Annotated in this window: 47 protein-coding genes and 1 pseudogene (1 of these 48 running past the window's edge); 15 read left to right on the top strand and 33 right to left on the bottom strand. The window is 71.4% G+C overall.

From position 1 onward, the window contains the following. The 14 genes from D8M39_RS04510 to dacB form a co-directional block, all read right to left on the bottom strand. The coding region (locus D8M39_RS04510) for a Rossmann-like and DUF2520 domain-containing protein (protein WP_126874514.1) at nucleotides 1-616 on the bottom strand (616 nt) is incomplete at its 3' end. A 69-nt stretch (nucleotides 617-685) separates the two neighbouring features. Next, complete coding sequence (locus tag D8M39_RS04515) at nucleotides 686-2,599, bottom strand: PH domain-containing protein (protein ID WP_238693956.1); 1,914 nt, start codon at nucleotides 2,597-2,599, stop codon at nucleotides 686-688. A gap of 77 nt (nucleotides 2,600-2,676) precedes the next feature. Then, on the bottom strand, nucleotides 2,677-3,201 hold the full coding sequence (locus D8M39_RS04520; RefSeq protein ID WP_055082537.1) for a PH domain-containing protein: 525 nt from the start codon (nucleotides 3,199-3,201) through the stop codon (nucleotides 2,677-2,679). Then, a complete protein-coding gene (locus tag D8M39_RS04525) occupies nucleotides 3,185-3,739 on the bottom strand; it encodes a DUF3180 domain-containing protein (protein ID WP_126874515.1) in 555 nt (184 codons plus the stop codon). The genes D8M39_RS04520 and D8M39_RS04525 overlap by 17 nt, the downstream gene beginning before the upstream one ends. Beyond that, nucleotides 3,727-4,260 (bottom strand): 2-amino-4-hydroxy-6-hydroxymethyldihydropteridine diphosphokinase, encoded by a 534-nt coding sequence (gene folK / locus D8M39_RS04530; RefSeq protein WP_055082541.1) that lies wholly within the window; start codon nucleotides 4,258-4,260, stop codon nucleotides 3,727-3,729. The genes D8M39_RS04525 and folK overlap by 13 nt, the downstream gene beginning before the upstream one ends. Continuing rightward, the gene (gene folB / locus D8M39_RS04535; RefSeq protein WP_055082543.1) at nucleotides 4,260-4,688 is read right to left on the bottom strand and encodes a dihydroneopterin aldolase; all 429 of its coding nucleotides are present in this window, start codon (nucleotides 4,686-4,688) and stop codon (nucleotides 4,260-4,262) included. Before folB ends, folK begins: the two co-directional genes overlap by 1 nt. A gap of 7 nt (nucleotides 4,689-4,695) precedes the next feature. Continuing rightward, nucleotides 4,696-5,652 carry a dihydropteroate synthase gene (gene folP / locus D8M39_RS04540; RefSeq protein ID WP_371413759.1) on the bottom strand — a complete coding sequence of 319 codons (957 nt, stop codon included), beginning with the start codon at nucleotides 5,650-5,652 and terminating at the stop codon, nucleotides 4,696-4,698. Then, nucleotides 5,649-6,305, bottom strand: a complete 657-nt coding sequence (folE, locus tag D8M39_RS04545) for a GTP cyclohydrolase I FolE (protein WP_094393498.1) — start codon at nucleotides 6,303-6,305, stop codon at nucleotides 5,649-5,651. The genes folP and folE overlap by 4 nt, the downstream gene beginning before the upstream one ends. Next, the gene (ftsH, locus tag D8M39_RS04550) at nucleotides 6,306-8,450 is read right to left on the bottom strand and encodes an ATP-dependent zinc metalloprotease FtsH (protein ID WP_126874516.1); all 2,145 of its coding nucleotides are present in this window, start codon (nucleotides 8,448-8,450) and stop codon (nucleotides 6,306-6,308) included. Between the two features lie 360 nt (nucleotides 8,451-8,810). Next, a complete protein-coding gene (gene hpt, locus D8M39_RS04555; RefSeq protein WP_055082547.1) occupies nucleotides 8,811-9,362 on the bottom strand; it encodes a hypoxanthine phosphoribosyltransferase in 552 nt (183 codons plus the stop codon). Beyond that, nucleotides 9,359-10,570 carry a tRNA lysidine(34) synthetase TilS gene (tilS, locus tag D8M39_RS04560; protein ID WP_055082549.1) on the bottom strand — a complete coding sequence of 404 codons (1,212 nt, stop codon included), beginning with the start codon at nucleotides 10,568-10,570 and terminating at the stop codon, nucleotides 9,359-9,361. The genes hpt and tilS overlap by 4 nt, the downstream gene beginning before the upstream one ends. 3 nt (nucleotides 10,571-10,573) lie before the next feature. Beyond that, nucleotides 10,574-11,035, bottom strand: coding sequence for a DNA-binding protein (locus D8M39_RS04565; protein ID WP_055082551.1), 462 nt, complete (start codon nucleotides 11,033-11,035; stop codon nucleotides 10,574-10,576). A 49-nt stretch (nucleotides 11,036-11,084) separates the two neighbouring features. Then, complete coding sequence (locus tag D8M39_RS04570; RefSeq protein ID WP_055082553.1) at nucleotides 11,085-12,182, bottom strand: zinc-dependent metalloprotease; 1,098 nt, start codon at nucleotides 12,180-12,182, stop codon at nucleotides 11,085-11,087. A 273-nt stretch (nucleotides 12,183-12,455) separates the two neighbouring features. Further along, nucleotides 12,456-13,910, bottom strand: coding sequence for a D-alanyl-D-alanine carboxypeptidase/D-alanyl-D-alanine-endopeptidase (gene dacB, locus D8M39_RS04575; protein ID WP_055082555.1), 1,455 nt, complete (start codon nucleotides 13,908-13,910; stop codon nucleotides 12,456-12,458). A gap of 269 nt (nucleotides 13,911-14,179) precedes the next feature. Between dacB and D8M39_RS04580 the strand changes: the two genes are divergently transcribed. Beyond that, a complete protein-coding gene (locus tag D8M39_RS04580) occupies nucleotides 14,180-14,695 on the top strand; it encodes an inorganic diphosphatase (RefSeq protein ID WP_055082557.1) in 516 nt (171 codons plus the stop codon). 178 nt (nucleotides 14,696-14,873) lie between these two features. Next, entirely contained in the window at nucleotides 14,874-15,650 is a 777-nt protein-coding gene (locus tag D8M39_RS04585; RefSeq protein WP_232300190.1) for a hypothetical protein, read from the top strand. Nucleotides 15,651-15,656: 6 nt separating this feature from the next. Here the strand turns inward: D8M39_RS04585 and D8M39_RS04590 are convergent, their stop codons facing one another. From D8M39_RS04590 to serS, 3 genes are all read right to left on the bottom strand, one after another. Further along, the gene (locus D8M39_RS04590; protein WP_055082561.1) at nucleotides 15,657-16,286 is read right to left on the bottom strand and encodes a hypothetical protein; all 630 of its coding nucleotides are present in this window, start codon (nucleotides 16,284-16,286) and stop codon (nucleotides 15,657-15,659) included. A 216-nt stretch (nucleotides 16,287-16,502) separates the two neighbouring features. After that, a complete protein-coding gene (locus D8M39_RS04595; protein ID WP_174233428.1) occupies nucleotides 16,503-17,417 on the bottom strand; it encodes an HAD family hydrolase in 915 nt (304 codons plus the stop codon). A gap of 176 nt (nucleotides 17,418-17,593) precedes the next feature. Further along, nucleotides 17,594-18,898, bottom strand: a complete 1,305-nt coding sequence (serS, locus tag D8M39_RS04600) for a serine--tRNA ligase (protein WP_055082565.1) — start codon at nucleotides 18,896-18,898, stop codon at nucleotides 17,594-17,596. Nucleotides 18,899-19,005: 107 nt separating this feature from the next. On the opposite strand from serS, the gene D8M39_RS04605 reads away from it, so the two are divergent. Continuing rightward, the gene (locus tag D8M39_RS04605; protein ID WP_232300191.1) at nucleotides 19,006-19,947 is read left to right on the top strand and encodes a diacylglycerol kinase family protein; all 942 of its coding nucleotides are present in this window, start codon (nucleotides 19,006-19,008) and stop codon (nucleotides 19,945-19,947) included. A 196-nt stretch (nucleotides 19,948-20,143) separates the two neighbouring features. On the opposite strand, the gene D8M39_RS04610 is transcribed toward D8M39_RS04605, so the two are convergent. From D8M39_RS04610 to D8M39_RS04625, 4 genes are all read right to left on the bottom strand, one after another. Next, nucleotides 20,144-21,538 carry a GntP family permease gene (locus tag D8M39_RS04610; protein WP_126874548.1) on the bottom strand — a complete coding sequence of 465 codons (1,395 nt, stop codon included), beginning with the start codon at nucleotides 21,536-21,538 and terminating at the stop codon, nucleotides 20,144-20,146. A 5-nt stretch (nucleotides 21,539-21,543) separates the two neighbouring features. Continuing rightward, complete coding sequence (gene pheA, locus D8M39_RS04615; RefSeq protein ID WP_126874517.1) at nucleotides 21,544-22,545, bottom strand: prephenate dehydratase; 1,002 nt, start codon at nucleotides 22,543-22,545, stop codon at nucleotides 21,544-21,546. Next, complete coding sequence (locus D8M39_RS04620) at nucleotides 22,542-22,877, bottom strand: rhodanese-like domain-containing protein (RefSeq protein WP_055085939.1); 336 nt, start codon at nucleotides 22,875-22,877, stop codon at nucleotides 22,542-22,544. Before D8M39_RS04620 ends, pheA begins: the two co-directional genes overlap by 4 nt. A 141-nt stretch (nucleotides 22,878-23,018) precedes the next feature. Continuing rightward, complete coding sequence (locus D8M39_RS04625) at nucleotides 23,019-24,605, bottom strand: amino acid permease (RefSeq protein ID WP_238693957.1); 1,587 nt, start codon at nucleotides 24,603-24,605, stop codon at nucleotides 23,019-23,021. A gap of 391 nt (nucleotides 24,606-24,996) precedes the next feature. On the opposite strand from D8M39_RS04625, the gene D8M39_RS04630 reads away from it, so the two are divergent. The 3 genes from D8M39_RS04630 to D8M39_RS04640 all read left to right on the top strand — a co-directional run bounded on the left by D8M39_RS04630 (nucleotide 24,997) and on the right by D8M39_RS04640 (nucleotide 30,350). Beyond that, nucleotides 24,997-26,718, top strand: a complete 1,722-nt coding sequence (locus D8M39_RS04630; protein ID WP_126874518.1) for an amidohydrolase — start codon at nucleotides 24,997-24,999, stop codon at nucleotides 26,716-26,718. A gap of 233 nt (nucleotides 26,719-26,951) precedes the next feature. Beyond that, complete coding sequence (locus D8M39_RS04635) at nucleotides 26,952-28,598, top strand: thiamine pyrophosphate-dependent enzyme (protein WP_055085935.1); 1,647 nt, start codon at nucleotides 26,952-26,954, stop codon at nucleotides 28,596-28,598. Nucleotides 28,599-28,721: 123 nt separating this feature from the next. Further along, a complete protein-coding gene (locus D8M39_RS04640; protein WP_055085933.1) occupies nucleotides 28,722-30,350 on the top strand; it encodes an amidohydrolase in 1,629 nt (542 codons plus the stop codon). A gap of 162 nt (nucleotides 30,351-30,512) precedes the next feature. On the opposite strand, the gene D8M39_RS04645 is transcribed toward D8M39_RS04640, so the two are convergent. Both D8M39_RS04645 and D8M39_RS04650 read right to left on the bottom strand, forming a co-directional pair. Then, entirely contained in the window at nucleotides 30,513-30,749 is a 237-nt protein-coding gene (locus tag D8M39_RS04645) for a PLDc N-terminal domain-containing protein (RefSeq protein WP_055085932.1), read from the bottom strand. A gap of 123 nt (nucleotides 30,750-30,872) precedes the next feature. Beyond that, entirely contained in the window at nucleotides 30,873-32,252 is a 1,380-nt protein-coding gene (locus D8M39_RS04650; RefSeq protein ID WP_126874519.1) for an NAD-dependent succinate-semialdehyde dehydrogenase, read from the bottom strand. A gap of 150 nt (nucleotides 32,253-32,402) precedes the next feature. Between D8M39_RS04650 and D8M39_RS04655 the strand changes: the two genes are divergently transcribed. The 5 genes from D8M39_RS04655 (at nucleotide 32,403) to pgm (ending at nucleotide 40,197) form a co-directional block, all read left to right on the top strand. Then, entirely contained in the window at nucleotides 32,403-33,851 is a 1,449-nt protein-coding gene (locus D8M39_RS04655; RefSeq protein ID WP_126874520.1) for an APC family permease, read from the top strand. A 105-nt stretch (nucleotides 33,852-33,956) separates the two neighbouring features. Continuing rightward, nucleotides 33,957-35,432, top strand: a complete 1,476-nt coding sequence (locus tag D8M39_RS04660) for an NAD-dependent succinate-semialdehyde dehydrogenase (protein ID WP_126874521.1) — start codon at nucleotides 33,957-33,959, stop codon at nucleotides 35,430-35,432. An 86-nt stretch (nucleotides 35,433-35,518) separates the two neighbouring features. Then, entirely contained in the window at nucleotides 35,519-36,862 is a 1,344-nt protein-coding gene (gene gabT, locus D8M39_RS04665) for a 4-aminobutyrate--2-oxoglutarate transaminase (RefSeq protein WP_126874522.1), read from the top strand. 166 nt (nucleotides 36,863-37,028) lie between these two features. Next, complete coding sequence (locus D8M39_RS04670) at nucleotides 37,029-38,531, top strand: amidase (protein ID WP_055084808.1); 1,503 nt, start codon at nucleotides 37,029-37,031, stop codon at nucleotides 38,529-38,531. A gap of 31 nt (nucleotides 38,532-38,562) precedes the next feature. Next, nucleotides 38,563-40,197 (top strand): phosphoglucomutase (alpha-D-glucose-1,6-bisphosphate-dependent), encoded by a 1,635-nt coding sequence (gene pgm / locus D8M39_RS04675; RefSeq protein WP_094393487.1) that lies wholly within the window; start codon nucleotides 38,563-38,565, stop codon nucleotides 40,195-40,197. Between the two features lie 100 nt (nucleotides 40,198-40,297). Here the strand turns inward: pgm and D8M39_RS04680 are convergent, their stop codons facing one another. Beyond that, the gene (locus D8M39_RS04680; RefSeq protein ID WP_126874523.1) at nucleotides 40,298-41,836 is read right to left on the bottom strand and encodes an LTA synthase family protein; all 1,539 of its coding nucleotides are present in this window, start codon (nucleotides 41,834-41,836) and stop codon (nucleotides 40,298-40,300) included. A gap of 375 nt (nucleotides 41,837-42,211) precedes the next feature. Between D8M39_RS04680 and D8M39_RS04685 the strand changes: the two genes are divergently transcribed. Continuing rightward, nucleotides 42,212-42,550, top strand: a complete 339-nt coding sequence (locus D8M39_RS04685) for a YrhK family protein (RefSeq protein WP_309598354.1) — start codon at nucleotides 42,212-42,214, stop codon at nucleotides 42,548-42,550. 73 nt (nucleotides 42,551-42,623) lie between these two features. Here the strand turns inward: D8M39_RS04685 and D8M39_RS13140 are convergent, their stop codons facing one another. The 3 genes from D8M39_RS13140 to D8M39_RS04700 form a co-directional block, all read right to left on the bottom strand. Next, a complete protein-coding gene (locus tag D8M39_RS13140; RefSeq protein WP_126874524.1) occupies nucleotides 42,624-43,361 on the bottom strand; it encodes a metal-dependent transcriptional regulator in 738 nt (245 codons plus the stop codon). 242 nt (nucleotides 43,362-43,603) lie between these two features. Continuing rightward, nucleotides 43,604-44,764, bottom strand: coding sequence for a hypothetical protein (locus D8M39_RS04695; RefSeq protein WP_126874525.1), 1,161 nt, complete (start codon nucleotides 44,762-44,764; stop codon nucleotides 43,604-43,606). Nucleotides 44,765-45,103: 339 nt separating this feature from the next. Then, nucleotides 45,104-45,958: a 3-hydroxyacyl-CoA dehydrogenase gene (locus tag D8M39_RS04700; protein WP_126874526.1), complete on the bottom strand. Its 855-nt coding sequence runs from the start codon at nucleotides 45,956-45,958 to the stop codon at nucleotides 45,104-45,106. A 234-nt stretch (nucleotides 45,959-46,192) separates the two neighbouring features. Here D8M39_RS04700 and D8M39_RS04705 point away from each other — a divergent pair, with 234 nt between their 5' ends. Further along, on the top strand, nucleotides 46,193-47,650 hold the full coding sequence (locus D8M39_RS04705) for a uracil-xanthine permease family protein (RefSeq protein ID WP_238693958.1): 1,458 nt from the start codon (nucleotides 46,193-46,195) through the stop codon (nucleotides 47,648-47,650). Nucleotides 47,651-47,855: 205 nt separating this feature from the next. Here D8M39_RS04705 and D8M39_RS04710 read toward each other — a convergent pair whose 3' ends face one another. Beyond that, nucleotides 47,856-48,917 (bottom strand): enoyl-CoA hydratase/isomerase family protein, encoded by a 1,062-nt coding sequence (locus tag D8M39_RS04710; protein ID WP_238693959.1) that lies wholly within the window; start codon nucleotides 48,915-48,917, stop codon nucleotides 47,856-47,858. Between the two features lie 268 nt (nucleotides 48,918-49,185). Then, a complete protein-coding gene (locus D8M39_RS04715) occupies nucleotides 49,186-50,490 on the bottom strand; it encodes a TDT family transporter (RefSeq protein WP_232300306.1) in 1,305 nt (434 codons plus the stop codon). Nucleotides 50,491-50,562: 72 nt separating this feature from the next. On the opposite strand from D8M39_RS04715, the gene D8M39_RS04720 reads away from it, so the two are divergent. Together D8M39_RS04720 and D8M39_RS04725 are read left to right on the top strand one after the other, a co-directional pair. Continuing rightward, nucleotides 50,563-51,627, top strand: a complete 1,065-nt coding sequence (locus tag D8M39_RS04720) for a LysR substrate-binding domain-containing protein (protein WP_174233456.1) — start codon at nucleotides 50,563-50,565, stop codon at nucleotides 51,625-51,627. Beyond that, a complete protein-coding gene (locus D8M39_RS04725) occupies nucleotides 51,596-52,432 on the top strand; it encodes a hypothetical protein (RefSeq protein ID WP_126874528.1) in 837 nt (278 codons plus the stop codon). Before D8M39_RS04720 ends, D8M39_RS04725 begins: the two co-directional genes overlap by 32 nt. 125 nt (nucleotides 52,433-52,557) lie before the next feature. On the opposite strand, the gene D8M39_RS04730 is transcribed toward D8M39_RS04725, so the two are convergent. From D8M39_RS04730 to D8M39_RS04745, 4 genes and pseudogenes are all read right to left on the bottom strand, one after another. Then, nucleotides 52,558-54,555, bottom strand: a complete 1,998-nt coding sequence (locus tag D8M39_RS04730; protein ID WP_126874551.1) for an ABC transporter ATP-binding protein — start codon at nucleotides 54,553-54,555, stop codon at nucleotides 52,558-52,560. 217 nt (nucleotides 54,556-54,772) lie between these two features. After that, nucleotides 54,773-55,784, bottom strand: a pseudogene (locus D8M39_RS04735) (ABC transporter permease); the annotation flags it as partial. Further along, on the bottom strand, nucleotides 55,781-56,737 hold the full coding sequence (locus D8M39_RS04740; protein WP_055084794.1) for an ABC transporter permease: 957 nt from the start codon (nucleotides 56,735-56,737) through the stop codon (nucleotides 55,781-55,783). The pseudogene D8M39_RS04735 and the gene D8M39_RS04740, both read right to left, overlap by 4 nt. Before the next feature lie 4 nt (nucleotides 56,738-56,741). After that, nucleotides 56,742-57,671, bottom strand: partial view of an ABC transporter substrate-binding protein gene (locus D8M39_RS04745; RefSeq protein ID WP_238693960.1) — the 3' portion only. The gene runs 738 nt beyond the window's last position; only the last 930 of its 1,668 coding nucleotides appear in the window; its start codon lies beyond the right edge, outside the window — the gene reads right to left on this strand; the stop codon is at nucleotides 56,742-56,744.

A 57,671-nucleotide genomic window follows, 5' to 3' on the forward strand; every position in this document is an offset into this window, starting at 1 on the left:
TGATCTCCCCGAGCAGCTGCATGGACTCCCCGAGCAGCGTCATGACGTGGTTCGAGCCGTGGGCGAGGGCCGCGTGGTAGAGCGGGCGGTCCGCCTCGGCGACCACCACCGGCTCGGCCCCCATCTCCACCACGAGCGCCTGGGCGATGGGCAGCACGGGTGCCGCGGCGGTGACGCCGAAGCTGCAGTCCACGAGCCGCTGCAGGTCCAGGCTCAGCCCGGTGAAGGTCATCGCCGGATGGATGGCCAGGCCGATCCCGCCCGCGGCACGCACCGGTTCCAGCACGTCCGTGCCGTAGCGGCCGGCCGTGTGGACCACGAGCTGGCCGGGCTGCCACGCACCGGTCTGCGCGAGCCCGCTCACGAGCCCCGGCAGCTGGTCGTCCGGGACGGCGAGCAGCACGAGCTCGCTGCGCTCCACGATGGTGGGGACGTCCAGAACGGGCACGTCCGGCAGCAGGGCGGCGGCCCGCTCCCGGCTCTCGGGCGAGGACGCGTGGACGCCGACGACGGCGTGTCCCGCCGCGCGCAGGGCGGCACCGAGCACGGCACCCACCTTTCCCGCGCTGATGACACCCACGCCGAGACGGCCTGGGCGGTGACTGGGCTGGGACACGGAGAACTCCTCGGGAGGGACGACGGCACGCACAGGCTAGCGCACACCGGTGCGGGGACCGTGGGGCGGTCAGGGGCGGGGCGGGATCGGGCCGTCGGCACGCGGGATGTCAGCAGCGACGTCGCTGCCGCGGGCGTCCGAGGTGACGGCCCCGGCGTTCCCGCGGTGCCCGCCGACCCGTTCACGAGCGGCCCGCGCGAGCTCGCTCTGACGCCACTGCGCCTCGCGAGCGCGGTCCACGTCCAGGTGGTCCACGGATGTGGTCACGCTGCCGGCCGTCACGTGCACGGCAAAGCTCGTGAGCCGCAGGCGACGCTCCAGCGGCCCCTGGGAGAGCGCGGCGGACTGCGTCTTGTGGTGCGGGACCACGCTCGCGTGCCGGCTGAGCCGACCGCGGCGCAGCACCAGGGAGGAGTCGTCCATCGCGAAGCCGGTGCGCCGCCACGTGAGCGGGTCGAACCAGCGGGCGCGCCGGGGGCTCGTGGTGAACCGGCCGGTGTCCCCCACGCCGTCGAGGCCCTCGGTCACGAGGGGTTCCGGGTCGTCCGGCAGTGGCAGCAGCAGGGCCAGGATCTCGCGCACCTGCTCGGCCGTGCCCACGGGGAGCACGAGCGAGCCCAGCCCCTCGGCGGCCTCCACACCGCCCTTGCCCGCCGTGGTCACGACCACCCGGTGGCCGCCGAAGAACCGCCACAGGGCGGGCCGGGTCACCTCCAGTGCCTGCACCCGGCCGGTGGGGATGGTCGAGGAGCGCTCGTTGAACAGCCCCGCCCGGGACCGGACGCCGGTGGGGACCTCGCTGAGCGTGAACCCCCAGCTCTTCTCAAGCCGCCCGTAGAGCCCGGAGACCACGCCCAGCAGCATCGGGACGGCGGTGGGCACCAGCACGAGCAGGGCACCCGGGTAGACCACCCACGCCACGGCCGCGGCCACCAGCACCAGGCCCAGGAGCACCGCGGGCACCGAGCACACGAGGCTCAGCAGCACCCTGCCCGTGGGCACCGTGAAGACCTGCCGGAGCTCGTCCTGCTCCGTGAGCAGCCCGTACTTGCGGGCCACGCGCACGTCCACGCCGTCACGGGCACCCTTCGACGACGCCGCCGTCCCCGCTGCCTCCGCCGCGGCACCCTGCGGGATGGTCGCCTCGCCGCGGGCACCGCGCACGGCTCCCGTACCGCCCGCCGGTGCGGCGGCCGTGCCCGAACGGTCCCAGGGAGCCGGGTGCACGGGGGCACCGCCGGTCGAGAGAGCCCCGCCCTCGGATGCGCCCGCCGTCCCGGAGGTTCCGTCCGCCCGGCCGACGACATTGCCGTCCCCGGATGCGGCCGGATTCAGGGTGCCCGGCGCGAGGGCGGCCGAGTCAGCGGTGCCGGGCCCACGAGAGGCGGCGGGGGCGTCGTCGGCGGCCTCGTGGGCGGCCACGAGCAGCTGCTCCCGCAGCCGGCGAGCGTGGTCGCGGCCCAGGTAGGAGAGCTCGAGGACGCTGGACCCGCCGTCGGCCACGTCGAACTTCAGGGCGGCCAGACCCAGGATGCGAGGCAGGAACTTGCGCTCGATGTCGATGCCCTGGACGCGGTCCAGCCGCGCCTGGCGCTGGGTGCGGAAGAGCCACCCGGTGCGGAAGCGGACGTGCTCCCGCGTGATCTGGTAGCGCGTGAACCACCAGGAGAGCAGCCCCAGGCCGATCAGCAGGCCCAGCACACCGCACAGGAGGGCGATGAACAGGCCAGCTCCCACCACCTGGACCGCACCGCCCACGTCCACGCTGATGGGCTCGCCCTTGATCAGGGCGGAGACGATGTCCTCCACGAAGGTGTGGCCGATGCCCCAGACGAGCGCCACGAGCAGCAGCCAGCTGCGCACGAACGGTGTGAGGGGGTGCACGCGGTGCCAGACGTCCGGCGCGTCCGGCTGCAGGGGTTCCAGGCCCCCGCTCCGGCCGGGCGCCGTCGTGTCCGCGGTGCCGGTCCGCGGCTGGTCCACGACGGGCCGACCCCCTGCAAGGTGATCCCCGAAGGGCTGGCCCCCGACAGACCGGTCCCCGGGGGTTGCGCGCGCCATCACAGGCCCACCATGTGGGCTTCACCGCGCTCCGTGAGCTGCTCCCGCAGCCGGTCCGCCTCCTCGCGGGGCAGCCCGGGCAGCACGGCGTCGGTGCTCGCGGAGGCCGTGTGCAGCGTGAGCGAGGCCAGCCCGAAGGCGTTGAGCACCGGGCCCGTGCTGATCTCCACGTACTGCATGCGGCCGTACGGCACCACGGTCACGGTGCGGAAGAACAGGCCCTTGCGCAGCCACAGCTCGGTGGGTGCCTGCGCGTAGCCGATGGCGCGCACCCTGCGCGGGGTCAGGCACAGCTGCACCACGCCCCACACGAGCACGACCGCCGGGGGAAGCCACAGCCACCACTGCACCCCACCGTCCCAGACGCCCAGCAGCGCGAGGAGGACCGGGACCGAGGCGATCGCCGTCCAGATCACCGTGGCCACCACCCTGTTCAGCACCCGCACCGTGACATAGCGCGGGGACACGCGGTGCCACGTCAGCTCCGCCGGGGACAGCTCGTGGGGGTCATTCGTGGCGGGCATAGCCTCCCTCTCCTGTGGCGTACGGGTCTCGCCGTCCACCGTAGGGGGTTTCCTCCTCCGCGTCCGGGTCATCCGGTGGCAGGCGGCAGGATTTCTCCACGATCCACCCGAGCACCACGAGCAGCAGACCGGCCACCACCTGGGCCACGCACTGCCACAGCGGCTCCTGGGTGGAGCGCACCGCGAGCAGGCCCAGCTGGTCCACGCCGATCCCCGCGTGCCACCCCGCGCACAGCGCCCCGTAGTACGCGATCGCCTGCGCGGCAGCGGCGGTGCCGACGGCCCACACCGGGTCGTACGGCTTGCGCCGGGCCGGGTCCCTGCGTCGCGCGGCCCCCTTCCCCGGGTCCCGGTAGGCCCGCAGCCGCAGCCCGAGGTAGCCGACGACGATCCCCGCGCCCAGCTCCGCCACGAGGCTCACCCACGGCAGGATCAGCAGCGCCTGGTGGGCACCGCTGACCACGTGGTTGATGCTCCAGCCCACGGCGGCGGACACGGCCGCCACCACCACGAGGGTCCACGGGTTCAGGTAGCGCACGGAGTCTCTCCCTCCTGTCCCGGCGAGCACAGGACGACGTCGGTCACGGTCAGGTCCGCACGGTCCGGCGCCGCGTCCGCGAGCTCGCGCACGGAACGCCCCTCCAGCACCGCGTCGGGGTCCATGAGCGCCCAGGGCTCGAGCACGAACGCGCGCTCGGCGGCGCGCGGGTGCGGCAGGACCAGCCGCGGGTCCTCGCTGCGCACGCCCTCGAAGCACACGACGTCCAGGTCCAGGGTGCGCGGGCCCCAGCGCACCTCGCGGGTGCGCCCGTGCGCGTTCTCAATGCGCTGGCACGCGCTGAGCACCTCGTCCGGACCGAGCTGCGTGGCCAGCTCCACCACGGCGTTGAGGTAGTCCGGCGAGTTCGCGGGTCCGCCCACAGGGCGGGTCTCGACCACGGGCGAGCACGCCTGCACGCGCGTGCGGGGAACGGCGTCCAGGGCCGCCACTGCGTCGCGCAGCACGGCCGCTCGGTCGCCGAGGTTCGCCCCCAGGGCGACGACGCACCGGGACGCCATCAGCGACCGCCCTCCGGCGCCACGGGGGTGTCCTCCCCTGCGCGGGAGCGGAAGATGCTCACCGCCACGTCCGAGAAGGTGACGTCAATGGGCGCCTTGGGCTTGTGGACGGTCACGTCCAGGGCGCGCACGGCGGTGAAGCGCTGCAGCAGGCAGCGGGCGATCTCCTCCGCGAGCGCCTCGATGAGCTGGAAGCGCGTGCCGATGATGATCTCCCGCACCATCTCCGCGACCTCCCCGTAGTGCACGGTGAGCGTGAGCTCGTCCGTGGCACCGGACGGACGCAGGTCCACGTAGAGCACGAGGTCCACGAAGAAGGGCTGCCCGCTGCGGCGCTCCTTCTCGAAGACGCCGTGGTAGCCCACAGCCCCCAGGCCGGTGAGCGTGATGCGGTCGCAGTGGTTCGCGACGGGGACGATCTTGTTCATGACGGGTTCAGCTTCCAGGATCCCGGGGGTGCAGGGCGGGTGGTTCGACGCCCAGCCACGCGTGCGCGGTGGTGACCGCGTCCACGGTGGCCGCGACGTCGTGGACTCGCACTGCCCAGGCTCCCCCGAACGCGGCCAGTGCGCTGATGGCTGCCGTGGCGCCGTCGCGTCCCGTGGCCGGGCGGGGTTCCCCGCCCTCGGCCAGCAGGGCGCCCAGGAACCGCTTGCGCGACGCCGCCACGAGGACCTTGTGGCCCATCTCCCGCAGCCGCGGCAGGGCCCGGAGCAACTCCCAGTCCTGCCCGCCGGCCTTGGCGAATCCGAGCCCCGGGTCCACGATCAGCCGTTCGGGGTGCACGCCCGCGGCGAGCAGGCGGTCTCGGACCCCGGCGAGCTCGCGGAGCACGTCCGCAACGGTGTCGTCGTAGTGGGTCAGGGTGGTCATGGTCTCGGGCGTCCCGCGCGAGTGCATGAGAACGTAGGGTGCGCCGCTGCGACCGGCCAGCTCGACCATCTCGGGGCTGACGTTCGTCCCGGAGACGTCGTTGACCAAGTGGGCGCCGGCCGCCAGTGCAGCCTCGGCCGTCTCCGCGTTGAAGGTGTCCACGCTGACGACGACGCCACGGCGGCTTAGTTCGCGGATCACCGTGAGGATGCGGCGCTGCTCCTCCTGCGGTGCCACGCGCGTGCTGTGCGGGCGGGTGGACTCACCGCCCACGTCCACGATGTCCGCACCGGCCCGCGCGAGCCGCAGCCCGTGCTCTACCGCGGCGGACTCGGTGTCGTGGTGGCCGCCGTCGCTGAAGGAGTCCGGCGTGACGTTGAGGATACCCATGACCAGGGTCCGCCCGGTGGGCAGGGCCGCGAAGGAGCCCCAGCCGAGGGCATCCTGCGGTCCGGTGTCGCCGGAGACCGGCCGCGGGGCACCCGGGTGGAGCACAGCGGCGTCGTGCGCGCCGTTCACCGCCGGTGCTCCGCGGCGATCAGGTTCATGGCCTCCGCGCGGGTGGCGGGGTCGCGCAGCTGCCCGCGCACGGCCGAGGTCACGGTGCGGGCGCCCGGCTTGCGGACTCCGCGCATGGACATGCACAGGTGCTCGCACTCGACCACGACGATCGCGCCCGCCGGGTTCAGGTGCGTCACCAGCGCCTCGACCACCTGTGTGGTGAGCCGTTCCTGCACCTGGGGCCGCTTCGCAAAGAGGTCCACGAGCCGTGCGAGCTTGGACAGGCCGGTGACCTTGCCCTCCGGACCCGGGATGTAGCCCACGTGGGCCACGCCGTGGAACGGCACCAGGTGGTGCTCGCACGTGGAGTAGAACGGGATGTCCTTCACGAGCACCATCTCGGAGTGCCCGATGTCGAACGAGGTGGCGAGCAGCTTCGCCGGGTCCTCGTGCAGGCCCGCGAAGATCTCCGCGTAGGCCCGCGCCACCCGCTCAGGGGTTTCCTCCAGTCCGCTGCGGTCCGGGTCCTCCCCCACGGCCAGCAGGATCTCCCGGACCGCCGCCGCGATGCGGGGCTGGTCCACGGCGGGGGACGCCGACGCGACCGCGGCCAACTCCTCGTAGGATCCCGAGACCGGCTCGGGGACACCGTGCTGATCAGCGGACGTCATTCAGCGGCTCTCCCGCCGGACACCGCCCGGTTCCTGGCCGGGCTCGCCGGCCGTGGAGCCACCGGTCGCGGAACCGCCCGGGCCGGACTGGTCCTCGCCGCCCGGCCGGGGGTCCTGGTGCTCGGGCACCTCGAGGGGGTGCTCCGGCTTGGCGCCCACCGCCTGGTCCTGCGGGGCCATGGTGCTGGGGTCCTGAAGGTTCTTGCGACGGGCCTCCTCGCGCTCGGCCGCGGTGACGACCGGCGGGGTGTACGAGACCTCACGCTCCTCACCGGACTGCCACACCGGGCGCACGTCCCGCAGGGTGACGTCCCGGAAGATCTCGCGGATCTGGGCCTCGTTGAGGGTCTCCTTCTCCAGCAGCTCCAGCGCCAGGCGGTCCAGCACGGCCCGGTTCTGCAGCAGGATCTGGTGGGCCTCGTCGTGGGCCTGCTCGAGCAGCAGACGCACCTCGTCGTCCACCACGGCCAGCGTGCGGTCCGAGTATTCCTTGCCTCCGGAGCCCATTTCACGGCCCACGAACGGGTCCGAGTTGTCCCCGCCGATCTTCACGGAGCCGATCTTCGAGCTCATGCCGTACTGCGTGACCATCTTCCGGGCCGTGTCCGTGGCCTTCTGGATGTCGTTGGAGGCACCGGTGGAGGGGTCGTGGAAGACGATCTCCTCCGCGGCTCGCCCGCCCATGGCGTAGGCCATCTGGTCCAGCAGCTCGTTGCGGGTGGTCGAGTACTTGTCGTCCGTGGGCATCACCATGGTGTAGCCCAGGGCGCGGCCGCGCGGCAGGATCGTGATCTTGGTGACGGGGTCCGTGTTGCGCAGTGCAGCGGCGACGAGCGCGTGACCGCCCTCGTGGTACGCCGTGACCTTGCGCTCGAGCTCCTTCATGACGCGCGAACGCTTCTGCGGGCCGGCGATCACGCGGTCGATCGCCTCGTCCACCGCGCGGTCGTCGATCAGCTGGGCGTGGGAACGGGCGGTCAGCAGGGCCGCCTCGTTCATCACGTTGGCGAGCTCCGCGCCGGTGAAGCCCGGGGTCCGCTTGGCCACGGACGCGAGGTCCACGTTGTCCGCGAGCGGCTTGTTCTTCGAGTGCACGCGCAGGATCTGCTCGCGACCCTTCATGTCCGGGGCGTCCACGCCGATCTGACGGTCGAAGCGACCCGGGCGCAGCAGTGCGGGGTCCAGCACGTCCGGACGGTTGGTGGCCGCGATCAGGATCACGTTGGTGCTGGCGTCAAAGCCGTCCATCTCCACCAGGAGCTGGTTCAGGGTCTGCTCGCGCTCGTCGTTGCCGCCGCCCATGCCTGCGCCGCGCTGGCGGCCCACGGCGTCGATCTCGTCCACGAAGATGATGGCCGGGGAGTTCTCCTTGGCCTGCTGGAACAGGTCACGCACACGGGACGCGCCCACGCCCACGAACATCTCCACGAAGTCCGAGCCGGAGATCGAGTAGAACGGCACGCCCGCCTCGCCCGCCACGGCCTTGGCCAGCAGGGTCTTGCCGGTGCCCGGAGGGCCGTAGAGCAGCACGCCCTTGGGGACCTTGGCGCCCACGGCGGTGAAGCGGTCGTGCTCCACCAGGAACTGTTTGATCTCGTCGAGCTCCTGGACGGCCTCGTCCGCGCCCGCCACGTCCGCGAACGTGACCTCGGAGTTCTCCTTGTTGAACATCCTGGCCTTGGAGCGGCCGAATTTCATGGCCTGCCCGCCGGTCTGCATGCGGGAGAACACGAACCAGAAGATCCCCAGGATGATGAGGAACGGGAGCATGAAGCGCACCAGGGAGAGGAACCAGTTGTTCTCCACCGGCTGGTCCGTGAACCCGCTGAGGTGGGCGTCGTCCATGCTCTTGACGACCTCCTCCGCACGCGGCTGCACGTAGAAGAACTCGACGTCCTTGCCGAGGTTCTGGTCATTCTGGTTGAGGTCTTCCTTGAGGGAGAGCTCGACCTTCTGCTCACCGTCGTAGATCTTGGCCTCGTTGACCTTGCCGTCCTGCAGCAGCTCGAGGCCCACGTTGGTGTCCACGCGGGAGGATGTGGGGCTGAACATCATGGCGCCCACGGGCACCAGGACCACGATGGCGAGCAGGATCCAGAAGAGCGGTCCCTTGAAGAAACTTGTGGGTTTTTTTGCCGTGGCCAAGCCGTTGATCCTCCCGTGGACGTGACACGTTGCCGAGCGCGGCCCGTTCCCTGCGGGTGGCCCTCCGGGTGGAGTGCCAGGAATCCGATGGCCGTGACGCGTGTGCCACAATCTATCGTCTCGTGTGGCGCCAGTTCGTCTCGAGTGCGGTCCGTTCTTTCACAGCGCACACGATCGGCCCACGCTACCCCGCCCGTCCCGGCGTTGACTGGGAGCGGGCACGACGCCGCCGGGAGACGCGCGTGGCCCCGCAGCGCGGCGTCGTCGTCGGGGATGCCTGGTTCTCGGCGGTCGCGAGGTGCCGGCGCGGACCACGGTTCGGGGCACCACATTCTCCACCGCCGCTGCGCGCGGGCGGGCTCAGGAGTAGACGTGCGGCGCGAGCGTGGCGATGCAGTCCAGCGTGCGGTACTGCTCGGCGAAGTCCAGGCCGTAGCCCACCACGAACTCGTTGGGGATGTCCCAACCCACGTAGCGGACGTCGATGCTCGTCTTCATGGCCTCCGGCTTGCGCAGCAGCGTGCAGATCTCCACGGAGTTGGGCCCGCGGGACTCCAGGTTGGTGCGCAGCCACGAGAGTGTGAGGCCGGAGTCGATGATGTCCTCCACGATCAGCACGTCCTTGCCGTGCAGGTCCGTGTCGAGGTCCTTGAGGATGCGCACCACACCGGAGGACTTGGTGCCGGAACCGTACGAGGACACCGCCATCCAGTCCATGGGGTACTGGCCCTCGAGTTCGCGCATGAGGTCCGCCATGACCATCACCGCGCCCTTGAGCACACCCACGAGCAGCACCTGCCGGCCCTCGTAGTCACGGTCGATCTGCTGCGCGAGGTCGTGGACCTTCTCGGCGATCTGCTCCTTGGTGAACAGGATGCTGCTGAGGTCCTCGCTGACGTGTTCCGGCTTCACTGGGCACTCCCGGGGTTGTTCTGGGTGGGCGTCGTCTGCTGGGGCGTGCTCCCGGAACCGCCTCGCAGCTCCAGGCACCCCCGCGCGTGCTCGGCGTCCGCGCGGTGCCGCCACGCAGTCACCTTACCCGCCAGCTGGACGGGTCCAGCGGCGCCGTGGCCGAGCGCGAAGTCCTCGAGCGCGGCGAGCCGCTCGAACGTGGGCGTCTCCCCTCCGGCGAGCGCGCAGGCGCGCGCGAGCAGACGGCGTCGCAGCGCGGGTGGTGTCGCCTGCACCGTGGCGGCGTCCAGGACCACGGACGACGGCGCGGCGCCCCCCGGGCGCTCCGGTTCCCGCTGGGCGCGGGGCCCAGGAGACAGATGGGCCGGTCTGGGATCCTGTTCGGGAGCGGACTGCGGTGTGCGCTGCCGAGCCGTGCCGGGCTGAACCAGGGCGGCGGCGAGCGCGGCGAGAGCCTGCTCGTCCAAGTAGTCGGCGTCCGCGCCGAGCACCGAGGCGGTGCGGGCCAGCGCCTTGGCGACGCCTGGTCCGAGCTCGCGCTCGAGGTGCGGCAGGACGTCGTGGCGGATCCGCGAGCGGGTCAGCGTGGTGTCCCGGTTGGTGGGGTCGAGCCACGGGTCCAGGCCCTCCGCGGCGCAGACCGTCTCGGTCTCCGTGCGGGTGAGCCACAGGAACGGTCGCAGATACGTCACACCGTCCAGGACGTGGCGCTCGGACATTCCCGCCAGCGAGCGCGTGCCTGAGCCCCGCGTGAGGCCGAGCAGCACGGTCTCCGCCTGGTCGTCCCGCGTGTGGCCGAGCAGCACCGCCGCCGCTCCCGTGCGAGCCACAGCGCGCTGGAATGCGGCGTAGCGGGCGAGACGGGCGGCCATCTCCGGGCCGTGCCCGCGCTGCGAGACGGTGACCCGCTCCACGAGCACGGGATCCGCTCCCGCAACTCGCAGCACCTCAGCGGTGCGCCGCGCGACCGCCTGGGACCCGTCCTGGAGCTGGTGGTCGACCACGACGGCCCCCACCCGCAGGCCGCCGCGGCGCTGCAGGTGCAGTGCCGCGGCGGCCAGCGCGAGCGAGTCCGCGCCACCGCTGCACCCCACGAGCACGAGTGGTGGTGCAGATCCCGCGGTGTCCAGTCCGGACACACCGCGGGCAACAGCCCGCCGCGCCCGCGCGACCACGGGGTTCAGCCGCCCGAAGCGCCCCTGCTGCACCCCTCAGCCCCGTGCGTGCCCGGAGCGCTGCGCGGTCTCCTCCGCCATGGCCAGCACCTTGGACAGCACCGGCGTGCTCTCCCCGAGCATGACCAGCGCGCGTTCCAGTTCCCCCACCGGAACCACGGAGGCCAGCGCGCTCACGGCGTCCGTGTTCGTGGCGATCCCGGTGCGGATCTGGGACGTGGAGAGCACCGGCTGGGATGCCTCCACTCTGGTCAGAACGGCCTCCCGGTCCGAGGTGCTCACGCTGTCCTCGAGCATGACCAGGCGTTCGTAGACCGCCGGATTTCCGATTTTGATGCGTCTGCCGCTGATGAGTTGGGAGAGCATGGGCGCCGACAGACCCAGAACCTGGGCCAGCCGACGCTGCGTAATACCGTAGGCCCCCACCACGGCGCCAAAACGCTCTGACAACGGCTGTCCGTACAGCCGTACCTGTTGTTCAATGTTTTCAGAGCTCACGGGGTCATCTTGACATAACCGTCTGAACGATCACCTGGCAGGTGCGGACTCAGCGCAGGACCCGCTCCACCCACGCCCGGGGGTCGTGGATCTCCGCCTCGGTGGGCAGTGTCTGCGGGGAGCTCCACACGGTGTTGAAGCGGTCCATGCCCTCGCGCTCCACAATGTGCTCCACGAACTTCTGGCCGTTGCTGTACTGACGCATCTTGGCGTCCATGCCCAGCACCGAACGGATGAAGCGGTCCACCACACTGTGGTCCGCGGAACGGTTGTCGAAGCGCCGGCGAATGGTCTTCACGGTGGGCACGATCCTCGCGTCCACGGCGTCCATGACCGCGTTCGCATGACCTTCCAGCAAGGACATCACCGCGGTGACGTGGGAGACCGTGGCCCGCTCCTGCGCGGTGAGCAGGTGGGTCAGCGGGCCAAGACCCGCGTCCGGGCGCTCACCGCGCGAACGGCCCGTGACGGATGACGCCAGCGCACGCACCCGGTCCCACACGGAGGCGTCCAGGGAGCCGAGGCTCGTGATCTGCTCCAGCATGTGGTCCCGCAGCCACGGCGCGGCGGCAAACTGCACGCGGTGGGTCTGCTCGTGCAGGCACACCCACAGCCGGAAGTCCTCCGGTGCCACGTTGAGCTCCTTCTCCGTCCACAGCACGTTGGGCGCCACGAACATCAGGCGGCCACCGGGGTGGGAGCGGGCCGCGGTCTCGGAGACGAGCCCCGCGTAGGGGTCGTACTGGCCGAGCACCTTCGAGGACAGGAACCCCACGAACGCAGCCATCTCCGCGGCGGTGGCCGTGGGTGCCACACCGCGCCTGGCGGCGTCGAACTTCTGGGGGTCCTTGGCGCGCAGCCGGTCGAAGACGGGCTGCATCAGCACGGAGAACGTCTGGGTGTTCGCCTTCGCCCAGCCCGCGCGGTCCACCACCAGAACGGTGGAGTCCCGCAGGTTCTCGGCTGCGTCCAGGCGGGTGATCGTGTGCACGTGGTGCACAGACTCGTGCGCGAAGTAGCGCAGGGACTCCACGGCCTTGGACATCTCGCGCGGGGCCGGGGTGGGTCCCGGAGGAGTCATCTTGGCGGCTAGCTGCGCGGCTGCATCCCAGTCGACGAGCGAACGCTGCGTCAGTTCTTGGCTCATGCGCCCACTCAACCACACGGCCCCGACGCCGCCTTGGGGGTTTCCCGCCCCACCTCCTGGCAAGTCCCCGGCGGCTTCCTGCACGGCCGCAGTGCGGTGCGCGGGAGTCGGCCGTGCTGTGCTCGAGCCGTTGCCGTGGTGTCGGGCGGCCAGCCACCGGGCGGTCAGGTGACTGCGCTGTCCGGTGCTTGGCTGGTGGGGTGCCCGCCTGGGGCGGGGTGCGTGGCCGGGTGAGCGCGTGGGCTGCCAGGCGGGTGGGTGGTCGCCGTTGCGTCAGGCGGCACCAGTCAGGGCGGCCACGGCGGTGTCCACGGTGTTCCGGGCGCGGTCCGTCTTCCCCTTCACGCCGTTGAGCACCAGGGAGTAGACGAGCACGTTGCCGTCCTCGCACTGGACGTAGCCGGAGAGCGATGCCACGTCCAGCAGCGTGCCCGTCTTGGCGCGGGTGCGTCCTCGGGCGGCCGCTTCCGAGGAGTCGTCGAAGCGCTGGGCCAGTGTTCCCGCGCCGCCGCCCACGGGCAGTCCCCGCCCGTAGGGGGCGAAGCGCTGCTCCGTGACCAGCGCGCGGACGGTGCGCGCGAGGACCAGCGGCGTGAGCCGGTCTGCCGCGGCCATGCCGCTCGCGTCCTTGACCGCGAGGCCGTCGGTGGCAATGCCCTGCTCCTGCAGGGCCTCCGGCAGCATCTCCTGCACACCGGCCACGCTGCCCTCGCGCCCCGAGGCGACGGCAGCGACCCGGGCGAGGGTCTCCGCGAGGGAGTTGTCCGAGTGGGCGAGCATGTAGGCGCTCTGCTCGTGCACGGGTGCGGACTCCACGGCCGCGAGCTCCTCGGCGTCCTGCGGTGCCGCGGCGGTCCCCTTGACGGACACGCGGGCGCCTCGCAACTGCTCGGAGAGCCGGTCCGCGAACGCCTGCGCGGCGGCTGCCGCGGGGTCCGAGGGGCGGCTGCCCTGGGAACCGGGGTCCGCACCGTCCGCCGTGGGCACCCGGTGCGAGTACAGGGCGATGGGGGCCACCCGGGTGATCTCCCCGGACTCTATGTCCTCCGGGTCCCAGTCCGGGTTCAGGTCCGCCCCCGTGAACAGGCTCGTGTCCACGGCCACGGTCACACCGTTCGAAGCGGCTTCTGGAGCCCGCTCGCGCAGGGCGTCCGCGGTGCGCCGGGCGAGCGTCCCGAGACCGGCACGGCCGTTGACGGCCTCCGGGTCCCCGTCCCCGGGTGAGAGCAGCGTGTCCCCTCCCGCCACCAGGGTGAGCTTGCCAGGGTCCTCCCCCGTGACCACCGTGGTCCGCAGACGTTCGTGCGGGTCCAGGTGCTCAGCGAGGCTCAGCGCAGTCACCAGCTTCTGGTTCGAGGCGGGGACCACGGCCCGCTCCGGGGACTCCCCCGCCACGACATCGTCAGAGTCCACCGCGAGAACGGCGGCACCCGCCGTTCCCGGGGCACCGTCCAGCACCCCGTCCAGGGCGCGCTGCACGGCATCCGCGTCCACCGGGGGCGCCTCCTCCGAGTCCCCCGCCACCGACGGGTTCGCGGCCGCAGTGCCGCCCGAGCCGTCGACGGCGCCAGAACCGGTGCCGGTGCTCGCGCCGGAGCCGGGTGCGACCTCCGCCAGTGCCGCGGGCACCGCGACGACCGACGCAACCACCAGCGCGACGACGAGCAGCACGCACACGACGGGCCACACGAGGTGGCGCGCCGGGGTCTTGTGCGGGGTTGCGGGCATGAGCCGATTCTTCCGTGCCGCTCCGACGCGGACAACCTCACGACGCCGCGACACCACCACCCCGCAGAACCCACGTTGCCATGGCCCCTGACGCCGCCGTCCCCGTGCCGCGGCCCGCGCGGAGACCGCCACCGATGCGGGCCGGCCGCGGGGGAGGCCGGTATCGTGGGACGCATCAGCTCGGATGCACGCCGTCGGAGCGCCGCCGTGTGCGACGCCCCGGGGCACCCCACCGCGGGGCGCACCACTACGAACCAAGGAGTTTCACCATGGAGTTGGACGTCACCATCGAGATCCCGCGCGGCTCGCGCGTCAAGTACGAGATCGACCACGAGACCGGCCGGATCCGCCTGGACCGCGTGCTCTTCACCTCCATGCAGTACCCCACGCACTACGGCTACTTCGAGGACACCCTGGGCGAGGACGGCGACCCCTTGGACGCCATGGTCATCATGGACGTCGACATCATGCCCGGTGTGATCCTGGAGGCCCGCCCCATCGCCGTGTTCAACATGACCGATGAGGCCGGCGGAGACGCCAAGGTGCTGTGCGTGTCCACGGACAAGCGCTACGACGGGATCCAGGGCCTCGAGGACGTCAACGAGTTCCTGCAGAAGGAGATCCAGCACTTCTTCGAGCGCTACAAGGACCTCGAGCCCAACAAGTGGGTCAAGGGCGAGGGCTGGGAGGGCAAGGAGACCGCCGAGCGCCTGATCGTCGAGGCACAGGAGCGCTTCCAGCAGTCCCAGTACGACACCGCCGCGGAGGCGGAGCAGGACGACTGAGCTCCCGCACTCACCGCGTGATGCAGATCCCCGCCCTCGGAGCACCCCTCCGGAGGCGGGGATCGCCCGTTCAGAACCCGTCCCTTATGCCTGTCGCCGGGACGTGGTGGGATGATCGCAGCCCGTTGCGCGGGTGGTGAAACCGTCACCGCCCGCCGTATCCCCGGAGGTGGTGCCCGTGTTTGATGCGCAGTCGAGCGACGTGGAGCGCGTGTACGTCTTCCACGGCACGGACTCCACCCAGGTGCTGGGTCCCGAGCACCTCATGGGCCGGGTGCGAGGGCTGCTGACGGCCGCGGGGACGGCGGCTGCCCCGGAACCCCCGCTGCACCCGGACATCACCCTGCGCCCGTTCACCGCCGAGGCCGGTCAGGATCCCGGTGGGTCCGGCGGCAGCTGGGCACGCCAGCACAGCACGGTGTCGGACCTCTCCATGGAGATCGGTGCGCAGCGCTTCTGGGACCGCGTTGAGGCAGGCAGCTGGGCCACGTGGCGCGAGCAGTGGCCGGACTCGCCGGACGGAGCACTCTTCCCGCCCAGTCCACCGGACTGGCTGCTCCGCGCACCCCGCTGGGAGCTGGACCCGCTCGCTCCCGCGCTGGGACCGGCGGCCTCCGGGGGATGGGTCCGCAGCCCCGCGCAGGGCTGGGGAGATCCCGCCGCGGGTGCCGGAACCGGGACCGGAGGGCTTCCCGCTCCCCGGGGGCACCACGGGGTGGGTCTGTTCCAGCTGACGGACCTGGAGTCCTTCTGGGTCTTCTCACCGGAGGCCGAGACCAGGCGCATCGTCACCCGGTGCGAGTCCCTCGCCCGGGACCACCCGGCGTTCACGTGGCTCACGGGCTACTTCGACGCCCGGGACGTCGCGGGCTCCCTGCGTCTGCCCGCAGAGTGCCTGCCCGTGCTGGAGACGGATCTCGCAGCCGCCGGGTACACGGTGGACACCTGGTGGTGACGAGGCTCAGCCCTGCAGGCCGCCGGACTCGCACAACCGCAGCAGCGTGGCCGCCGCGGGGCGGGCCCGCCACTCCTCGTGCCACAGGGAGCGCACCACGGCCTTGGACACCGCCTGCGGGGTGATGCCCAGCTGCCGGGCCACGGTCTTCTGCTGGCCGCGGGCGCCGGGAACCAGGAGGTCCACCACACGCCACTCGGCGTCGCTGCGCACGCTCACAATGTGGCCCACGAGTCGCAGCACGGCCTCCGCCTGCTCTGCCGCCTCCGGGTCCGCCGCGCTGACCCGCACGGCCACGCGCTCCGTGCTGCGGGTGTGCTGGGCGGCGTCGTGCCCGAAACCCATGCCGGGACCTTCCGCCGTGACGGCCACCCGGCCGTCCTCCTGGTCGACGGGCGTGAGGAACACGTCCCCCACCCCGATCCCCACGGCGTAGGCGTCGTCGCGCAGGGCCACCATCGCGGCGGTCACTGCGACGTCTGCGTCCTCGGTGAGCCCGCGCACGACCCCCGCCGCCGACGGCTGGAAGGGTGCGCGCACGGACAGCCCGCTCAGCAGCCGGCACACCTCGCGGTCCGTGGCGGGATCAGGACGGGAGGCGTCCGCCACGCGCTGGGTCAGGGTCAGGACGAACACGGTCCCAGTATCGCAGTTCCATGTCATTTCACGGGCAGCACCGCCCGCGTGCCAGACGCGGCGCCCGGGCGCAGTGCCCGACCACGGTGCCTGACCTCGGAGCCCCGGGCCACGGCATTCCTGAGGACGGCGCCCTGGTCAACGGTGCTCCGGCCGCAGAGGTCCCCGGATACCAGGCCCGCGGAGCCCCCGGGGGATGCCGCAGAGCCGCGCGGCTCAGAGCAGCGAGCGCAGGACTGCCGCAGCGCCGTCGTCGTAGACGCTGTCCGTGACCTCGCGGCTCACGGCGGCGACCTCGTCCGGGGCCTGGCCCATGGCCACCCCGCGTGCGGCCCACTGCAGCATCTCGATGTCGTTGCGTCCGTCCCCCATGGCCACGGTGTGAGCGGGGTCCACGTCCAGGTGCTGGCGGATCTGCTCCAGCGCGCTCGCCTTGGACACGCCGTTCGCGGCCACGTCCAGCCACGAGGACCAGCCCACGGAGTAGGCCACGCCGTGCAGCCCGGCACGCTCGATGGCGTCCGCGAAGTCCCCGGGAGCGTCCGTGGCGCTGTAGACCACCAGGCGCACGGCGGGGATTTGGGCGAGTTCGTGCAGGTCCACGGGCACGGCCTCGATGCCGAAGGAGGCGTCCTGGAAGCGCTCCGTGGAGTAGAACTTCCCGTCCGCGCCCTCGAGCGCGAACTTGGCGGTGGGCAGCGTGCTCGCGAGCGCCTCCAGTGCGTGGGCGGGGTCGAAGCTCACGCGGTCGGTGACCTCGTAGTGCTCGGGCAGCTCGGGGTCCAGGCGCAGGGTCACGCCGCCGTTGGAGCACACGGCGAAGCCGGAGTCGATGTGCGCCTGGCGGATCACGGGCAGGGTGGCGCCCATGGAGCGGCCGGTGGAGATCACCACGTGGTGCCCGGCGGCCACCACGGCGCGCAGGGCGTCCTTCACGCCGCGGGACATCCGGCCGTCGTGGTCCACGAGGGTGCCGTCCACGTCCAGGGCCACGAGGTAGCGTGCGCCCTCCTCGCGGGTCCAGGAGCTGGTGCGAGGGGTCTGGACCTTCAGGGGCGCGAAGGCGTCGGCCGCGCTCTTCGCGCGCTCGTCGGTGTGCCGGTCGTCGATGCCGGTTCGGGTATCAGTCATGACAGTCATGGTGTCACATCACCATGGCGGCACGTCCTGCGGTGGACGCCCCGGTGACCTGCGGGTGACGTCCGGGCCACGGGGCGGCAAACGACGACGCCCGCGCACCGTGCGCGGGCACGGCGGGCGGGCGACATCGTCGGAGAGCAGCGTCGTCGGGCGGGGGGCGCGGCTGCTCACGCGACGGGGCGCATGACCTCCTGGCCGCGCATGTACGGGCGCAGGATCTGCGGGATCGTCACGGAGCCGTCCGTCTGCTGGTGGGTCTCGAGCAGCGCCACGAGCCAGCGGGTGGTGGCGAGCGTACCGTTGAGGGTGGCGACGGCGCGCGTGCCGCCCTTCTTGACCTTGCCGTTAGCGTCCGTGGTCTCGGGCAGCCGCTCGCGGATGTTGAGCCGGCGCGCCTGGTAGGTGGTGCAGTTGGAGGTGGAGGTCAGCTCGCGGTACTTGCCCTGCGTGGGGATCCAGGCCTCGCAGTCGAACTTGCGGGCGGCGGAGGTGCCGAGGTCCCCCGCGGCGGTGTCAATCACACGGTAGGCGAGCCCGCACGCCTGCAGCATCTGCTCCTCCCACGCGAGCAGCTTCTCGTGCTCGGCGGCGGCGTCCTCCGGACGGCAGTAGACGAACATCTCCAGTTTGTTGAACTGGTGCACGCGGATGATGCCGCGGGTGTCCTTGCCCGCGGAACCGGCCTCGCGGCGGTAGCACGAGGACCACCCGGCGTAGCGCAGCGGGCCGTCGGCCAGGTCCAGGATCTCGTCCTGGTGGTACCCGGCCAGCGCCACCTCGGAGGTGCCCACCAGGTAGAGGTCGTCCTTGCCCACGCGGTAGATCTCGTCGTCGTGCTCCACGTCGAATCCCGTGCCGTTCATGATGGCCGGGCGCACCAGGTTGGGCGTGGTCATGGGGACGAACCCGTTGTCCAGGGCGAGGTCCTGCGCGGCCATCAGCAGCGCGGTCTCGAGCCGGGCGACGTCCCGCTTGAGGAAGTAGAACCGGGAGCCGGAGACCTTGGCGCCGCGCTCCATGTCGATGCCGTCCAGCAGCTCCCCGAGCGCCAGGTGGTCGAGGGGCTCGAAGCCCTCGGCCGCGAAGTCCCGGGGGGTGCCCTCGGTGCGCAGCAGCACGAAGTCGTCCTCGCCGCCGGAGGGGATGCCCTCCACGATGACGTTGGGGAACTGTGCCACGAGCTCCTGCTGCAGGGCCTGCGCCTCGTCCGCGGTGGCCTGCGCGGTCTTCACGTCCGCGGCGAGCTGCTTGACCTGGGCCAGCAGCTGCTGCTTCTCCTCGCCCTGGGCCTTGGCCACCTTCTTGCCGAAGGCGTTCTGCTCCGCGCGCAGGGACTCGAAGTCCGTGATCGCGCTGCGGCGCCGGGAGTCCGCCTCCAGGATGCGGTCCACGAGCCCCGCGTCCGCCCCGCGGGCGGTCTGAGAGGCACGGTAGGTTTCAGGGTCGGCGCGCAGGTCGTTGATGTCGATCACCCGTCCAGGGTATCCAACCGGGCGGTGTCCCGGGGAACGGGGAGGCCGGGCCCGTAGACTTGCGGCCTATCGACAACCAGCGTGAACCGATCCCCGGAAGGGACTCAGTGCCGGACAACAGGTGGCAGCCCCAGCGAGTGGCCATGGTGGTCAACCCGATCAAGGCCCAGGCGGGAGTGGCCCGGGACGCGGTGATCGTGGCGTGCCGCAAGGCGGGCTGGGCGGATCCGGTGATCTACGAGACGGAGATCGACGACCCCGGTTTCTCCATGGCGCGGCGCGCGGTGGAGTCTGGCGCCGACGTCGTGCTGGCCGCGGGTGGGGACGGCACCATCCGCGCGGTCGGAGAGTCCCTGGTGGGCGGCGGCGTCCCCCTGGGCCTCGTGCCGCTGGGCACCGGGAACCTGCTGGCACGCAACCTGCACGCCGACCTCGCGGACCCGCACCACTCCGTGGACGTGGCGCTGTTCGGCTCGCAGAAGGCGATCGACTCCATCACCATGCACCTGGAGACCGCGGACGGGCGCACGGAGGACCACCGCTTCCTGGTCATGGGCGGCGCGGGCTTCGACGCCCAGATCATGGCGGACACCAAGGACGACCTCAAGAACCTGGTGGGCTGGGCCGCGTACGGCGAGGCCGGGATGCGCCACCTCTTCAACCACCCCCGGTGGGCACGGTTCAGCGTGGACGGCGGCCCGTGGGAGTCCCGCCTGGTGCGCTCCGTGATGGTCTGCAACTGCGGCGAGCTCACGGCCGGGCTGATCCTGGTGCCGAACGCCAAGCTGGACGACGGCTTCCTGGACCTCGTGGTGATGTCACCTCGCTCGCTCGTGGGATGGCTCGGGATGGCCGCCAAGGTGGCCTTCCGCCACCGCCACGAGCTGCCGGTGATCGACTACTACAGCGGCAGGTCCGTGCGCGTGGAGTTCCACGAGCCCATCGAGTGCGAGGTGGACGGGGACCTGCTCGGCAGCATCACCGCGCTGGAGTCCACCGTGGACCAACGCTCCCTGCGGGTCCGCGTCCCGCCGTCCCAGGCGGACTGACCCGGGCCGACCGACCCGGACGGGCCGCCCCGGGTGAACCAACACCGCCGGGCAGACGACGAACGACCCGGTCCTCCCGCGGGAGGACCGGGTCGTTCTCTCAGCAGTTCGCGGGTCCCTCGGCGGGACCGCGGCGAGGCGCGGCGGGAGCGGGAGGCGACGGCGTCGCCGTCGTCCCCGCCGCGGGGAACGGGGGTCAGAAGGCCCCGGCCACCGCGAACACCAGGGCGGCGAGCACGAAGCCGAGCACGCCGATGATGGTCTCGAGCACCGTCCAGGTCTTGAACGTGGTGCGCACGTCCATCTCCAGGAAGCGGCCGACGAGCCAGAAACCGGAGTCGTTGACGTGGGACAGCGCCACGGAGCCGGCGGCCACGGCCACCACGAGGGCGGCGAGCTGGACGTCGTTGTAGCCGCCCGCGAGCACGGCCGGCGAGACCAGCCCGGCCGCCGTGGTCAGAGCGACAGTGGCCGAGCCCTGTGCCACGCGCATGATCACCGCGATCAGGAAGCCCGCCAGGATCACGGGGATTCCGAGGTCCGAGAGCACGTCCTCGAGGGCGTCGCCGATCCCGGAGGTGCGCAGCACACCACCGAACATGCCGCCGGCGCCGGTGATCAGGATGACCGAGCACACCGGGCCGAGCGCGGATTCGAAGGTCTTCTCGATGGCGGTGCCGGAGATCCCGCGTGCCTTCCCGATCGTCAGCATGGCCACGATCAGGGTGATGGTCAGGGCGATGGGGGTCTCACCGAGAGCACGCAGCAGCTCGTACCACGTCTGGGAGGAGGTCTCCTCGGAGACCACACCGGACTTGGCCAGGGTGCCCAGTCCCGTGTTCAGGAAGATCAGCACCATGGGCAGCAGCAGCATGGAAACCACCGCGCCCACGGACGGCGGGTTGGACACGTCCTCGGCCTTGCCCAGGATGGTGGGGACCGGGAGCTTGATGCGGCGTCCGGCGATCTTGCCGAACAGGTAGGAGGAGACGTACCAGGTGGGGATCGCGCAGACCAGGCCCACCAGGATGATGTAGCCCACGTTGGCCTCGAAGAACGTGGCCGCAGTGACCGGCCCCGGGTGGGGCGGCAGGAACACGTGCATCACGGAGAACGCGCCCACGGCGGGCAGCGCGTAGGTCAGCACGCTGCCGCCGAGCCGTCGGGCCACCGAGAAGACCACGGGCAGCATGACCACCAGGCCGGCGTCGAAGAAGATCGGGAAGCCGAACAGCAGGGAGGCCACGCCGAGCGCGAGCGGTGCCCGTTTCTCGCCGAACGCCCGGATCAGCCGGTCCGCGAGCACCTGCGCGCCGCCGGAGGTCTCCAGCAGGCGCCCGAGCATCGCGCCGAGGCCCACGAGCAGGGCCACGCTGGCGAGCATCTTGCCGAACCCGTCCAGCATCACGGGGACCACCTGGTCCGTGGGGATGCCGGTGGCGAAGGCCGTGAGGGCCGAGATGATGATCAGTGCCAGGAACGCGTGCACGCGCAGCTTGATGATGAGCACCAGCAGCACGGCGATCGCCGCGGCTGCGATGAGCAGGAGGGGGCCGGCGGTGAGCGTCTGGCTCCAGCCCTCGATGTCCATGGACGTCACTGTCCTTTCAGGTTGTCGACCCACGAGCGGGCCTGGATGAATGCGGCGTCACTGTGGTGCTTCGCCACGCGGACCTCGCGCCTGTCCGCGCGGGGGTAGGAGCCGAGGAAACGGGTGCGGGGACAGATCCGGCGCACGCCCATGAGGGCGTCTGCGACGCGGTCGTCCTGGATGTGGCCGTCGATGTCCACAGAGAAGAAGTAGTCGCCCAGGTGGGTCTTGGTGGGGCGGGACTCGATGCGGGTGAGGTTCACGCCGCGGGTGGCGAACTGCTCGAGGATCTCCAGCAGCGCGCCGGGGCGGTCCTCCCACAGGGGAACCACCAGGGAGGTCTTGTCCGCCCCGGTGGGGGCGGGCATGGGGGCGTCCGGGCGGGCCACGAGCACGAAGCGCGTCACGGCCTGCTCGTTGTCGCTGATGTCCTCTGCGAGCACGCGCAGCTCCGGGTGCCGCTGGACGACCACGGGCGAGCACACCCCGGCGTCGTAGCCCAGGCCCTCGGTGCTGACCCCGCCGCGGCCGTCGAGCATGGCCACCGCGGAGGCGGCCGTGGACGGCGCCGGGACGTACGTGACGCCCGGCAGGTTCGCCTCGGCCCAGCCGCGGATCTGCGCCCACGCGTGCGAGTGGGTCGAGACGGTGCGGACGTCCTGCAGCCGCACGCCGTCCGGTGCCACGAGCACGAAGCGGATGGGCACGAGGATCTCCCGCAGGATCCGCAGCTCGGCGCCGAAGGAGACGTCGTCGAGCGTGGCGCTCACCCCGCCCTCCACCGAGTTCTCGAGGGGGACGACGGCGGCGTCCACCGTCTCCTCGCGCACCGCGGCGAGCGCAGCGGGCACCGAGTTCATGGGGACGCACTCGGCGTCCGCCGCCCCCGGGACCTGCAGCAGCGCGGCCTCGGTGAAGGTGCCCTCCGGGCCCAGGAACGCGTAGCGACGGGCGCGTGGCCCCGGGTCCGAGGGACCCGGGGCCACGCCGGAGACCGCGGCATTCACAGCACGCGCGCCGTTTCCCCGGTCTCGGACACGATCGGCTTGCCGGCGTCCGCCCACGCGCCCATGCCCCCGAGCACGTTCACGGGGTCGTAGCCGTACTGCGCGAGGTACGCGGTGGCGCGCAGCGAGCGGCCTCCGGAGCGGCAGATCACGTAGACGTCCACGTCCAGCGGCACCTCGTCGGTGCGCTCGGCGAGCTGCGAGAGCGGCAGGTGCTGCGCGCCCTCGATGTGCCCGGCGTCCCACTCGTCCTGCTCGCGCACGTCCAGAACGGGTGCGCCCGCGGGGATCTCGTCCACGCTCGCGGACGGCAGGTTGTTGACGTTGTCCATGTGCTCCTCCAGCCTCGGTCCCGCCACTTTTCGCGGCGCCCCGGATTTACCAGTGCTCCACCCTAGCGGCAGGGGAACCGATTCCGGCGGGACCGCGAGCCGTGGCGCGGCTCACGTCCACGGACCGGGGGACGACGGCGCTCAGCGCGTGCCGGGGCCACGCCCCTCGGCGTCGTTCCGCGGTGCCCCGGGCCCGCCCGCGGCGGAACCGGCGGAGTGGTCGGCGTCAGTGCCGGTGCGGGGAGCAGCGGTGCGCTCGGCGTCGTCGTCGTGCTCCTCGTGCGAGGGCGTGAGGTCCGGCAGGCCGTTGCGGCGCACGTGGCGCCGGGAGATCTCGTAGCCGATGTTCGTGGCCACCAGGATCAGCACGCCGGCCAGGAGGCTGTAGTACCAGCGGGGGTTGCTGAAGTCGAACATGATGTAGAGGGAGAGCACCGTGAGGAACACCAGGCACACGTAGTTGGTCACGGGCGCGCCGGGCATCTTGAAGTGCACGGGGGCGACCTGTCCGCGGGCCACCTGGCGCCGGTAGCCCAGGTGGGAGACGAAGATCGAGATCCAGCCGAAGAGCACGAAGATCGAGCAGGCGCTGAGCACCACCTCGAACGCGTCCGAGGCGCCCAGCGCGTAGATCATCACGATGCCGACCAGGTCGAAGCCGAAGATGCACAGCAGCGCGCCCGTGGGCACCCCGCGGTGGCCCACCGACGCCATCACCTTGGGCGCCTGGCCGTGCGCGGAGAGGTTGCGCAGCAGCCGCACGCTCGCGTACAGGGTCGCGTTCACGCCGGAGATCGCCGCCGTGAGCACCACGAAGTTCATGATCCCCGCGAGCGCCGGGATGTTCAGGGAGGACAGCGCGGTCACGAACGGGGACTGCTCCCCGGAGTACTGGTCCGTGGGCAGCAGCATGGACAGCACCAGGATGGAGCCGATGTAGAAGAGCGCGATGCGCAGCACCACGGAGTTGATGGCCTTGGGCATGGACTTCTCGGGGTCCTTGGCCTCGCCGGCGGAGACGCCCACGATCTCGATCGCGGAGAAGGAGAAGACCACGCCGGTCATCACGACCACCAGCACCAGCACGCCGTGCGTGGCGAAGCCGTTGCTCCACAGGTTGGAGACCGACGCCGCGGTGGGCGCGTGGAAGATGTCGCCGGCGACCACCAGGATGATGCCCGCCGCCAGGAACAGCAGGATCGCGAGCACCTTGACCATGGCTGCCCACGTTTCGATGAACCCGTAGAGCTTCACGCTGAGCAGGTTGCACCCCACGATCGTCATCGCCGCCACCAGGGACGGGATCCAGCCCGGGATCTCGGGCCACCAGAACTGCACGTACACCGCGAGCGCGGCGATCTCGCCCACCCCGGCCACGGCGGAGAGCGCCACGTAGATCCACCCCGTCATGAACGCGAAGCGCTCGCCCACGAACTCGCGCGCGTAGGAGACCCACGCGCCCGTGGTGGGCCGGTGGATCACGAGCTCCCCGAGGGCGCGCATGAGCAGGTACACCACGGTGGAGACCACCAGGTAGGAGACGATCAGCGCGGGTCCCGCCGCGGCCAGGCGCCCGCCGATCCCCAGGAACAGGCCCACGCCGATGGCACCGCCGATGCCGATCATCTGGATCTGGAAGTGGCCCAGGGACTTCTTGTACCCCTGGTCACCCCTCTCCTGGTAGACGGGCATGGGGCCGGTGGCCGGCGCCTGGGGATCGAACGGCATGGCGTTCTCCTGCTGTGCGAGGTGGGGGCACGTCCGTGCGAGAGGCCAGTGGCCCGTCCACGCCCCGGTGCGGGGGCGGTCGATGCCGTGTGCCTCGAGGGTAGTCGCCGCGCGACGGCGCCCCGGGTTTGCGTCAGCCCCCCTCCCGGGCGCCGGCCAGGTGGGCGGGCCGGGGCGCCGCGCGTCGCCGCCCGTCGCCACCGGTCACGACCGGTCGCTGCCGGGTCACTGCCCATCACGGCTGGTCACCGACCGTCACGGTGGGCGACGTCGCGTGACACGGGGCACACCCGCGCGAGACGATGGGCGGACCCGCCCGCGGGCCGTGCGCACGACGTCGTGCCCGGAACCCGGTGCGCGGAGCCCGCACGACCCCGAGGACGGCACCGCCATGGCACTCGACGTGATCTTCACGAACGGATCCATCCACACGCAGGACCCCGAGCACCCGGTGGTGCACGCGCTGGGGGTGCACGGCGAGAGGATCGTGAGCGTGGACGAGCAGCTGCCGCGCGAGACGTTCGCGCGCGTGGTGGACCTGGGCGGCGCCACGGTTGTCCCCGGCTTCCACGACGCGCACTGCCACCTGAGCCTGCTCGGCGAGGCGCTCGTGCAGGTGGACGTGAGCCCGCGCGCCGCACCCACCATGGCGGAGCTGCTGGAGCGGATCGGCGCCGCCGCGCGGGACGCGGAGCCGGGCGAGTGGGTCATGGGCCAGGGCTACGACCAGAACTACCTGGACGGCCACCACCCGCTGGCCGTGGAGCTGGACGCCGTGGCCCCGCAGAACCCGGTGTGGCTGTGGCACAACTCGCGCCACATGGCCGTGGCGAACTCGGCCGCGTTCGCGGTGGCCGGCTACCCGGGGCGCACCGGCTTCACCGTCCCGGAGGGTGGCCGTGTCCCGCTGGACGACGACGGCGCGGCGCAGGGCCTGCTCGAGGAGACTGCCCGCGCGCTGGTCTCGGACCACGTCCCCGCCAAGACCACGCGCGTGGTGGCGGAGCAGATCGGGGCCGCGAGCGACGTCGCCGTGGCCGCCGGAATCACGTCCATCACCGAGCCGGGGCTCGGGGCCCCCGCGCACCTGGGCCAGTCCCCCACGGACATCGCCGCCTACCAGCTCGCCCGGGACGAGGGGCTGCTGTGCGTGCGCGCCACCGTGATGCCCTACCTCACGACCCTGCACCCCGTGGACCCCACCGGGCTCACGGTGGCCGAGCCGTACCCGTACGAGGGCCAGGCGTTGGGGCTGGACCTCGGCATCCGCTCCGGGATGGGCGACGAGCGGCTGCGCATCGGCGCGGTCAAGGTGCTCTCGGACGGCTCGCTGATCGGGCGCTCGGCGCTGATGACGGTGGGCTACGAGCCGGAGACCTCCCCCGCCGACGGCGCCCAGCCCGCGGAGGGCGAGGCCCACTCCTGCGCCGCGGAGGAGAACCTCGGCTACCTGCAGTTCCCCCGCGAGTGGCTCGAGACCCGGCTCGTGGCCGCCCACGAGAACGGCTGGCAGCTGGCCGTCCACGCCATCGGCGACGGCGCCGTGGACGTGGTCCTGGACATCATCGAGGAGGCCCAGCGCCGGTTCCCGCGCGAGGACTGCCGCCACCGCATCGAGCACTTCGGCGTGGCCAGCGACGAGCAGGTGGCGCGGGCGGCGTCGCTCGGCGTGGTTCCCGTGCCGCAGGGCAGGTTCGTCAACGAGCTCGGCGACGGCATGGCCCGTGCGCTCGGGCCCGAGCGCACCCGGTTCTGCTACCGCATGAAGTCCCTGCTGGACGCCGGCATGACGGTGCCCGCGTCCACGGACGCCCCCATCGTGGACTACCCGCCGCTGTCCAACATCCACGACATGGTCAACCGCCGCACCGCCTCCGGGGCGGACTTCGTCCCCGAGGAGCGCATCACCGTGGACGAGGCGCTGCACGCCTACACCGTGGCCAGCGCGAAGGCTTCCCACCAGGAGCACGAGAAGGGCTCGCTGAGCACGGGCAGGCTCGCAGACTTCGTGGTGCTCTCCGAGGACATCTACGCGGTGGATCCCACGAGCATCAAGGACATCGGGGTCACCGCCACGGTGATCGGGGGCGAGGTGGTCCACGGGAGCCTGTGAGCGCACGCGCCGTCGACCGCTCCCGCCGTTGACCCATCACGGCTCGGGGCCCGTCCCGGACGGCCCGCAGGCCGTACGCGCCCGACGGCCCCCGTGCGAACCCGGCCGACCTCGACGGCGCGGCGGTAGGCTCACGGGACCACCGCCCGCGTGGCGCGGGTCACCCCGGCCACCCCGGGTGACCGGGACCGCGAGCGTCCCGGGCCTCCCCGCCAGGACACACAGGAGAAGACATGCCAGAGCAGTCCGCCGGCCACCTGATCGTCGAGTCCCTCGAGGCCCACGGCGTGGACCGCGTGTTCACCGTGCCCGGGGAGAGCTTCCTGGACGTGCTGGACGGGCTCCACGACTCGTCCGTGCAGAACGTGGTGTGCCGCCAGGAGGGCGGGGTGACCTACATGGCGGAGGCCCACGGCAAGTTGACCGGCCGCCCGGGCGTGGCCATGGTGACCCGCGGACCGGGCGCGTCCAACGCGTTCGTGGGCGTGCACCTCGCGTGGCAGGACTCCACTCCCCTGGTGCTCTTCGTGGGCCTGGTGCCCGTGGCGCACCGGGAGAAGGAGGCCTTCCAGGAGTTCGACCCCCACCAGTGGTTCGGCTCCCAGGCCAAGCGGGTGATGGTCCTGGACGACCCGGACCGGGCCTCCGAGTACGTGGCGGAGGCGTTCTTCGCCGCGAGCTCCGGGCGCCCCGGTCCCGTGGTGGTGGGACTGCCGGAGGACGTCATCACCCAGCGCACGGACGCCCCCGTGGTCCCGCCGCTGCCCGTGGCCGAGGGCGCGGTCTCCGCGGAGGATCTCGCGGAGCTGGCCGCCGCACTGGAGACGGCCGAAAGGCCTGCCATCATGCTCGGCGGACCGCGGTGGACCCCCGAGGCCGCCGCGCAGGTCAGCGGGTTCGCGGAGCGCCACGGCATCCCCGTGGTCTCCGACTGGCGCGCCGGGGACCGGATCCGCACCGACTCACCCGTGGCCGTGGGCGAGCTCGGCTACAGCCGCACCGAGGACTCCGTGCGCGTGCTGCGGGACGCGGACCTCCTGCTGGTGGTGGGCACCACCCTCTCCGACATCCCCACCGACGGCTTCACGCTGCGCCAGGAGCGCTCGGCCCGCAACTGGGTGGTCAACGTGGACGCCGCGCTGCGCCAGCACTCCGGTGCGGTGGCCCGCCACGTCCTGGCGAGCCCCGTGGCCTTCGGCCGCGCCGTCGCCGGACTGGACCTCGGCGAGCACCCCGATTGGACGGGCTGGCTGGAACCCGCCGCGAGCGCGCACCGCGAGCACATGCGGATCCCGTCGACCGCCGGGAACAACGCCCCCGGGACCGCGGACATGGAGCTGGTGGTCAAGGCTCTGCTGCCCCACCTGCCCGAGGACACCGCGGTGACCACCGGCTCCGGCAACCACACCGCGTGGGCTCAGCGCTACGTGCCCAAGGGCGGCTACCCGTGCCACTTCTCGGTGCGCAACGGGACCATGGGCTACTCCGTGCCGTCCGCCGTCGCCGTCTCCCTGGCCCAGCCCGAGCGCTTCGTGCTCTCGGTCTCCGGGGACGGCGAGTTCCTCATGAACTCGCAGGAGCTGGCCACCGCGGTGCAGTACGGCGCGCACCCGCTGATCGTGGTCGTGGACAACGGCCAGTACGGCACCATCCGCGCGCACCAGGAGCGCCACTATCCCGGCCGGGTCTCCGGCACGCAGCTGCGCAACCCGGACTTCGCCGCGGTGGCCCGCGGCTACGGCGCGTTCGGGGCGCGGCTGGAGCGCAACGAGGACATCGAGGGCGTCATTGCCGACGGCGTGCGCGCCGTCACCGAGGACCGGGTCCCGGCCGTGGTGCACGTGGTCGCGGACCCGGCGAAGCTGCTGCCCGGGATGTAGCTGTCCCCGCAACGGCGGCGTGCCGCGCCCCTCGGGTCCGCGGCGGCGTCGCCGTAGGGTGGTCCGTGACGATCGGTGGCCGCCAGCCGCTGCCGTGTTCGGCGCACCACGAGGAGTCCCACCATGCACCGCCTGTTCCACAACGCCACGGTCCACGCGATGAACCCGGCCACCGGCTGGACGCCCCAGGGCCAGTGGCAGTCCCACGAGATGGCGCACCCGGACGCCGTGCTGACCTCCGGGGACCGCATCCTCGCGGTGGGCGACTACCGCGAGCTGAAGGACCAGGCGCCGCTGGGCACGGAGCGCACGGACCTGGGCGGTGGGTTCGTGATGCCGGGCATGGGGGACGGCCACATCCACTCCGCCATGTACTCTCGCTCGCTCATCGAGCCGGACATGCGCCACTGCACGGACCTGGACTCCGCTCTGGCGGTCCTGCGCCCGTTCGTGGAGCGGGCCATGGCGGACGAGTCGATCACCTGGATCTTCGGCGGGCAGTGGAACATCAACGCGTGGACCACCTCCGAGCTGCCGGACCGCCGCGTGCTGGACACCGTGGCGCCGGACATCCCCGTGGCCCTGAGCTCCCTGGACCTGCACACCCTGTGGCTGAACTCGAAAGCCCTGCAGGAGCTCGGTCTGGACCGCACCGTCAAGGACCCGGACGGCGGCGAGTTCGAGCGCTACGAGGACGGCGAGCTCACGGGTGTGCTGCGCGAGGCCGCGGCCATCCCCATCCGGGACGGGCTCATGCAGTCGGACGTCTCCGGGGATATCGACAGCTACCTCCCCCTCGGGCAGCGCGAGCTGCTGGAGCGCGGCATCACGTCCATCCACGACATCGACGGCGTGGACTGTCTCCACGCCTACCGCAAGCTGCGCGAGCGCGGCGAGCTGGACATCCGCGTGCACAAGATCCTGCGCCAGGAGCAGATCCACGAGTTCATCCGCCGCGGGATCCGCACGGGCGCCGGTGACGAGTGGATCTCCATGGGTCCCCTCAAGCTCTTCGCGGACGGCGCCCTGGGCTCCCACACGTGCCACATGTCCGAGCCGTGGCCGGGCACCCAGGACCACGGGATGAGCGTCATGGAGCCCGAGGAGCTCGACCACTGGATCCACCTGGCCGCCGCGGCGGGAATCGCCTCGGCCGTGCACGCGATCGGGGACCAGGCCGCCACCGAGGCACTCGACGCGATCGCCACCACCCGTTCGATCTCCCGCGCCTTCGGGCTGCGCCACCGCATCGAGCACGCTCAGTACATCAAGCGCCGGGACGTCCCCCGGTTGCGGGAGCTCGGGGTCACGGCGTCCATGCAGCCCATGCACTGCACCTCGGACATGCCCATGAACGACTTCCTGGAGGGCCGGGACCTCGTGGCCTACGGCTGGAACAGCCTGCGCGAGGCCGGGGCGGAGCTCGTCTTCGGCTCGGACGCGCCCGTGGAGGACCCCAACCCGTTCCACGGCATCCACGCCGCGATCACCCGCACCCGCGACGGACTCCCCGAGGGTGGCTGGCAGCCCCACGAGACCATCACGCGCCCCGAGGCCGTGGACTACTACACCCACGCCGTGGCCCGCGCGTCCTACGAGGAGAACCTCAAGGGCTGCCTCGCCCCCGGGATGCTCGCGGACTTCATCTGCGTGGACCGGGACGTCTTCGCCGAGGACGCCCAGGCCGTGCGGGACACCGTGGTGCGCACCACCGTGGTGGGCGCCCAGATCCGCTACCAGCGCGAGGACTGAGGCGGGCGCGGCCACCGCGCCGGGCGGCGTCGTCCCGTTCGGCGCTGCGCCGGGTGGCGACGCCGCCCGCTCACGTCACGCGGCGACGTCGCCCGTGCACTGCACAGAACTGCACAGAGCGGCGTCGCCCGCCTGCCGCGCGCGGCGCGGTGCCGGACGTGGTCAGGCAGTCAGGCGCCCGTTAGAAGACGTCGCGCCCGCGCGCCGGCCGACTGTCAGCCACAGCGCCGGGCCGATGACGGGGGCCACCAGTATCAGCAGCAGCCACAGCAGCCGTTGAGCGGGCGTCCAGTGCCTGTTCTTCGCGAGAGTCCAGATCGCCACGACCCACAGGACGGCAGCGACCACCCCCAGGGCGAGCATGAACAGGTCGAACGGTGACGGAACGAGCGGGTTCATGGGGCCCTCCAGAGAGTGTGTCCGTGACGAGAGGCACTTTCTACAGCGCGATCGTCGTTGCGTCAGAGTACGACGGCGCCCCCGCATCCGTCACGGGTGCGGGGGCGACGTCGAGCGGGTGCCCTACTTCTTGCCGGGCGTGTGGATCAGCTTCTTGTTGGCGAACTCCTCGATGCCAAACGGGCCCAGCTCACGGCCCACGCCGGAGCGCTTGACGCCGCCGAAGGGCAGGTCCGGGGCCGTGCCGGTGACCGCGTTGACGAAGACCATGCCGGAGTCCACGCGCTGCGCGACCTCCAGGGCCGCGGCCTCGTCCGCGCCGAACACGGAACCGCCCAGGCCGAACGGCGAGGAGTTGGCGAGCTCCACGGCCTCGTCCACGTCCTTGACCTTGTAGACCACGGCCACGGGACCGAAGATCTCCTCCGCGTAGGCACGCATCTCAGGGGTGACGTCCGCGAGCAGGGTGGGCTCGATCCAGGCACCCGGCTTGTCCGGCTTGCCGCCGCCGGCAAGCACGGTGGCACCCTTGGCCACGGCGTCCTGGACCTGCTCCATGATCTCGTCCCGGGCACCCACGGTGCTCACCGGGCCCACGAAGGTCTTCTCATCCGTGGGGTCACCCGGGGTGAGGCCCTGCACGGCCTGCGCGAAGTTCTCCACGAACGTGTCGTAGGCGTCCTCCAGCACGATGAAGCGCTTGGAGTTCGTGCACGCCTGGCCGCTGTTGTTCATGCGGCCGGAGACCGCGTGCTTCACGGTGCGCTCCACGTTGGAGTTGTCCAGCACGATGAACGGGTCCGAACCGCCCAGCTCCAGCACCACCTTCTTGAGGTTCTTGCCGGCGGTGGCCGCGACGGACGCGCCGGCCCGCTCCGAACCGGTCAGGGACACCCCCTGCACCGCCGGGTCCGGGATGATGATCTCCGCGATCTGCTCGTTGGACGCGAACACGTTGATGTAGACGTCCTCGGGGAAGCCCGCCTCGTGGAAGAGCTGCTCCTGCACGAGCGCGGACTGCGGCACGTTGCCCGCGTGCTTGAGGATGACGGTGTTTCCCAGCATCACGTTCGGGGCGGCGAAACGGGCCACCTGGTAGTAGGGGAAGTTCCACGGCATGATGCCCAGCAGCACGCCCGTGGAGTCCAGCACCACGCGGGCCTCCCCGCCGGTGGACGGGGTGAGGGTGCGGCCCTTCATGAACTCCTCCGCGTTGTCCGCGTAGTAGTCGTAGATCGCGGCCACGATCTGCACCTCGCCGGCTGCCTGCTTGGCGGGCTTGCCCATCTCCAGCGTGATCAGCGCGGCCAGCTCGTCCTGGCGCTCGCGGTAGAGCTCGGCCATCCGGTGCATCATGGCGGCGCGCTCGGCCACCGGCACGGTGCGCCAGCTCTTGTACTCCTCGGCGGAGCGGGCGACGGCGTCGCGCACCTCCTGGTCCGAGGCGGTCTCGAATTCCTTGACGGTTTCCCCCGTGGCGGGGTTGATCGTTGCGTAAGCCATGGTGCCAGCGTATGCCGCGTCACACAGCTCCGACAGGGCGTTCACGCAGGGCGAGAGGTCGCACGTGTCACGAACGCGCGCGCCGCACCCGCGCTCCCGCCGCACCGGCACAATGGTGCGACCAGCGCCGCAGAGCCCGGGAGGGACCCCATGACACCAGAGCACGCACCGGCCGGGAACGAGCCCGGGTTCAAGAAGGTGCTCGGGCGCCTCGACGCCATCGCCCTGGGCGTGGGAGCCATGATCGGCTTCGGCTGGGTCGTGCTCACCGGGGGCTGGCTCGACGACGCCGGGACCCTGGGCGCGGTGCTCGCCATGCTCGCCGGCGGCGCGATCATGGCCGTCGTGGGCCTCGTCTACGGCGAACTCGTCGCGGCCATGCCCGCGGCCGGGGGCGAGCACAACTACCTGCTGCGCGGCATGGGTGCCCGGTGGGCTTTCATCGGCTCGTGGGGGATCACGGTCGGGTACATCACGATCGTCGCGTTTGAGGCCGTGGCCGTGCCCCGCACGGTGGAGTACATCTTCCCTGACCTGAGCCACGTGCCCCTGTGGACCATTGCCGGATTCGAGGTCAACCTCACCTGGGCCCTGGTGGGCGCGCTGAGCGCCGTCGTCATCACCTGGATCAACCTGCGCGGTGTGAAGCAGGCGTCCACCGTGCAGATCTTCGTGATCATCTTCCTGGGGATCGTGGGGCTCCTGATGGTCTTCGGCGCCGTGACCCGCGGCTCCGAGCAGAACATGGAGCCGTTCTTCCACAACGGCGTCTCCGGGTTCTTCCTGGTGCTCGTCGTCGTGCCGTTCCTGTTCGTGGGCTTCGACGTGATCCCCCAGGTCTCCGAGGAGATGCACCTGCCGCCGCGCAAGCTCGGCGGGACGATCGTGACCTCCGTGCTGATCGCGACCGTCTGGTACGCCATGGTCATCCTCACCACGTCCTCCGCGATGAGCGCCGAGGACCTGGCTGGCGCGGACATCGCCGTGGCAGACGCGTTCGGCTCGCTCTTCCACTCCGAGGTGATGGCCAACGTGCTGCTCGCGGGCGGTCTCGCGGGGATCCTGACCTCCTGGAACTCGCTGCTCATGGGCGCCTCCCGCCTGCTGTGGGCACTGGGCAACTCCCGGATGCTGCCGCACTGGTTCGCCAAGCTGCACCCCCGCTACGGCACGCCGTCGAACGCCCTGCTGTTCGTGGGCGCGCTCTCGTTCATCGCGCCGTTCTTCGGCACCGAGATGCTCGGCTGGCTCGTGGACTCGGGCTCGCCGTCGATCGTCGTGGCCTATCTACTCGTCTCGGTCGTGTTCGTGCTGCTGCGCCGGCGCGAGCCGCAGATGGAACGCCCGTACCGAATCGGCGGCAGGGGTCACGGCGGCACGGCCATCGGCGTCCTCTCGGTGGTGCTGTGCCTGGGACTCGCCGTGCTGTACCTGCCCGGGATGCCCGCCGGACTCGGCGTGGCACCGTACGTGATCTTCTGCCTGTGGTGGGTCCTGGGGCTGCTCTTCATGCTGCGCATCCCCCGCGGCATCACCCCCGGGGAGGACGCCGAGCACCGTCTCGTGCAGGCCGTCGAGTCACGCAGGCGCGAACGCTGAACTGCCCCTTGCCCCCGGGCATACGATGGACTGGAAGGACTCTGTCCGCACATCCCCGCGAGCGCACGTGAACGAGCCGCGCGCGGACTCTGAAAGGAACGAGATTTGAGCATCAAGGACAAGGTGTCGGAAGTTCTCGACGCCACTCCCAAGGGACTGCTGATCAACGGTGAGTGGCGTGACGCCTCGGACGGCGGCACGTTCGACGTCGAGAACCCGGCGACCGGGGAGATCCTGGCCACGCTCGCCTCGGCCACCGAGGAGGACTCGCGTGCGGCCATGGACGCCGTCGCGAACGCCCAGGAGTCCTGGGCCCGCACGAGCACCCGCGAGCGCTCCGAGATCCTGCGCCGCGCCTTCGACCTGGTCCAGGAGCACAAGGAGGACCTCGCGCTGCTGATGACCCTGGAGATGGGCAAGCCGCTGAAGGAGGCCCAGGGCGAGGTGGTCTACGGCGGCGAGTTCCTGCGCTGGTTCTCCGAGGAGGCCGTGCGCCACTACGGCCGCTACGCGTCCACGCCCGAGGGCAACCTCAAGATGTTCGTGTCCCACAAGCCCGTGGGCCCGTGCCTGCTGATCACCCCGTGGAACTTCCCGCTGGCCATGGCCACCCGCAAGGTGGCACCCGCCGTGGCCGCGGGCTGCACCATGATCCTCAAGCCCGCGCGCCTGACCCCGTTGACCTCCCAGCTCTTCGCCAAGCTCATGATCGAGGCGGGGATCCCCGCGGGCGTGCTGAACGTGGTGTCCTCCAAGTCCGCGTCCAACGTCTCGGATCCGATCATGGCGGACCCGCGCCTGCGCAAGGTGTCCTTCACGGGCTCCACCCCGGTGGGCAAACAGCTCATGAAGACCGCCACGGACCACGTGCTGCGCACCTCCATGGAGCTGGGTGGCAACGGCCCGTTCATCGTGTTCGAGGACGCGGACCTGGACAAGGCCGTGGAGGGCGCCATGGCCGCGAAGATGCGCAACATGGGCGAGGCGTGCACCGCCGCAAACCGCTTCCTGGTGCACGAGTCCGTGGCCGAGGAGTTCTCGCAGAAGTTCGCGGCCAAGCTCAAGGCGCTCAAGCCCGGCAACGGCCTGGACCAGGACTCCACCGTGGGCCCCATGGTGGAGAAGAAGGCCCTGGACTCGGTCAACGAGTTCGTCCAGGACGCACTCGAGAAGGGCGCGAGCGCCGTCGTGGGCGGCAAGCCCGTGGACGGGCCCGGCTACTTCTTCGAGCCCACCCTGCTCACCGGCGTGAGCGAGGAATGCCGCGTGTTCCAGGAGGAGATCTTCGGTCCCGTGGCGCCCGTGACCACCTTCACGGACGAGGACGACGCCGTGCGCCTGGCCAACATGACCGAGTACGGCCTGGCCTCCTACGTGTTCACCGAGGACATCTCCCGTGCGCTGCGCATCGGCGAGCGCATCGAGTACGGCCTGCTGGGCCTGAACGTGGGCGTGATCTCCAACGCGGCGGCACCGTTCGGCGGTGTGAAGGAGTCCGGCGTGGGCCGCGAGGGCGGCGCCGAGGGCATCGCCGAGTACACCACCGTGCAGTACATGGGCATGCCCTCCCCCTGGGCCTGATCCCCGCACCGGATTCCGCGGGCCCGATCCGCCCGCACCGCATCCCGCGGCGCAGCGCCGCGCACGGCACGAAAGGACCATCAGAGATGGCAGAGATCGAGTACCGGCTTCCGCAGAAGCGCGAGCTGGTGACCAGCATTCCCGGCCCGAAGTCCCAGGCACTGGCCGAGCGCCGCGCGCAGACCGTCGCGGCCGGCGTCGCCTCCTCCCTGCCCGTCTTCGCGGACGAGCTGGACGGCGGCGTGATCAAGGACGTGGACGGCAACCAGATGGTGGACCTGGGCTCCGGCATCGCCGTGACGTCCGTGGGCGCCTCCAACCCCAAGGTGGTGGCGCGCGTCCAGGACGCGGTGGCCAGGTTCACCCACACGTGCTTCATGGTCACCCCGTACGAGGACTACGTGGCCGTGGGGGAGAAGATGGCGCAGCTGACCCCCGGGTCCTTCGACAAGCGCACCGCGCTGTTCACCTCGGGCTCCGAGGCCGTGGAGAACGCCGTGAAGATCGCGCGCGTGCACACCAAGCGCCAGGCCGTCGTGGTGTTCGACCACGCCTACCACGGGCGCACCAACCTCACCATGGCCATGACCGCCAAGGTGATGCCGTACAAGCAGGGCTTCGGGCCGTTCGCCAACGAGGTCTACCGAGTGCCCATGTCCTACCCGTTCCGCGACCCCGAGGGCATGACCGGTGCCGAGGCCGCGAAGCGCGCACTGACCATGGTCGAGAAGCAGGTGGGCGCGGAGAACGTGGCCGCCGTGGTCATTGAGCCCATCCAGGGCGAGGGCGGGTTCATCGTCCCGGCCGAGGGCTTCCTCCCGGCGCTGTCCACGTGGTGCCAGGACAACGGCGCCGTGTTCGTGGCGGACGAGGTGCAGGCGGGCATCGCGCGCACCGGCGCGTGGTTCGCGTCCGAGCACGAGGGCGTGGAGCCGGACCTCGTGACCTTCGCCAAGGGCATTGCCGGCGGCATGCCGCTGTCCGGCGTGGTGGGCCGCGCCGAGATCATGGACGCCGTGCACCCCGGCGGCCTGGGCGGCACCTACGGCGGCAACCCCGTGGCCTGCGCGGCCGCGCTGGGCGCCCTGGAGACCATCGAGGACTGGAACCTCGTGGACCGCGCGCTGGAGATCGAGTCGATCATCAAGGAGGAGCTCGGCTCCCTCGCCGATTCCTCGCCGATCGTGGGCGAGCTGCGCGGGCGCGGCGCGATGATCGCGCTGGAGTTCGTGAAGCCCGGTTCCAAGGACCCGAACCCGGAGGCGGCCAAGCAGATCGCGGCCACGTGCCTCGAGCAGGGCGTGGCCATCCTGACCTGCGGCACGTACGGCAACATCGTGCGCCTGCTGCCCCCGCTGGTCATCGACTTCGACCTGCTGCGCGACGGCCTGCGCGTCTTCGCCAAGGCCATCGAGGAGGCCGGCACCTGATCCGCGGCACCCTGTGACGCGAGCATGACGCACGGGCGGGCGGGAACCGGGCAACCGGTCCCCGCCTGCCCGTCTCTCGTCCGCGGGGCGGCCCGCTCGCCCCAGGATCTTTCCCCGGACCTCTCCCCGGGACCAGCAGCCCACCCCACCGCACAGGAGATCCCCGTTGGCCCACTTCCCCACCCTCACCGACACCCTGGCCGCCCTGCACACCGGGGAGACCACGAGCGAGCGGCTGACCGCGCGCGCCCTGGAACGCATCGACGCCCTGAACGAGCACCTCGGGGCGTTCGTCCACGTAGACCGCGACGGCGCCCTGGACCGCGCCCGCGCCGCGGACCGTGTGCTGGCGGGCGCGTCCGGGACGTCACCGGTGCCCACCCTGCTCGGGGTGCCCACGGCACTCAAGGACGGGCACGACGTCGCCGGCATGCCCACCTCCTGGGGCAGCCTGGCCTCACGGGACGAGGACGGGAACGTGCCGCCCGCCGAGCGGTCCGACGAGCTGGCCACGACGCTCGAGGACGCCGGCGCGGTGCTCCTCGGCAAGACGCAGGTGCCCGAGTTCCTGCTCAACAGCTATTCCGAGAATCGCATGTATCCGCCGGCCCGGAATCCGTTCGCCCTGGACTGCACGCCCGGCGGATCCTCCGGGGGCCAGGCGGCCGCGGTCGCGGCGGGGATCCTGCCGGGTGCGATCGGCTCGGACGGCGGCGGCTCCGTGCGCATCCCCGCCGCCGCGTGCGGTCTCATCGGGCTGAAGCCCAACCGCGGGCGGGTGCCCAGCAGCGACGCGCTGTCCAACGTCGGGCAGCTGGGTGTGAACGGGCCGCTTGCCCGCACCGCCGAGGATGCCGCCCTGCTCATGGACGTGCTGTGCCACACCCCAGGCCGCAACCGGATCCCGCGACCCGTGGCGGCCGTGCCGGAGAACTCCTTCCGCGACGTCGTCCGCGCCGCCCACCGCGGGGATGCTCCCTGGGGCGAGCGGCCCCTGCGGATCGGCGTGACCACGCAGTCCCCGTTCGACGGCACCTACGACGTGCAGGTCTCCCCCGAGGCGCGCACCGCCCTGGACCGCGGCGTGCGGCAGCTCGAGGACCTCGGGCACACGGTGGAGGCCGTGGATCTCGATTTCGATCCCGCCTACCCGGAGGCGTTCTCCGCTCTGTGGACCACCGCGATGGGCCAGCTGCGCCTGGACGGCCGGGAGCACCTGCTCACTGGACTCGCAGGCACCTTCCGAGCCCGCGCCCTGCAGCGCGGGGCCGTGGAGCTCGCGGACGCCGTGGCCGTGCTGCGCGGCATCGAGGCGAGCCTGATCCAGCGCTTCTCGGACCTGGACATGATCCTGACCCCCGCGCTGGCCATGCCGCCCCGGCCCGTCGGGTGGTTCCACGAGGGGTACGACATCGCGGACCCCGCCGGGGCGGACCAGGACTACGAGCGCCAGTGCCGGTACACGCCGTGGACGTCCGTGGTGAACGTGGTGGGGCTGCCCGCCGTCACTTACCCCACCACGTGGGCCGTTCCCGCCTCGGGCGACTACCCCGGGCCCGTGCCCATGGGCGCCCAGCTGATCGGCAGGCCGTCCTCGGAGGCCTCGCTGCTCGCGCTCGTGGCCCAGCTGGACCCGGCGACGACGCCGCACGCGCGCCTCGTCGCCTGACGGAACGCGGATTCGGGACTAGGTTGGTGCCATGACCAACCGTGCGGGCACCGTCGCCCTACCCAGTGACCTCGTGGACATCGACCAGCTCCTGGCCGCGTACTTCGACCGCGTCCCGGACGCGGGCGATCCGGACCAGCGCGTGGTGTTCGGCACCTCCGGGCACCGCGGGTCCTCGCTGAAGACCTCGTTCAACGAGAACCACATTGCAGCGATCACCCAGGCGATCGTGGAGTACCGCACGGCGCAGGGCATCACCGGGCCCCTGTTCATGGGCAAGGACACGCACGCGCTGTCCGGGCCCGCGCAGGACACCGCGCTGCAGGTGCTCGCCGCCAACGGTGTGCGCACCCTGCTGGACTCCCGTGACGGCTTCACCCCCACCCCGGCGCTGTCCCACGCGATCCTCACGTACAACGGCGAGGGCCACGAGGACCGGGCGGACGGCATCGTCATCACCCCGTCCCACAACCCGCCCACGGACGGCGGCTTCAAGTACAACCCCCCGCACGGCGGCCCCGCGGACACGGACGCCACCGAGTGGATCGCCAACCGCGCCAACGACCTCATCGCGGCGGGCCTCGACGGTGTGAAGCGGGTGCCCCTGGAGGAGGCCGCCGCGGCGGAGACCACGGGGACCTTCGACTTCCTGGACAGCTACGTGTCCGCGCTGCCGCAGATCATCGACCTCGACGCCATCAAGGAGTCCGGGCTGCACATCGGCGCGGACCCCATGGGCTCCGCCTCCGTGGCGTACTGGGAGGAAATTGGCCGGCGCTTCGGCCTGAACCTCGACGTGGTGAACCCCACCGTTGACCCCCAGTGGGCGTTCATGACCCTGGACTGGGACGAGAAGATCCGCATGGACTGCTCCTCCCCGTTCGCCATGGCGTCCCTGATCGGCAACCGGGACCGGTACGACATCGCCACGGGCAACGACGCCGACAGCGACCGCCACGGCATCGTCACCCCGGACGCCGGGCTGATGAACCCCAACCACTACCTCGCGGTGGCCATCGACTACCTCTACCGCAACCGCGGGGGCTGGCGAGAGGACGCCGGGGTGGGCAAGACCCTGGTCTCCTCCTCGATCATCGACCGCGTCGCCGAGTCCCTGGGGCGGCGGCTGGACGAGGTGCCGGTGGGCTTCAAGTGGTTCGTCCCCGGTCTGCTGGACGGCTCCATCGGCTTCGGCGGCGAGGAGTCCGCCGGTGCGTCCTTCCTGCGGATGGACGGCTCCGCGTGGACCACGGACAAGGACGGCATCATCATGGCGCTGCTCGCCGCGGAGATCACCGCCCGCACCGGCAAGACGCCGTCCCAGCGCTACCGCGAGCTCACCGAGCAGTTCGGCGACCCCGTCTACCAGCGCATCGACGCCCCCGCGAACCGTGAGCAGAAGGCCGCGCTGAAGAAGCTCTCCCCCGAGCAGGTCACGGCGGACACGCTGGCTGGCGAGCCCATCACCGCCAAGCTCACGGAGGCACCCGGCAACGGTGCACCCGTGGGCGGGCTCAAGGTCACCACCGAGAACGCGTGGTTCGCCGCCCGGCCCTCCGGCACGGAGGACGTCTACAAGATCTACGCCGAGTCCTTCAAGGGCGAGGAGCACCTCAAGCGCGTGCAGCAGGAGGCCAAGGCGCTCGTGGACTCCGTGATCGGCTGATCCACCTCGTGTCACCCGGCACGGGGCCGTCGTGCAGGACCTTGTCCCGCGCGGCGGCCCCGCGGCGTCGTCGGCCCCGGATGGTGCAGACGACGCCGCGCTAGCGGACCGGGTCCTGCGGGTCCCACGCCCGGGCGTAGAAGTGCGCGGAGCGCGAGTCCAGGAGATCGGCATAGTCGGCGGGGTCCATGCTCTGGGCCGAGTTCTCGGGCGCGTCCTCGCGACGCACGGAGACGCCGAGGCCCGCCGAGCCGTCCTGCAGGCTCAGACCGGCCGCCTCGAGCAGCGTGGGGAACATGCTCAGCTGGTCCGCGCCCGCGCGCAGGGGCGTGCTCGCGTCCTCGCCCGGAATCCACACGCGGTTGAAGATCGTGCGGTTCGGGTGGTGGTCCAGCTGCTCGTGGAACGCGTCCCCGGCGCTCATGTGCTTGAGGTGGTCTCCCATGACCACCACGGCGGTGTCCTGGAGATATCCCTGGGACTTCATGTAGTCCACGAAGCCCGCCACCTGGGTCATGGAGCACGCGAAGACGGACGTGACCTCGTTCTCGGTGTCCACGTCGCACGAGTCGTACACGTGCACCGGTTCGTGGGTGTCCAGGGTCAGCATGGAGAGGTTGAAGGGCTGGCCGGTGCGCTCGGCGTCCGCGTGCAGGCGGTCGATCTCGTCCCGGGCGTTGGCGAGTAGGCGCTCGTCACTGAGCCCCCAGTCCCCACGGAAGTTCTCCGGCGACTCCCCGGCGGCACGCCAGTCCTCGAGGCCCTTGTCCACGGTGTAGCCGTGGCTCTGCAGGAACGTGTCCTTGCCGGCGAAGGAGGAGTTCGCCCCGCCCAGGAAAGCGTTCGTGTAGCCGTGGTCCTGCAGGACGTCCCCCAGGCACGTGAGACCGCCCAGGTACTGGTCCATGCCGGCGCCGATGTCGCTCGCGCTCACTCCCGTGCCGGAGGTCTTCAGGGGAACCCCGCACTGCGTGGACGCCAGGCCGGCCATGGTCCACCCGCCGCCCTCGTACTGCTGGAAGTTCTCGACGCTGCGCCAGCCCGCCTCCGGGGAGGTCGCCTTCTCGAGGCTCGCGAAGGCGTCCTTCTCGAAGAGCTGGTCGTCCGCGAGGGTCGCCTCACCGGACTCGAGGTAGATGACCACCAGGTTGCGCTTGCCGGAGTCGTCGGTGACCGTGGGCTGCACGTAGCGCTCGCCCACGTCGTGGGCCGAGGTGGCGGACTTGACGTACTGGCGCAGGCTCACGGCGGACGCGAAGGTCGCCGAGCCGGTGAGGACCACCGCCGCCACCGCGAGGGCCGACGCCGAGCGCACGGCCACCCGGGACGTGGAGGTCTGCCGGGTGCGCTGTTCCCTGCGGCGCCACAGCCGCAGCGCCACCGCAATGCCCACCGTCAGCAGCACGGGCAGCACCCCGATCACCAGCACCGAGACCCACACGACGGAGCCTCCCCCGCCGTCGGTCTGCACCGCCACGAGGTTCATGAACATCTGGCCCACGGAGATCTGACCCCAGTAGTGCCGGATGACGGCCGCCGCCGCGAATAGGGCGAAACCCGCCCAGACCAGCAGGTAGATCACACCGTGGACCAGCAGCCCGCCCATCCGTCTGCTCGCGCGAAGCCATCGCTCGGGCATCTCCCGCACCTCGTGTTCCTCCGTCGTCCGGCGCCGTCCCGCGGCCCCGCAGGCGCTGTCATCCCGTGATGCCGGGCGCAACCTCCATGTCAAAGACTGTTCAAGCCTAGGACACATTGCCGTCAGGTGATATTCACCGCGCGGAGGTGTTCGTCACCCGGGAGCGCACACGGCACTGACGTCGTGCGTCGTGGGTTCCGCGCGTCAGAGGTTCCGCGCGGCTGTGACGTCGTGTGACGGGGGTGGCACCCCGGGCTGCGGCGGCGCGCCGTGCCCCTCGCTGCGCGCTGCCGATCCCTGCGCCCCTCTTTGCCCCCGACCGGGCACCCCGGTGCATCATGGAGGGTCCCCACCGACTCTCCGCGAAAGGTTCCCGTGTCCGAGACCCGGCCCAGCACCGCACCCGACCACATCGCCAGCAGCACGGGCACCAGCACCGGCGGCAAGCCCCTCGAAGTCCGGGCGGGGCACCACGAGCTGGTCATCCGTGGCCGGTACGAGACGCTGTCGATCGTCAACGACATCCTGATCGGTGTCATCTTCGTGGTCGGCTCGTTCCTGTTCTTCAGCGACTCGACCGCCTACACCGCCACGTGGCTCTTCGTGGTGGGCAGCGTGCTCATGCTCATCCGCCCGAGCATCCGCATCACCCGTCGCGTGCACCTGCAGCGGATCTCACCCCAGAATCCCCCGGAGAACTCCCGGGACTTCTGAGGTCCGCGCCGCCGGGCGCCCTGGGGTTGGCCCGGGGTCTGGTTCAGTGGCGCCTGGTTCAGCGGCACCTGCCTCAGCGGGGTCCGTCCACGCGGTGGACCCACACAGCCTCGGCCACCAGGATGCCCAGGTCCGTGTCCTGCGCGGCCTCCCGCACGGCGTCGTCGACGACGACGCCGCGGCCCCGCTGCCCCGCGCGCGGCACCACGTGCACCCGCACGGTTCCGGGATCCGTCCGCTCGCCGGAGACCCGGAGCACGGAACCGGGGCCGATGCCCGCGCGGCTGAGCACCCGCAGCGTCTCCGGGTCCTCGTCCGAGACCCGCGCGACCCGCGCGTGCGCCGGGCCAGCCACGTCCGGGAGGGGAACCGCCGGGGGTGGGGTGACCGCGCCGTCGGGCGAGGGAATGGTGTCCCCGTGGGGGTCTGTGCGCGGGTGCCCGAGCTTGGCGTCCAGACCGTCGATGAAACGGTCGGTGACGGCGTGCTCCAGGACCTCCGCCTCGTCGTGCACCTCGTCCCACGTGTACCCCAGCTCGGTGGCGAGGAACATCTCCAGGATCCGGTGCCTGCGCACCATGTGCACGGCCACCGCGCGGCCCTGCTCCGTCAGCTCCACGACACCGTAGGCGGGCCGCGTCACCAGCCCCTGTGCGGTCAGCTTCTTCAGCGCCTCGGAGACGGTTGACGCAGCCAGCCCCATCCGCGCCGCGAGTGACGTGGTGGTGACCCGCTCGGGCTCCCACTCGCCCAGGCGCCAGATGGTCTTCAGGTAGTCCTGGGTGACGGAGCTCAGTTCGGCGGGGTGCACGGGTTCAGGGTACCGAGCCGGCGCGCGTCGCGCCCCGGCTCGTGGCCGACGGTCCCGCGCGCACGGCTCCAGCCCATGTGCGCCGGGCCCGCCCAGGCCGCTGGCACTCGCAGTCTCGCGTGCCGTCCCAGCCCTGGCTGCTGCGGGTCCGGCTCGCCCGTCTCCCGCTCCGCGAGGTGGGGTGGCGCGCGGGAGCCGGGGTGCGGCGTCGTCGTCATCTCCCGCGGCCGACGACGCCGCGCTCATGCTCGCGGCTGCGGTGCCCGGTCCTCGTGCGGCGTAGAGCCGTCCTGCCCACCCGCGCTGACCAGCGCGGTGCACTCGTCCCGGACCTCCAGGCCACGGCGCACCTCGTCCAGGGCGGGCTCCAGGAAGGTGGTGCGGTAGGTGGCGTCCGTGCCGATGCTCACGATGAAGTTCAGGGCGCTGAACGCGCTCAGCACCAGGCACACCTGCACCAGGGGCTGCGTGACGGGCAGGTTCGCGAAGATGCCGCCGAACTGGATGGGCGGGCTGCCGATCCACTGGGTGGCCGTCACCGGGGAGACCGACAGCACCCCGAAGACCACGTAGAAGACGAAGACCACCACGGCCAGCAGCGTCACCTGGATGAGGCTGATGGACACGCACATGACCGTGATGTTGGCCCGCTCCAGGGGGCGCAGGTCGCGGCCATCCTCGCGGGCGTCGTAGGTGCGGATGATGTCGGAGATCTCGTCCTTGGCGTTCAGCGTGGCCAGGGCGATGCCCAGCGCGCACATCACGCCCACCACGGCCCACGTGCGTCCCATGGACAGCTGCGCGACGACCTGCCAGATCTCCGCGTTGAAGAACGAGAACAGCAGCGCGAGCATGAGGATGGGCAGCACCCGCCCCACCATCGAGCCCAGGTGGCTCAGCTCCCGCGCCGCACGCCGGGACGCCCAGGACGTCACGTCCCCCACGCCCCAGTACGTGGCCAGCAGGATGAGTGCCACCACGATCACGCCGTCGCTGAAACGCACCTTCAGATCCCCGGTGTCCAGCAGCGGCAGCCCCAGCAGCGCCACCACCAGGGCCACCCCGAGCACCGAGCCGACCACGTCCGGTGTGTGCCGCAGGATCACGTGCAGCAGCCACCAGCCCACCGGGAAGAACGCCAGCACGAGCATCCCGGCACCCACCGCGAGCGCCTCCGTGTCACTGGTCGGGAGAGGACCCTCATCCGTGACCTCCTGGAGGCCCTCGGCCATGAGGTTGATGCCGAGGAAGACGATCAGCGCCGCGAACAGCGCCGGCGCGCACCGGGGAACGAGGCCGGCGAGACGGTCCCTCGCCCCGAGGACGAGCGGCAGACCCCGCTGGCGGAGCTCGGTCTGGAGGTCGTGGGCACGCGGCTCTGAGGTCCGCAGGTGACTGGGCATGGGTCCATCTTGGCCCACGGGCCCGCCGGCGACGACGAGCGGCGCGGGACGTGCCCGGGACGGGACCCCTCCGGGGCTGGCTGAGCTCGCGGGACGGGCCTGCGTTAGCGGAGCAAGTGCAGAAAACAGCGTTCAGGTCCGCACTTGCTCCGTTAATGCAGCCGCGGGCCGGGCGCCGCGGGCCTTCGCACCACAAGAAGTGCAGCTTTTGACGGATCCAGGCCCGGAAACGTCACAAGCTGCACTTCATCCGCCAGGGGACGGGCCTGCGTTAACGGAGCAAGTACAGAAAACAGCACCGAAATCCGCACTTGCTCCGTTAATGCAGCAGGCGTCCCCTCACTCGTACGTGTAGAAGCCCCTGCCCGAGTCCATGCCCAGGTAGCCCTTGTCGATGTACTCGGTCTTGACCCGCTCGGCCACCCGCTTCGACTCCTCGGTCCCGGTGTTGAGGTTGATCTGGTAGAGCGTCTCCATGCCCACGTGGTCCAGGATCTGGAACGGGCCGAGCGGCGATCCGGTGGCCGTGCGCCAGGTCTTGTCGATGTCCTCGACCTCCGCCACCCCGTTGATCCACAGGTGGGTGGCCGCACTGAGCAGGGGCACGAGGAGGGTGTTGAGGATGTAGCCCGGCTGCTCCTTCTCCACGTGGATGGGCACCATGCCGATCTCTCCCGCGAACTGCAGCACGGCGGTCACAGCGGCGGGGTCCGTTCCGGCGTGGCCCATGACCTCGCCGGTGTTGTTGCGCCACACCTCGTTGGCAAAGTGCAGTGCCAGGAACCGCTCCGGGTGGCCCGTGGCGTCCGCGATGGCGCTGGGCAGCAGCGTGGAGGAGTTGGTGCAGAACAGGGTTCCCGACGGCGCCGCCGCCCCGATCTGCGCCCACACCTTCCGCTTGAGCTCGAGGTTCTCGGGCACCGCCTCGATCACGACGTCCGCGTCCGCGAGCGCCGCCGCGAGGTCCGTGGTCTCGCTGAGCCGGGCCCGCGCGGCGTCGAGCTGCTCCGGGGTGGCGGCCATGTCCCGCACATACAGCTGGGAGAGCCGTTCCCACTTGGCGGGCAGCTTGGCCACGATCTCGTCGCTGATGTCGTACACGGTCACGTTCTTGCCGAAGTACGCCGCCTGAAACGCGATCTGCGACCCGAGCACTCCGGATCCGATGACGGTGAGTTTCTGCAGCTCAGCCATGATGGGTTCTCCCACTTCCTCGTGAGTCACACGCGCAGGAGTCGGCCTCCCGCGAGTCCGGGGACCACGGGCGTGGCCCTCGTCACTAACCCTACTCGCCCGTAGGTTTCGCGCCAGGGGACGACGACGCCGCACGGCCACCTCCCGCACGCCCCTCACCTTCGAGCTCAGCACCCAGCGCGGAATAGAATTCCGTGGGCGGCAGGTCCGGGCCGCCACCGACAAGGAGCCCCCATGAGTTCGTCCGTGCCCCCGCCCCAGCCACCGCAGCCGAAGCCCCAGCCGCACGAGTCGCATGAGCCGCCGCAGGCGGAGACCGGCACCGCGCGGAACGGGACGGAAGCACCCGCCCGGCGCGGCGTCGTCGACCGCCTGGGCCTGAACTGGCGCGTGCACGGGGACGGCAAGCACGTGGCCCCCGGAGACGTGGTGACCCCGCGGGAGCGGCTGGCGTGGCCGCGGACCATCTCGATCGGTGCGCAGCACGTGGTGGCGATGTTCGGTGCCACGTTCCTGGTGCCGCTGCTCACGGGCTTCCCGCCGGCCACCACGCTGTTCTTCTCGGGCGTGGGCACGGTGCTGTTCCTGGTCGTCACGGCGGGGCGGGTGCCGAGCTACCTGGGGTCCTCGTTCGCGTTCATCGCCCCGATCACCGCGTCCGTGAACCAGTACGGTCCGGGCGGCGCGCTGGGTGGCGTAATCATGGCGGGCGCCGCGCTGTTCCTCATCGGGCTGCTCGTGCAGATCGCGGGCACCGGGTGGCTGCAGAAGCTCATGCCGCCGGCGGTCACGGGCACCATCGTGGCGCTGATCGGCTTCAACCTGGCCCCGTCCGCCAAGGAGAACTTCACCGCCGCGCCCGTCACCGCGCTGGTAACCCTGGGCTCGATCATCCTGATCTCGGTGCTGTTCCGCGGCCTCCTGGGCCGCCTGTCCATCCTGCTGGGCGTGGTCATCGGCTACCTCACCGCCGTGGTCCGCGGCGAGGTGGACTTCACCTCCATCCAGGCGGCGTGGGACGCGCAGGGGCTCTTCGGCCTCCCTCACTTCCAGTCGCCGGAGTTCCACCTCAACCTCGCCGGATTGTTCATTCCGGTGATCCTGGTGCTGGTCGCGGAGAACATCGGGCACGTGAAGTCCGTGGCGCTGATGACCGGCGATGACCTGGACCACTACACCGGCCGCGCCATCATGTCTGACGGTCTGGCCACCATGATCGCGGGCTCCGGCGGTGGCTCCGGCACCACCACGTACGCGGAGAACATCGGAGTCATGGCCGCCACGCGCGTCTACTCCACGGCCGCGTACTGGGTGGCCGCTCTCGTGGCGATCCTGCTGAGCGTCACCCCCGTGTTCGGCGCGGCGGTCGCGACCGTTCCCCAAGGCGTGCTGGGCGGCGCGGCCACCGTGCTCTACGGCATGATCGGCATGCTGGGCGTGCGGATCTGGGTGCAGAACCGCGTGGACTTCTCCAACCCGGTCAACCTCACCACCGCGGCCATCGCCATGATCGTGGGCATCGGCGACTACACCTGGTCCGTGGCCGGGCTCGACTTCGCCGGCATCGCGCTCGGCACCGCCGCCGCCCTGGTGGTCTACCACCTCATGGCGGCCATCGCGCGCGCCCGCGGCTCCGTGGGCTCGGACCCGCTCACCCCGGACACGTCCCAGAGCCCGTCGCCCCTGGGCTGAGGCTCCGCTGGCCCGTTCTTCCCGACGACGACGCCGTGCCGCCGGCTCCGCGCGCGCCGTCGCCACCGGGCGGCGTCGCCTCTCTCCCGCACACCACGGCGGCCCGCACCTGCTGCCGAGGTCCCGGAACAGCACGACGCCCCGCACACGCTCTCGTGTGCGGGGCGTCGGCATGCCAGTGGCCGTTCGGAAGGGACCGGCCGGATCACACCTTGATCGGCGGCTCCGATTTCTCGTCCGCGACCGAGCGGATGCGGTTCAGGTCCACCTCCGCCGCGGTGGCCGGGTCCCACTGCGGGTTCTTGTCCTTGTCCAACACCATGGCGCGTACACCCTCGATGAAGTCGTGCGAGACCGCGGTGTCCTCCGCCATGCGCAGCTCCCGCTCCAGGCAGGAGACCACGTCCTCGTCCGCCGAACCGCGCTCCAGCAGCTCGAACACGCGGGCCAGGGATGTGGGGCTCATGCCGTCCAGGTCGGACCCGGCCTGCGCCACGACCTCCTCCAGGGTCTCCCCCGAGTAGGCCTGCACGATCTCGTCCCAGCGCCCCAGCAGCTCCGAGGCCGGCGCCTCCTTCCCGAACGAGGACACCGCGGCGTCCACCCCGTCCGAGAGCACCGCCGCCATGAACGCGTCCACGTCCGAGGAGTCGATGTAGGTGTCCGCCAGCCCCAGGGCGATCGCGTCCGCACCGTTGAGACGCACGCCACCCAGCCCCAGGTACCGGGCGACGGCGAGGGACTCGCGGCGCGCGGCGTCGTCGTCGATGGCGGCCCCGGCGCCGCGGGTGACGCGCGGCAGGAACCAGCTGGCCCCCACGTCCGTGAAGAAGCCGATCGCGGTCTCCGGCATGGCCATGACCGTGGTCTCCGTGACGATCCGGTGCGAGCCGTGGACCGAGAGCCCCATGCCGCCGCCCATCACGATCCCGTTCATCATGGCCACGTACGGCTTCGGGTAGTTCGCGATGATCGCGTTCATGGCGTACTCGGTGCCAAACGCGTCCCGGATCTCGTCCTCGTGGCCCTCCAGCGCGGCGGTGCGCACCTCCTTGATGTCTCCGCCCGCGCAGAACGCCTTGGGCAGCTCCGAGCGCACGACCACCTCGGTGATCGCGGGATCGTCGCGCCATATCTGCAGCGCGTTGACGAGCTGGTGGTACATGCTGCGGTTCAGCGCGTTCAGGGCCTTGCCCCGGGTCAGCGTGAGCACCCCGGTGTGCCCCTGGATCTCGGCGCGGACGAGCGATTCTTCGGTTGCCTTCATGCTCCCCATGCTAACGAGGGGTGTCGTGGGCGTCACACGCCGGGCACGACGTCGCCCGCCCGGCTCGAGCGCGCGGCCCCCTGCCCGCGGGTGGTCCGGTACGAGTGGTCCGGCACGAGTGATCGGCTCCGTCCCCCTTTTCGTCGTCGCTGCGAGCGTCCTGGCGCGAGCCGGGCCCTCCGTGCCGGAAGGCGGGCGGTGGTTCGGCGCAGGCGCCCGGTGAGGCAGGGAGCCAGGGGCCCGGCGTCGTCGCCCTCTCGCTCCCGCCCTACCCCGCCGCGAGCCGGCGCGCACCCACGGCCCTCACCGTGGCGACCGTGCACAGCGTCCACGTGCACAGCAGCACGAGACAGACGAGGTCCGAGGCGATCCCGAACGCGCGGACCCCCGTGCCACCCTCGAGCCCGTGCAGGCCCAGGCACACCGTGCCGATGGGGAACGTGAGCGCCCACCAGCCCGGGGAGAACGGCATCCCCCGGCGGAACCCGCGCACGGTCACCACGGTGGCCCACACGATCAGGGGAACGCCGCAACTGAGCATCGCGACCCCGTAGACGTTCGCCACCAGCCCGAGAGTGCCCACGTCCTGCGGCAGCACGAAGTGCTCGGCCCGCACCGCGATCGCCTGCGCGGCCGCGGTGGACTGCCCGACGACGCCCAGCGGGATCCACGCGCTCGTCGCCGCCGCGAGGGGCAGCTCGGCCACCCGCCAGTGGTGGTGGTAGGCCACCGCGAAGACCACGAGCCCCAGCACGAGCGCCAGGAAGAAGCACGCGACCGTGACGATCACCAGCAGCAGCTGGCCGGGCCGGGTCTGCAGGTGCGGGACGAGCGCGGCGCCGGTGGTCGCGGAGACCATGGGCGGCACGATGGGCAGGCCCCACGCCGTGGTGGGCGCGCCGACCTCGCGGCCGATCAGGCGCGCGGCGAACCCCAGGGCGGTGAGGATGCCCAGCACGGTGCCCACGCTCCACAGCACGCCGTCCACGGCCCAGGCCGCCCCGGCGAGCGCGGGCCAGTGCGCGGGCACCACGGTGGCGGTCGCGGAGCCAGTCGAGAGCACGCCCATGGACACCATGCCCCACGCGGCCAGCACGGGGATGTCCCGGATGGTCTCCGCGAACACGGCGGGGCGGCGGGCGATCCGCAGGCCGAAGGCCACGGTCAGCCCCACGAACACCACCCACCCGACCACCAGCAGCACGACGGCGAGCGTCCGGCCGCCCGGCAGGTCCCCGCCGAGCGTCTGGGTCAGGGTCGCCGCGATGCCCGTGCCCATGACGGACCCGTACCACTGCGGACCAGGAGGGGGCACGGCGGCACGGGGCCCGGTGGCGGAGTCCGCACGACGCCGCCCGGCGGGGGTTGCTGCGCCGTCTTCCGCTGTCGGGGAGGTCGAGGTGGCCAGGGACTCTCGGACCTCAACAGGAGAGGCCTTGCCGTCCCCGGGAACCGAGGGGTCGCCGGGCAGGGAGCGGGACGCGGCGTCGTCGTCAGGGGCGGAACCCTCCGCGCGGGCGTCGAGCGGTGCGGGACGTTCGAGGGGTGCTGAACGGTCGTGGAGTGCGGGCATGCGTCCAGGGTCCCGCACCATCCAGCACACCCGGTAGCCCGCGAACCGGCATGGCGGATATATCCTCTGGATGTGTCCACATGGCCGGATGTCACCGCGCTCGAGCTGCTGGTCGCCGTGGCCGACCACGGCAGCCTCGCCGCAGCCGCGCGCGCCGTTGGCACGGCCCAGCCGAACGCCAGCAGATCCATGGCACGCCTCGAACGCTCGCTGGGCGTCACCCTCCTGCACCGCTCGACCCGCGGCTCCACCCTCACCCCGGACGGCCTGGTGGTCACCGAGTGGGCGCGGGACGTGGTGGACGCAGCCCGGCGCCTCGCCGACGGCGTGTCCCTCCTCGCGCGCGACGCCGCCCGCACCGCTCCACTGCGGGTCTCGGCCAGCCAGACCGTCGCGGAGCACCTGCTACCCCGCTGGCTGGCGGAGCTGCGGCGCACGCACCCGGACTCACGCGTGCAGGTGACGGTGCACAACTCGCAGGATGTGGTCCAGGACCTCCGGGACGGCGCGACCGACGTGGGGTTCATCGAGAGCCCCGACCCGCCGCAGGACATGCACCACGAGGTCGTGGCACGGGACGAGCTGGTGCTCGTGACCCACCCGCAGCACCCGTGGGCCCAGCGCGGTCACACCGTCACCGCGGCGGAGCTTGCCGCTGCCGCGCTCATCACCCGCGAGGCCGGGTCCGGCACGCGCACCGCCCTGGACCTGGCGCTCGGGCAGCCGGCGGTGTCCCTGTTCGAGATGCCGAGCAACGCGGCGGTGCGGGTGAGTGTGCAGTCGGGGGCGGCACCGGCGGTGCTGAGCCGGCTCGCCGTGGACGAGACCGTGGCAGCAGGAATACTCATACAGGTCCCCACCGAGCTGCACCTCACGCGGGAGCTGCGCGCCCTGTGGGGCGGCCCGCGCCGCACCCGGGGCCTGGCCGCGGAGCTGATAGCGCTGGCGCAGCGCGCGTGTATTTGGCACCCCGGGCGGGCATCTCTACACCTCAGATTCACGACGCGCGCCCGGCCACCGGCAGGGGGCTCGCGACCTCCGCCCGCAGTGTCCCTGCGGCCTGCCTGTCGTTGCGGCTGCGCACGGCTCACACCACAATCAGTGCATGGCGACCGTTACGCTGCACTATCCCGTTGACCCATCGCGCCTGGATCACCTGCCAGACGCAGAGCTGCTGACGGGTCTCATGATCGACCACGCCGCCGCGCTGGGGTGGTCCCAGGGGTTCGACAGGGAGGACGCGGACGTCTGGTCGTGGCAGATCAACGAGGCTCATTGCATGGCGAACGCCAACGGCACTCTGGTCGCGCTGACCGTGAGCCTTCCCGGCGATCGCAGCATTCTTCCCCCGTTCGCGGGCATCGCAATCCACGCTGACGCCGTGCTGCGGCGCGTGGGGCTCCAGGACCCGTCGAGCATCCTCGTCGGATTCACCCCGGGCGAGACGATTCTGCGCGAGCCCGAGAGGTCAGAGATGCTTCGGCGCGCACCCCTCGGGTCCGAAGCTGACGCCCTGGTGACGCTGTATGCCGCGGGACCCGATGCTCCTGTCCACGCCGACAACCCCACAACGACGGCCGCGATACCCGCCCCCAGCGCGGCGTCGTCGTACTCGCCACTGCTCGCCGGTGCGCTGGAGGAATACGCAACGGATGCATTGACCGATCCGGTGGTTCCGGCGGCCCATCTCTCCCATCTCCCGGCAGAACTGGCCGAGATCAGTGAGCACCCGAGCACGCCCTGGCACGTGGTGGACGCCGTGAACTCGAGCGCGTCGGAGTGGAGCCCGCTGCTGGCCGGAGTCCTGGCCAACTCGGTGATGTTTGCCGCCCAGGAAGCAATGGAGCGGCCCGATGACGCAACTCCGGGGAGCGACACCGCGTCCCTCGTCGCGCGGGTGGCCCGGCGAGGAGCACGAGCAACAACTGAATCTGAGGTGTAGAACCGCCCTGCAAATGGCTCCCCGGGCGGGTATCTCTACACCTCAGATTCACGACGCGCACCCGGCCGCCTGCAGCCTCCGCCCACGGGAGGCACACCGCCCCCCCCAGGGGCGGGCCCCACGGATCAGCCGACCTCCTCCAGCGTGGGCACGTGATCCAGCAGCGAGCGCGTGTACGCGTGGCGGGGGTTTCGCAGGACCGTGTCCGTGGGGCCGTAGTCCACCAGCTTGCCGCGTTCCAGCACCGCGAGCTTGTGCGAGATGTGCCGGGCGAGCGCGATGTTGTGAGTCACGAACAGCATGGCCAGCCCGCGTTCGTGCTGCAGCTCGCGCAGCAGCTCGATCACCGAGGCCTGCACGGAGACGTCCAGCGCGGAGGTGATCTCGTCGCACACCAGCACGGACGGCGCGTTCACCAGGGCGCGGGCCACGGCGGCGCGCTGCCGTTCACCGCCGGAGAGCTCGCCGGGGCGGCGGTCGATGTAGCTGCGCCCCAGCCGCACCGCGTCCAGCGCATCCGCCACCGCGGCCCGCCGCTGCTCACGGTTCATGCCCCCGCCCATCTGCAGCGGCACCTGCAGCGAGTCGCCGATGCTGCGCCGCGGGTTCAGGGACGAGAACGGCGACTGGAACACGTACTGGATCCTGCGCCGCTGCTCGTTGCTCCGCCGCCGCGTGCTGGGCGCAAGCACCTCGCCGTCCAGCAGCACGTCCCCCGTGTAGCCGTCGTTGAGGCCGGCCACGCTGCGGGAGAGCGTGGTCTTGCCGGACCCGGACTCCCCCAGCAGCATCGTGGTCTGCCCGGCCTCCAGCTCCAGGTTGATGCCGTCCAGGATCACCGCCGGCCCGTAGGCCATGCGCAGGTCCCGCAGCCGCACCACCGGCTCGTTCTCCCGCCCGGGCACGACGACGCCGCCCGCGCCCCGTTCGCGCGTCACCGCACGCCCGCCCGCGGCCCGGGTCGCTCCGGGTGCGGTTCCACGGACCGAGGATCCCCGGGCGGGGCCCGACGGCTCGGGCCGGGTCGGTTCCCCTGTGCTGTCGGCGAGGCCGAGTCCTGCCGCTGCGCCAGCCTCCGCGGACGTCGCAACGGCCTCCTGTCCAGAAGGCGCCGGGTCGGGCGCGTCGGCTCGAGGCGTGGACACGGCGTCGTCCGCGGTGAAGTGGGTGGCCGCGGAACGGCCGTCGTCCCACGGCGCCCGCACGGAGGCGAGGGGGCTGACCGCGGGGCCGCCGCCCATGACACGGGCACCCTGCATGTCCGGGACGGCCGCCAGCAACGAGCGCGTGTACGGGTGCTCGGGGTGGCGCAGCACCCGCTCCGCGGGACCGTCCTCCACGATCTGCCCGTGCAGCATCACGGCGACGTCGTTGGCGACCTGCGCGACCACGGCGAGGTCGTGGGTGATGTAGAGCCCGGCGACGTCGTGCTTGGTGGTCAGCTGGTAGATGGTCTTGAGCACGAGGTCCTGTGTGGCCACGTCCAGACCGGTGGTGGGCTCGTCCAGGATGATGACGGCGGGCCGGCACGCGAATGCCATGGCGATGCCGATGCGCTGCTGCTGCCCGCCGGAGAGCTGGTGCGGGAAGCGGCGCTGGTAGGCGCTGTCGCTCGGCAGGCCCACCTCGCTGAGCACCTCGGCCACGCGGGCGTCGCGCTCCCGGGCGTTGCGGCCGAACTCGTGGGCGCGCAGCACCTCCGCGATCTGCTCCCCCACGCGCAGCGACCCGTTCAGGGACAGCGCCGGGTCCTGGGGGACGTAGGCGATGGTGCCGCCGCGCAGCTGCCGCATCTGCTTCTCGGACAGCGTGAGCAGGTCCACGGCGTCCCGGTGGAAGCGGGACGCCCCCTCCTGCAGCTCCACGGTGCCGCCGCGCAGCTCCAGCCCCGAGCGCAGGTGGTTCATGCACGCGAGCGCCGCGGTGGTCTTGCCGGACCCGGACTCCCCCACAAGGGCGAGGATCCGCCCGGGGCGCAGCCGGAAGCTGACGTCGTCCAGGATCAGCCCGCCGTCCACGACGCCCAGGCTCAGGTGCTCCACCGCGATCGCGGTCTCCACCGTGGCCTTCGGAACGACGGACGCGCGGCCCTCCGCGCGGGCCCTCTGCTCTGACTTCCTCATCACGACCTCTTCTCCCCGGTGTCCCCGACATCTGCGGTGCCCGCAGCGTCTGCGGTGCTCCCGGCGTCTGCGCTGCCCCCGGCGTCTTTGCTGCTCGAGCGGCCTGCCCGGTCTGAACCTCCTGCGCTGCCCGTGCCGCCCGCGGGGTTCTCAGCGCCGGTCGACGCCGCCCGCTCGGCCGCCTTCTTCCGGGGTCGCCGGGACGATGTGGAGGCCACCCGCCCCGCCGAGGCACCGGCCACGGCGTCGGCGATCAGGTTGGTGCCCACCGTGAGCACCGCGATCGCGAGCACGGGCAGGATCACGCCCCACGGCTGCAGGGACAGGGCGATCCGGTTCTCGTTGATCATCAGGCCCCAGTCCGGGGTGGGCGGCTGCATACCCAGGCCCAGGAAGGACAGCGAGGCCACCGCACCGATCGAGTAGGTCAGGCGCAGCCCCACCTCCACCATGAGCGGGCCCATGATGTTGGGGACCACGTCCCGGGTGAGGATCTTCCACTGCGGCACGGCGTACATCTGGGAGGCGAGCACGTAGTCCTCGGCCACCACCCCGGCGGTCGCCGCGCGGATCACGCGAGCCACGCGCGGTGCGTGGGTCACGCCGATCACGAGCACGAGCACCCACCCCTGCGGGCCCAGCACGGTCACGGCCAGCAGCGCGAACACGAGCTGCGGGATGGCCAGCAGCACGTCCCCGCAGCGCATGATCACGGCGTCCAGCCAGCCGCCACGGAACGCGGCGAGCATGCCCAGCACGGCACCGAGCCCCACGCCCAGCACGGTGGCGAGCGCCGAGTACAGCAGCAGCCGCCAGCCGCCGGCCAGGAAGCGGGAGAGCACGTCCCGGCCCAGGTTGTCGGTGCCGAAGATCCCGCCCTGGAACGGTTTGCCCGCGAACGAGTTGGGGGTGTGCCCGGTCCAGGCCGGCACCACGAAGGGCCCCAGCATGGCCAGCACGAGCACGATCCCTGTGAGCACGAAGCCCAGCTTCGCGGCGGGCTGGGAGAGCACGCGCCGCCCGAAGGACGCCGGCCGGGCGTCCCCCCGGGACGCGGAGTGGTCGAAGTCCGGGGCAGTTCCGGCGTCCCCCGAGCTGGTGGCGGCGCCGCGGGCGCCCTCGGCGCCGTCGCCCGCTGCGAGGGCGTCCTCGGCCACCACGACGTCGCTCGCGGCCGAGGTGCCCCCGGTCTCCCGGGACTGGTGGTCCGTTCTGTCCTGCGCGCTCATGAGTGGGACTCCGTCCGCAGCTTGGGGTTGGCGAGGATCCCGACCACGTCCGCGATCAGGTTCACCACCACGTAGAAGGCGGCGATGATCATGGACAGCGCCTGGACCACCTGCACGTCACGGGTGTTCACGGCGTCCACCATGGCCTGGCCGAGCCCGGGGTAGCGGAAGAGGAACTCGACCACCACGATGCCCCCGGCGAGCCACGCGAGCTGCATGGCCACCACCTGGGCCACGGGGCCGACGGCGTGCGGCAGCGCGTGCTTGAAGATCACCTGGCGCTCGGGCAGCCCCTTGAGCCGGGCCATCTCCACGTACCCGGAGTCCAGGACGTCGATCATGGTGGTGCGGGTCATCCGGATCATGTAGGGCACGACCACGAGGATCAGGGTGAGGGACGGCAGGATCAGCTGCAGGGGGTAGTCCCAGACCTTCATGCCGGGTGCGGCCATGGTGACCGAGGGCAGCAGCGTGAAGACCGTGGTGGACAGCAGGGTGGTCAGCACCACGCCGATCACGAACTCGGGCAGGGCCGCGAGCACCAGCGAGAAGCCGGTGAGCGCCTGGTCCGAGGCGCGGCCGGGGCGCATGGCGGACCACGTGCCGAGCAGCAGTCCCACGGGGATCGCGATCACGGCGGCGATCACCATGAGCACGAGCGAGGCCGAGACCTTGCTCCCGAGCAGGGCGTTCACCGACCCGCCCGTGGCCGCGGAAGTTCCCAGGTCCCCCACGAACAGCCCGCCCAGCCACGTGAGGTAGCGGACGTACCAGGGATCGTTGAGCTGCAACTGCTCCCGCAGCGCGGCCAGCCGTTCCGGCGTGGCCTGCTGCCCCAGGATGGCCTGGGCCGGATCTCCCGGGAGCAGGAGGGTGAAGACGAACACCAGCAGGGACACGGCCAGCAGCACGAAGACCGAGACCCCCAGCCGTTTCAGGATCATGGCAGTCACGCGATCACTTCCCTTCCTGGTCGATCCACAGGTGGCGCATGTGGAAACCGCACACCGGCATGCCGATGCGGTGCGCGAAGCCGCCGCCCACGTAGTTCTGGTAGGCGTCCGCCTGGTTGAAGAACCCCCACGCGATGTACCCGCCCCGCTCGTGGAGCACCTTCTGCGCGTCCTGCATGAGCTGGTTGCGCTGCTTCTCGTCCATCGTGGCGCGGGCCTTCTTGTACAGGGCCCGGAACTCCGGATCCGCCTCGTGGGTCTCGTTGAACGGGGCACCCGGGACGGTGCCCTGCGCGGTCTGGGACAGGAAGTTGCGGGTGTACCAGAAGTCCTGCGAGAAGGGGTACTTCAGGTACCCGTCCCCGAAGAACGTGGTGCTGTCCACGCGGCGCAGCTTCACGGTGATCCCGGCCTCGGCCGCCTGCTCCGCGAAGACCTGGGCGGCCTCCACGGCCCCGGACTGGATGGGGGCGGTGACGAGCTCGACCTCCAGGCCGTCCGGGTGGCCGGCGTCGGCCAGCAGCTTCTTCGCCTTCGCGACGTCCCGTGCGCGCTGCGGCAGCGTGGGCGTGCCGGGGTCGAACGGCGAGTACATGTCGTTGCCCACCGTGCCGTGGCCGGAGAACACCTGCTCCACCATCTGCTCGCGGTCCACCACCAGACGGAACGCCTGGCGCACGCGCGGGTCGTCGAAGGGCGCGGCGTCCACCCGCATGGTGAACGGCAGCCAGTTTCCGGTCTCCGAGAGCACCGTGTGCAGCCGCGGGTCCGTGTTGACCACGTCCACCAGCGCCAGCGGCAGCTGACCAACCACGTCCACCTGGGTGGAGAGCAGTGCGTTGACCAGTGCGTCCTGGTCGTTGAAGTTCAGCAGGTGGACCTCGTCCACGTAGGGCGGTTCGGTCCAGTAGTCCGGGTTGCGCTTGAGCACGGT

Origin of the sequence: Kocuria sp. HSID17590 (genome assembly GCF_003989485.1) — a bacterium.
GTDB lineage: Bacteria > Actinomycetota > Actinomycetes > Actinomycetales > Micrococcaceae > Kocuria > Kocuria salsicia.

What these genes read in the sequence shown, in the direction of transcription:
- D8M39_RS04520 (WP_055082537.1), bottom strand. Translation starts at nt 3,201, where the DNA reads ATGCCCGCCACGAATGACCCCCACGAGCTGTCCCCGGCGGAGCTGACG.
- folK (WP_055082541.1), bottom strand. Translation starts at nt 4,260, where the DNA reads ATGGCGTCCCGGTGCGTCGTCGCCCTGGGGGCGAACCTCGGCGACCGA.
- folB (WP_055082543.1), bottom strand. Translation starts at nt 4,688, where the DNA reads ATGAACAAGATCGTCCCCGTCGCGAACCACTGCGACCGCATCACGCTC.
- folE (WP_094393498.1), bottom strand. Translation starts at nt 6,305, where the DNA reads ATGACGTCCGCTGATCAGCACGGTGTCCCCGAGCCGGTCTCGGGATCC.
- D8M39_RS04570 (WP_055082553.1), bottom strand. Translation starts at nt 12,182, where the DNA reads ATGAGCCAAGAACTGACGCAGCGTTCGCTCGTCGACTGGGATGCAGCC.
- dacB (WP_055082555.1), bottom strand. Translation starts at nt 13,910, where the DNA reads ATGCCCGCAACCCCGCACAAGACCCCGGCGCGCCACCTCGTGTGGCCC.
- D8M39_RS04580 (WP_055082557.1), top strand. Translation starts at nt 14,180, where the DNA reads ATGGAGTTGGACGTCACCATCGAGATCCCGCGCGGCTCGCGCGTCAAG.
- D8M39_RS04595 (WP_174233428.1), bottom strand. Translation starts at nt 17,417, where the DNA reads ATGACTGATACCCGAACCGGCATCGACGACCGGCACACCGACGAGCGC.
- D8M39_RS04610 (WP_126874548.1), bottom strand. Translation starts at nt 21,538, where the DNA reads ATGGACATCGAGGGCTGGAGCCAGACGCTCACCGCCGGCCCCCTCCTG.
- D8M39_RS04620 (WP_055085939.1), bottom strand. Translation starts at nt 22,877, where the DNA reads ATGGACAACGTCAACAACCTGCCGTCCGCGAGCGTGGACGAGATCCCC.
- D8M39_RS04625 (WP_238693957.1), bottom strand. Translation starts at nt 24,605, where the DNA reads ATGCCGTTCGATCCCCAGGCGCCGGCCACCGGCCCCATGCCCGTCTAC.
- D8M39_RS04630 (WP_126874518.1), top strand. Translation starts at nt 24,997, where the DNA reads ATGGCACTCGACGTGATCTTCACGAACGGATCCATCCACACGCAGGAC.
- D8M39_RS04635 (WP_055085935.1), top strand. Translation starts at nt 26,952, where the DNA reads ATGCCAGAGCAGTCCGCCGGCCACCTGATCGTCGAGTCCCTCGAGGCC.
- D8M39_RS04640 (WP_055085933.1), top strand. Translation starts at nt 28,722, where the DNA reads ATGCACCGCCTGTTCCACAACGCCACGGTCCACGCGATGAACCCGGCC.
- D8M39_RS04645 (WP_055085932.1), bottom strand. Translation starts at nt 30,749, where the DNA reads ATGAACCCGCTCGTTCCGTCACCGTTCGACCTGTTCATGCTCGCCCTG.
- D8M39_RS04650 (WP_126874519.1), bottom strand. Translation starts at nt 32,252, where the DNA reads ATGGCTTACGCAACGATCAACCCCGCCACGGGGGAAACCGTCAAGGAA.
- D8M39_RS04655 (WP_126874520.1), top strand. Translation starts at nt 32,403, where the DNA reads ATGACACCAGAGCACGCACCGGCCGGGAACGAGCCCGGGTTCAAGAAG.
- gabT (WP_126874522.1), top strand. Translation starts at nt 35,519, where the DNA reads ATGGCAGAGATCGAGTACCGGCTTCCGCAGAAGCGCGAGCTGGTGACC.
- pgm (WP_094393487.1), top strand. Translation starts at nt 38,563, where the DNA reads ATGACCAACCGTGCGGGCACCGTCGCCCTACCCAGTGACCTCGTGGAC.
- D8M39_RS04680 (WP_126874523.1), bottom strand. Translation starts at nt 41,836, where the DNA reads ATGCCCGAGCGATGGCTTCGCGCGAGCAGACGGATGGGCGGGCTGCTG.
- D8M39_RS04695 (WP_126874525.1), bottom strand. Translation starts at nt 44,764, where the DNA reads ATGCCCAGTCACCTGCGGACCTCAGAGCCGCGTGCCCACGACCTCCAG.
- D8M39_RS04700 (WP_126874526.1), bottom strand. Translation starts at nt 45,958, where the DNA reads ATGGCTGAGCTGCAGAAACTCACCGTCATCGGATCCGGAGTGCTCGGG.
- D8M39_RS04705 (WP_238693958.1), top strand. Translation starts at nt 46,193, where the DNA reads ATGAGTTCGTCCGTGCCCCCGCCCCAGCCACCGCAGCCGAAGCCCCAG.
- D8M39_RS04710 (WP_238693959.1), bottom strand. Translation starts at nt 48,917, where the DNA reads ATGAAGGCAACCGAAGAATCGCTCGTCCGCGCCGAGATCCAGGGGCAC.
- D8M39_RS04715 (WP_232300306.1), bottom strand. Translation starts at nt 50,490, where the DNA reads ATGCCCGCACTCCACGACCGTTCAGCACCCCTCGAACGTCCCGCACCG.
- D8M39_RS04725 (WP_126874528.1), top strand. Translation starts at nt 51,596, where the DNA reads ATGGCGACCGTTACGCTGCACTATCCCGTTGACCCATCGCGCCTGGAT.
- D8M39_RS04730 (WP_126874551.1), bottom strand. Translation starts at nt 54,555, where the DNA reads ATGAGGAAGTCAGAGCAGAGGGCCCGCGCGGAGGGCCGCGCGTCCGTC.